Origin of the sequence: Pedobacter gandavensis, from assembly GCF_032678465.1 — a bacterium.
GTDB lineage: Bacteria > Bacteroidota > Bacteroidia > Sphingobacteriales > Sphingobacteriaceae > Pedobacter > Pedobacter gandavensis_B.
Genome location: NZ_JAVTSK010000016.1, coordinates 1 through 57671, shown reverse-complemented (window position 1 = coordinate 57671; position 57671 = coordinate 1). Strand labels below are relative to the sequence as shown.

At 39.6% G+C, this 57671-nt stretch carries 53 protein-coding genes; 26 read left to right on the top strand and 27 right to left on the bottom strand.

Annotated elements, in window-relative coordinates:
- Positions 1–128: 128 nt before the first annotated feature.
- A complete protein-coding gene (locus R2Q94_RS21480) occupies positions 129–311 on the bottom strand; it encodes a hypothetical protein (RefSeq protein ID WP_316823535.1) in 183 nt (60 codons plus the stop codon).
- A gap of 64 nt (positions 312–375) precedes the next feature.
- On the opposite strand from R2Q94_RS21480, the gene R2Q94_RS21475 reads away from it, so the two are divergent.
- Both R2Q94_RS21475 and R2Q94_RS21470 read left to right on the top strand, forming a co-directional pair.
- On the top strand, positions 376–1341 hold the full coding sequence (locus tag R2Q94_RS21475; protein ID WP_316823534.1) for a polysaccharide deacetylase: 966 nt from the start codon (positions 376–378) through the stop codon (positions 1339–1341).
- A 165-nt stretch (positions 1342–1506) separates the two neighbouring features.
- A complete protein-coding gene (locus R2Q94_RS21470; protein WP_316823533.1) occupies positions 1507–2538 on the top strand; it encodes an Atu2307/SP_0267 family LLM class monooxygenase in 1032 nt (343 codons plus the stop codon).
- A 62-nt stretch (positions 2539–2600) separates the two neighbouring features.
- Here the strand turns inward: R2Q94_RS21470 and R2Q94_RS21465 are convergent, their stop codons facing one another.
- From R2Q94_RS21465 to R2Q94_RS21420, 10 genes are all read right to left on the bottom strand, one after another.
- Positions 2601–3965 carry an aldehyde dehydrogenase family protein gene (locus R2Q94_RS21465; RefSeq protein WP_316823532.1) on the bottom strand — a complete coding sequence of 455 codons (1365 nt, stop codon included), beginning with the start codon at positions 3963–3965 and terminating at the stop codon, positions 2601–2603.
- On the bottom strand, positions 3962–4678 hold the full coding sequence (locus R2Q94_RS21460; protein WP_316823531.1) for a gamma-glutamyl-gamma-aminobutyrate hydrolase family protein: 717 nt from the start codon (positions 4676–4678) through the stop codon (positions 3962–3964). Before R2Q94_RS21460 ends, R2Q94_RS21465 begins: the two co-directional genes overlap by 4 nt.
- 88 nt (positions 4679–4766) lie before the next feature.
- Entirely contained in the window at positions 4767–5915 is a 1149-nt protein-coding gene (locus tag R2Q94_RS21455) for an iron-containing alcohol dehydrogenase (RefSeq protein WP_316823530.1), read from the bottom strand.
- 12 nt (positions 5916–5927) lie between these two features.
- Entirely contained in the window at positions 5928–7286 is a 1359-nt protein-coding gene (locus R2Q94_RS21450) for a glutamine synthetase family protein (protein ID WP_316823529.1), read from the bottom strand.
- A complete protein-coding gene (eat, locus tag R2Q94_RS21445; protein ID WP_316823528.1) occupies positions 7283–8599 on the bottom strand; it encodes an ethanolamine permease in 1317 nt (438 codons plus the stop codon). The genes R2Q94_RS21450 and eat overlap by 4 nt, the downstream gene beginning before the upstream one ends.
- A 61-nt stretch (positions 8600–8660) precedes the next feature.
- Complete coding sequence (locus tag R2Q94_RS21440) at positions 8661–10223, bottom strand: SusD/RagB family nutrient-binding outer membrane lipoprotein (RefSeq protein WP_316823527.1); 1563 nt, start codon at positions 10221–10223, stop codon at positions 8661–8663.
- 23 nt (positions 10224–10246) lie between these two features.
- Positions 10247–13639, bottom strand: coding sequence for a SusC/RagA family TonB-linked outer membrane protein (locus R2Q94_RS21435; protein WP_316823526.1), 3393 nt, complete (start codon positions 13637–13639; stop codon positions 10247–10249).
- A 218-nt stretch (positions 13640–13857) separates the two neighbouring features.
- Positions 13858–14982 (bottom strand): FecR family protein, encoded by a 1125-nt coding sequence (locus tag R2Q94_RS21430; RefSeq protein WP_316823525.1) that lies wholly within the window; start codon positions 14980–14982, stop codon positions 13858–13860.
- Between the two features lie 68 nt (positions 14983–15050).
- On the bottom strand, positions 15051–15647 hold the full coding sequence (locus R2Q94_RS21425) for an RNA polymerase sigma-70 factor (protein WP_316823524.1): 597 nt from the start codon (positions 15645–15647) through the stop codon (positions 15051–15053).
- Between the two features lie 154 nt (positions 15648–15801).
- A complete protein-coding gene (locus tag R2Q94_RS21420) occupies positions 15802–15924 on the bottom strand; it encodes a hypothetical protein (RefSeq protein WP_316823523.1) in 123 nt (40 codons plus the stop codon).
- Positions 15925–15937: 13 nt separating this feature from the next.
- Here R2Q94_RS21420 and R2Q94_RS21415 point away from each other — a divergent pair, with 13 nt between their 5' ends.
- A complete protein-coding gene (locus R2Q94_RS21415) occupies positions 15938–16234 on the top strand; it encodes a Dabb family protein (protein ID WP_316823522.1) in 297 nt (98 codons plus the stop codon).
- Between the two features lie 132 nt (positions 16235–16366).
- Positions 16367–16657 carry a thioredoxin gene (gene trxA, locus R2Q94_RS21410; protein ID WP_316823521.1) on the top strand — a complete coding sequence of 97 codons (291 nt, stop codon included), beginning with the start codon at positions 16367–16369 and terminating at the stop codon, positions 16655–16657.
- Between the two features lie 133 nt (positions 16658–16790).
- On the opposite strand, the gene R2Q94_RS21405 is transcribed toward trxA, so the two are convergent.
- Together R2Q94_RS21405 and R2Q94_RS21400 are read right to left on the bottom strand one after the other, a co-directional pair.
- Positions 16791–17990, bottom strand: a complete 1200-nt coding sequence (locus R2Q94_RS21405; protein WP_316823520.1) for a glycosidase — start codon at positions 17988–17990, stop codon at positions 16791–16793.
- Positions 17991–17999: 9 nt separating this feature from the next.
- A complete protein-coding gene (locus R2Q94_RS21400; protein WP_316823519.1) occupies positions 18000–19829 on the bottom strand; it encodes a sodium:solute symporter family protein in 1830 nt (609 codons plus the stop codon).
- Positions 19830–19995: 166 nt separating this feature from the next.
- On the opposite strand from R2Q94_RS21400, the gene R2Q94_RS21395 reads away from it, so the two are divergent.
- Entirely contained in the window at positions 19996–20871 is an 876-nt protein-coding gene (locus tag R2Q94_RS21395; RefSeq protein ID WP_316823518.1) for an AraC family transcriptional regulator, read from the top strand.
- A 13-nt stretch (positions 20872–20884) separates the two neighbouring features.
- Here R2Q94_RS21395 and R2Q94_RS21390 read toward each other — a convergent pair whose 3' ends face one another.
- Both R2Q94_RS21390 and R2Q94_RS21385 read right to left on the bottom strand, forming a co-directional pair.
- Positions 20885–21574: an MCP four helix bundle domain-containing protein gene (locus R2Q94_RS21390; RefSeq protein ID WP_316823517.1), complete on the bottom strand. Its 690-nt coding sequence runs from the start codon at positions 21572–21574 to the stop codon at positions 20885–20887.
- Between the two features lie 24 nt (positions 21575–21598).
- Positions 21599–23035 (bottom strand): ATP-dependent RecD-like DNA helicase, encoded by a 1437-nt coding sequence (locus tag R2Q94_RS21385; protein ID WP_316823516.1) that lies wholly within the window; start codon positions 23033–23035, stop codon positions 21599–21601.
- A gap of 68 nt (positions 23036–23103) precedes the next feature.
- Between R2Q94_RS21385 and R2Q94_RS21380 the strand changes: the two genes are divergently transcribed.
- The 3 genes from R2Q94_RS21380 to coaD are packed head-to-tail and all read left to right on the top strand — an operon-like array spanning position 23104 to position 24979.
- Positions 23104–23934 (top strand): DUF3822 family protein, encoded by an 831-nt coding sequence (locus R2Q94_RS21380; protein ID WP_316823515.1) that lies wholly within the window; start codon positions 23104–23106, stop codon positions 23932–23934.
- Complete coding sequence (locus R2Q94_RS21375) at positions 23925–24464, top strand: RsmD family RNA methyltransferase (protein WP_316823514.1); 540 nt, start codon at positions 23925–23927, stop codon at positions 24462–24464. Before R2Q94_RS21380 ends, R2Q94_RS21375 begins: the two co-directional genes overlap by 10 nt.
- 53 nt (positions 24465–24517) lie before the next feature.
- Complete coding sequence (coaD, locus tag R2Q94_RS21370) at positions 24518–24979, top strand: pantetheine-phosphate adenylyltransferase (RefSeq protein ID WP_316823513.1); 462 nt, start codon at positions 24518–24520, stop codon at positions 24977–24979.
- Here coaD and R2Q94_RS21365 read toward each other — a convergent pair.
- Positions 24950–25582, bottom strand: a complete 633-nt coding sequence (locus tag R2Q94_RS21365; RefSeq protein ID WP_316823512.1) for an NUDIX hydrolase — start codon at positions 25580–25582, stop codon at positions 24950–24952. The two genes, coaD and R2Q94_RS21365, sit on opposite strands and share 30 nt — an antisense overlap.
- Positions 25583–25865: 283 nt before the next feature.
- Between R2Q94_RS21365 and R2Q94_RS21360 the strand changes: the two genes are divergently transcribed.
- The 3 genes from R2Q94_RS21360 (at position 25866) to R2Q94_RS21350 (ending at position 27990) form a co-directional block, all read left to right on the top strand.
- A complete protein-coding gene (locus tag R2Q94_RS21360) occupies positions 25866–26486 on the top strand; it encodes a hypothetical protein (protein ID WP_316823511.1) in 621 nt (206 codons plus the stop codon).
- Between the two features lie 438 nt (positions 26487–26924).
- Positions 26925–27584: an orotate phosphoribosyltransferase gene (pyrE, locus tag R2Q94_RS21355; protein ID WP_202986142.1), complete on the top strand. Its 660-nt coding sequence runs from the start codon at positions 26925–26927 to the stop codon at positions 27582–27584.
- Between the two features lie 7 nt (positions 27585–27591).
- Positions 27592–27990 carry an SRPBCC family protein gene (locus R2Q94_RS21350; RefSeq protein WP_316823510.1) on the top strand — a complete coding sequence of 133 codons (399 nt, stop codon included), beginning with the start codon at positions 27592–27594 and terminating at the stop codon, positions 27988–27990.
- A 69-nt stretch (positions 27991–28059) separates the two neighbouring features.
- Here R2Q94_RS21350 and R2Q94_RS21345 read toward each other — a convergent pair whose 3' ends face one another.
- Positions 28060–28890, bottom strand: coding sequence for an endonuclease/exonuclease/phosphatase family protein (locus R2Q94_RS21345; protein ID WP_316823509.1), 831 nt, complete (start codon positions 28888–28890; stop codon positions 28060–28062).
- A gap of 7 nt (positions 28891–28897) precedes the next feature.
- Entirely contained in the window at positions 28898–30130 is a 1233-nt protein-coding gene (locus tag R2Q94_RS21340; RefSeq protein ID WP_316823508.1) for an MFS transporter, read from the bottom strand.
- A 289-nt stretch (positions 30131–30419) separates the two neighbouring features.
- Between R2Q94_RS21340 and clpB the strand changes: the two genes are divergently transcribed.
- The 3 genes from clpB (at position 30420) to R2Q94_RS21325 (ending at position 34477) form a co-directional block, all read left to right on the top strand.
- Positions 30420–33014: an ATP-dependent chaperone ClpB gene (clpB, locus tag R2Q94_RS21335; RefSeq protein WP_316823507.1), complete on the top strand. Its 2595-nt coding sequence runs from the start codon at positions 30420–30422 to the stop codon at positions 33012–33014.
- Between the two features lie 155 nt (positions 33015–33169).
- Complete coding sequence (locus tag R2Q94_RS21330; protein WP_316823506.1) at positions 33170–33796, top strand: outer membrane beta-barrel protein; 627 nt, start codon at positions 33170–33172, stop codon at positions 33794–33796.
- Positions 33797–33832: 36 nt separating this feature from the next.
- Positions 33833–34477: a hypothetical protein gene (locus R2Q94_RS21325; RefSeq protein ID WP_316823505.1), complete on the top strand. Its 645-nt coding sequence runs from the start codon at positions 33833–33835 to the stop codon at positions 34475–34477.
- A gap of 50 nt (positions 34478–34527) precedes the next feature.
- On the opposite strand, the gene R2Q94_RS21320 is transcribed toward R2Q94_RS21325, so the two are convergent.
- On the bottom strand, positions 34528–35739 hold the full coding sequence (locus tag R2Q94_RS21320; RefSeq protein ID WP_316823504.1) for an MFS transporter: 1212 nt from the start codon (positions 35737–35739) through the stop codon (positions 34528–34530).
- A gap of 124 nt (positions 35740–35863) precedes the next feature.
- Between R2Q94_RS21320 and R2Q94_RS21315 the strand changes: the two genes are divergently transcribed.
- Both R2Q94_RS21315 and R2Q94_RS21310 read left to right on the top strand, forming a co-directional pair.
- On the top strand, positions 35864–38158 hold the full coding sequence (locus tag R2Q94_RS21315; protein ID WP_316823503.1) for a glycosyltransferase family 4 protein: 2295 nt from the start codon (positions 35864–35866) through the stop codon (positions 38156–38158).
- A 2-nt stretch (positions 38159–38160) separates the two neighbouring features.
- Entirely contained in the window at positions 38161–39168 is a 1008-nt protein-coding gene (locus R2Q94_RS21310) for a glycosyltransferase family 4 protein (protein ID WP_316823502.1), read from the top strand.
- Here R2Q94_RS21310 and R2Q94_RS21305 read toward each other — a convergent pair.
- Positions 39165–40772, bottom strand: a complete 1608-nt coding sequence (locus R2Q94_RS21305; protein ID WP_316823501.1) for a glycoside hydrolase family 130 protein — start codon at positions 40770–40772, stop codon at positions 39165–39167. The genes R2Q94_RS21310 and R2Q94_RS21305 overlap by 4 nt on opposite strands.
- Before the next feature lie 422 nt (positions 40773–41194).
- Here R2Q94_RS21305 and R2Q94_RS21300 point away from each other — a divergent pair, with 422 nt between their 5' ends.
- Both R2Q94_RS21300 and R2Q94_RS21295 read left to right on the top strand, forming a co-directional pair.
- Positions 41195–41836, top strand: a complete 642-nt coding sequence (locus tag R2Q94_RS21300; protein ID WP_316823500.1) for an outer membrane beta-barrel protein — start codon at positions 41195–41197, stop codon at positions 41834–41836.
- A gap of 143 nt (positions 41837–41979) precedes the next feature.
- Complete coding sequence (locus R2Q94_RS21295) at positions 41980–43083, top strand: C1 family peptidase (RefSeq protein ID WP_316823499.1); 1104 nt, start codon at positions 41980–41982, stop codon at positions 43081–43083.
- A gap of 361 nt (positions 43084–43444) precedes the next feature.
- Here R2Q94_RS21295 and R2Q94_RS21290 read toward each other — a convergent pair whose 3' ends face one another.
- Positions 43445–45943, bottom strand: a complete 2499-nt coding sequence (locus tag R2Q94_RS21290; RefSeq protein WP_316823498.1) for a S9 family peptidase — start codon at positions 45941–45943, stop codon at positions 43445–43447.
- A 232-nt stretch (positions 45944–46175) separates the two neighbouring features.
- Between R2Q94_RS21290 and R2Q94_RS21285 the strand changes: the two genes are divergently transcribed.
- Together R2Q94_RS21285 and R2Q94_RS21280 are read left to right on the top strand one after the other, a co-directional pair.
- Entirely contained in the window at positions 46176–47063 is an 888-nt protein-coding gene (locus tag R2Q94_RS21285; protein WP_316823497.1) for a polysaccharide deacetylase family protein, read from the top strand.
- 8 nt (positions 47064–47071) lie between these two features.
- On the top strand, positions 47072–47941 hold the full coding sequence (locus tag R2Q94_RS21280) for a polysaccharide deacetylase family protein (RefSeq protein ID WP_316823496.1): 870 nt from the start codon (positions 47072–47074) through the stop codon (positions 47939–47941).
- Positions 47942–48004: 63 nt separating this feature from the next.
- On the opposite strand, the gene R2Q94_RS21275 is transcribed toward R2Q94_RS21280, so the two are convergent.
- The 3 genes from R2Q94_RS21275 to R2Q94_RS21265 form a co-directional block, all read right to left on the bottom strand.
- On the bottom strand, positions 48005–48457 hold the full coding sequence (locus R2Q94_RS21275; protein WP_316823495.1) for a 3-oxoacyl-ACP synthase: 453 nt from the start codon (positions 48455–48457) through the stop codon (positions 48005–48007).
- 3 nt (positions 48458–48460) lie between these two features.
- A complete protein-coding gene (locus R2Q94_RS21270; protein ID WP_316823494.1) occupies positions 48461–49039 on the bottom strand; it encodes a nitroreductase in 579 nt (192 codons plus the stop codon).
- A gap of 61 nt (positions 49040–49100) precedes the next feature.
- Positions 49101–49700, bottom strand: a complete 600-nt coding sequence (locus tag R2Q94_RS21265; protein WP_316823493.1) for a hypothetical protein — start codon at positions 49698–49700, stop codon at positions 49101–49103.
- Positions 49701–49791: 91 nt separating this feature from the next.
- Here R2Q94_RS21265 and R2Q94_RS21260 point away from each other — a divergent pair, with 91 nt between their 5' ends.
- Positions 49792–51414: an ABC-F family ATP-binding cassette domain-containing protein gene (locus R2Q94_RS21260; RefSeq protein ID WP_316823492.1), complete on the top strand. Its 1623-nt coding sequence runs from the start codon at positions 49792–49794 to the stop codon at positions 51412–51414.
- Between the two features lie 51 nt (positions 51415–51465).
- Here the strand turns inward: R2Q94_RS21260 and R2Q94_RS21255 are convergent, their stop codons facing one another.
- Positions 51466–52101 (bottom strand): hypothetical protein, encoded by a 636-nt coding sequence (locus R2Q94_RS21255; protein WP_316823491.1) that lies wholly within the window; start codon positions 52099–52101, stop codon positions 51466–51468.
- 138 nt (positions 52102–52239) lie between these two features.
- On the opposite strand from R2Q94_RS21255, the gene R2Q94_RS21250 reads away from it, so the two are divergent.
- The 5 genes from R2Q94_RS21250 to R2Q94_RS21230 all read left to right on the top strand — a co-directional run bounded on the left by R2Q94_RS21250 (position 52240) and on the right by R2Q94_RS21230 (position 55653).
- The gene (locus R2Q94_RS21250; RefSeq protein WP_316823490.1) at positions 52240–52638 is read left to right on the top strand and encodes a MerC domain-containing protein; all 399 of its coding nucleotides are present in this window, start codon (positions 52240–52242) and stop codon (positions 52636–52638) included.
- Between the two features lie 221 nt (positions 52639–52859).
- Positions 52860–53489 carry an ABC transporter ATP-binding protein gene (locus R2Q94_RS21245; RefSeq protein WP_316823489.1) on the top strand — a complete coding sequence of 210 codons (630 nt, stop codon included), beginning with the start codon at positions 52860–52862 and terminating at the stop codon, positions 53487–53489.
- Complete coding sequence (locus R2Q94_RS21240) at positions 53486–54763, top strand: ABC transporter permease (protein ID WP_316823488.1); 1278 nt, start codon at positions 53486–53488, stop codon at positions 54761–54763. Before R2Q94_RS21245 ends, R2Q94_RS21240 begins: the two co-directional genes overlap by 4 nt.
- Positions 54764–54779: 16 nt before the next feature.
- Complete coding sequence (locus tag R2Q94_RS21235) at positions 54780–55217, top strand: hypothetical protein (protein ID WP_316823487.1); 438 nt, start codon at positions 54780–54782, stop codon at positions 55215–55217.
- A 1-nt stretch (position 55218) separates the two neighbouring features.
- Positions 55219–55653 (top strand): Fur family transcriptional regulator, encoded by a 435-nt coding sequence (locus R2Q94_RS21230; protein WP_316823486.1) that lies wholly within the window; start codon positions 55219–55221, stop codon positions 55651–55653.
- 143 nt (positions 55654–55796) lie between these two features.
- Here the strand turns inward: R2Q94_RS21230 and R2Q94_RS21225 are convergent, their stop codons facing one another.
- Together R2Q94_RS21225 and R2Q94_RS21220 are read right to left on the bottom strand one after the other, a co-directional pair.
- Positions 55797–56867, bottom strand: coding sequence for a dipeptidase (locus tag R2Q94_RS21225; protein WP_316823485.1), 1071 nt, complete (start codon positions 56865–56867; stop codon positions 55797–55799).
- 12 nt (positions 56868–56879) lie between these two features.
- Positions 56880–57476: a RidA family protein gene (locus R2Q94_RS21220; RefSeq protein WP_316823484.1), complete on the bottom strand. Its 597-nt coding sequence runs from the start codon at positions 57474–57476 to the stop codon at positions 56880–56882.
- Positions 57477–57671 lie beyond the last annotated feature (195 nt).

Sequence of the window (57671 nt, the reverse complement as noted above, 5' to 3'; positions counted from 1 at the left end):
ACCAGCATAAACTCCTTTCTTATAAATGGGTCTAGTTTTTTAAGAAATTTCACTTGCGCTGAACTCTTTATTGTCATCAAAAGCATTAAAAACAAAAAGACTCTCATAAAGAAAAAACTACTTGAATTTTAATTTAGATCGGTATCTCTCACTGATTGGTTCGGCTCGATATCATTATCCCGCAATGCCTGATTATAACCTAAAGTATACTTAATCTTCCCCCAGGCAGTTAACATTAAAACAATATCCTCATCTTTAAGTGCTCCTGAAACCTGAGCCTTACAGTAATCTAAAAATTCTATTTCTGTCATTATATCTTGCTTTATTTACCCAGCAAATATCGCTATCTTAATCATGATTCCATACCATCAACAGATGATAAAATTACAGATCACCCTAGCCCTAATATGCTTTAGCCTCTTCGTACAGGCTCAAAAAGAAATTCAGCAATACAAATCTTATTTCGCAATTGGCAAATACAATGGTAAAAGTATTTTAGTCTTACGCCAATTTGAGGAGAATTCAATGCCTTCCTATTTGATTGTAAATCCACAAACGCTGGAAACACAAATTATTAATAGCAAAATGGCGGCGGTAAAAGCCATCACATTCCAACAATTTGAGCTATACTTAAAAAATACACCATACTTCAATGCCATACAAAGTGCAACGCAACAATCCCTGAGTCTACAAGATGCAGGAATTACACATGGCTTCCCAAAAGAAAAAGGCATTACCTTAACCATCGACCTCTGTCCTTCGCACAAACCTTTGGATAGAAACATCTTCAGTTCATTGATCACAGCATTTCAAAAATCTGAACTTCCGGTACCTGTGGCTTTATCCATTACCGGGAAATTCATGCTCAATCATTCGGCGGATATCAGTTGGCTACAAGGATTAGAAAAATCAGGGGACTTGGATATCACCTGGATTAACCATACTTACCATCACCATTACTCCCCAGGAGCCCCTTTAAATGTCAACTTTTTGATGGAACCCGGCACAGATATAAACTTTGAAATATTAGGTCTGGAACAAACCATGATTGAACGGGGATTATTACCTTCGGTTTTCTTTAGATTTCCAGGATTGGTATCTGACCAAAAATTAGTGGAAGAAGTGACCTCTTACGGGCTGATTCCTATTGGAAGTGATGCCTGGCTTGCAAAAGGACAACAAAGTCATGCAGGAAGCCTTGTCCTCATTCATGGGAATGGTAATGAACCTATTGGCGTAAACGATTTTATTAAACTCTTATCTACTGAGAAATCAACCATTAACCAACAACAATGGCTGCTTTATGATTTGAGAACCAGCCTGGAGCAAGAGTTCAATTAAAAAACAGGGTTTAAACTAAAACTGAAATACCTGCTTATGGTTATCCTATTATTATACAAATACCATCACGCCGATAATTGCTGGAATAAAAAAAATCCCCTGAATAAAAGCAGAATAGCAAGCATGATTACAAAAACGAAAGCAACCAAACATTAAAATTTACACATGGAAATTGGGATCAGTACATTTGGGGAGCTACACCCTGATCGCGTAGCAGGAAAGGCACATAATGCCCATCAAAGAGTTCAGGAATTATTAGAAGAAGTAAAGCTGGCCGACGAAGTAGGGCTCGATGTTTTTGCTTTTGGAGAGCATCATCGTGCAGATTTTGTCATCTCAGCCCCCGAAATCATGATGGCTGCAGCCGCAGCAATCACTAAAAAAATTAAATTATCGAGCTCAGTTACCGTACTAAGTTCAGCAGATCCTGTGAGGACATTTCAAAACTTTGCTACTGTGGATTTAATTTCCAATGGAAGGGCAGAAATTATTGCAGGCAGAGGTTCATTTACAGAATCGTTCCCTTTATTTGGTTATCATCTGAATGATTATGACGAACTTTTCACTGAAAAACTAGGCTTATTACTTCAATTGAATAAAGAGGAGATGATCACCTGGCAAGGAAAACACCGTGAACAAATCCACAACCGTGGAGTTTATCCCCGTCCAATTCAACCTTCAATCCCTATATGGATTGGTGTAGGTGGCACTCCTGCCTCTGCTCAACGTGCAGGTAAACTAAACCTTCCTATGGCGGTAGCCATCCTGGGCAGTCCTCCAGAACAGTTCGTACCTTTTATTAACCTCTACCGAAAATCAGCCGCAGAAGCAGGGCATGATCCAGATAAACTACAACTTGCAATTAGCTCACAGTTCTATGCCGCGGAAAACGAGCAACTGGCAGCCAACGAATTTTACCCTTCCTACGAACAACTCATGAATCGCGTAGGTAAAGACAGGGGCTGGTCGCCGATGACCAGACAACAATTTGATTACCTACGTACGGTAGGCCCATTAGTTGTAGGCAGTCCACAGCAAGCCATTGATAAGATCATGCATCAATATGAACTTTTCAAAAACACCCGATTTCTCGCACAACTAGTAACGGGTTCTATTTCACATAAACAGGTATTGAAAACCATTGAATTATTAGGAACAAAGATTGCCCCAGTCATCAGAAAAGAAACAAAAAAATAATAAAAATAGTGTTTGTCTTTCATGCGAAAAGACAAACACTATTTTCCTCAGATCAAAGGAAATTATTTCCTCAGGTGCCAGGCTTTCGGCTTTACAAAAGCCCTTAATCCCTGATGAGAAAGTGTAGCACCGAAGCCAGAATGTTTCCTGCCACTCCAGGGTAAACCTGCTGTCACCCGATCACAACAATTCCAATACCCCGAGCCAGAATCAATTTCAGAAAGAATGCGTTGAGCACGATCCCCATCAAAAGAATACACCGCAGCAGTTAAACCATAATCCGTATCTTTCATCAGGCTAATGGCTTCATCATCATTCTTTACTTTCATAATTCCAATAATAGGCCCGAAACTTTCTTCCTGCATCACTTTCATATCATTGCTCACATTAGTCAGGACCGTTGGTTCAAAATAATATCCCTTCTCTGCTCTTCTATTCCCACCACATAGCAATTTTGCTCCTTTTAATAAAGCATCCTGAACCTGATCCGCTAAAACCTCCAACTGTTCCTTTCTTGTTAAAGCCCCGATGTAAACACCTTCTTCTGTTGGCAAACCTATTTTCCAGCTTTGTACTTCTTTCAGAAATGCAGCTTCATAGGCTTCATATATCTCCTCATGAACATAAATACGTTCCACAGCACAACAACTCTGGCCATTGTTGTAAAACGCACCGTCGGCCGTCCCCATGGCCACAGCAGCTACATCTTTTACATCATCAGCAACATAAAGCGGATCCTTCCCTCCTAATTCCAGCTGACAAGGAACCATTTTCCTGGCCACTCTTTCATAAATGTGCTTACCCGTACGATAAGATCCGGTAAAATAGTAACCATCAAAATCCATGTCCAACAAAGCTTCGCCTACTTCCTTTGCACCAATAGCCGTTTTAAAAACCCCATCAGGCAATCCTGCCTTACCCCATAATTTTTCAATTTCCAAACCGGTTAATGTGGCATATTCAGAAGGTTTATACATCACGGAATTTCCAGCAATGATTGCCGGAACAAATACATTTACGCCAACCAGGTAAGGATAATTCCATGCGGAGATATTACAAATCACCCCTAGAGGCTCATAAGATATCTTTTCCTGAAGCTCCTCTGTATTGGTCACCCATTCCTCCGACAAATAACGCATAGAATTGTTCAACATCCAGGAGATGCGAGTTCCAGCTCCTTTAATTTCATTGCGCGACTGCTGTAATGGTTTCCCAACTTCTGCAGTTAACACAGCAGCTAAGTCCTCTATTTCAACTTCCAGCAACTCAAAAAAGCGCGAAACTACTTCCATTCGTTCTGCTAAACTTTTTGCTGCCCATTTCTTCTGTCCCTGACGTAGCAAAGTATATCTTTCATGTAGAGAAATCACAGTATCTTCCTCTAGGGTCTTTATAATTTCTTCTGTGGCTGGATTGATGATCTTCATTTTTGATGATTTCTGATTTCCTTAATAAAACGTTCTTTTATTTTTTGAGATAAGGGTTGATTTTCCTTTTCTGCCATTCTTTCCGGATGCCACTGCAAGGCCAACATAAAGCCATGATTCTCCTTATCCTTATACTCTATGCCTTCCACTATTCCAGATCCAGGAACTGAATAGGCATTGATCATTAGATTTTCGCCCAGGCGATCCGGATTCACCGCCTGATGGTGCGCACTATTCACCAGACCATTAACTTTCCCGGCAACCTCAGCTAATAAAGAACCATCCAATAATTTCACCTCATGAACTTTATCCAGCTCGCCCTTTTTATGAATTGCATTTTCTGGTTCTCCAATATCATCAAGAACTGCGCCTCCTTCTAAAATATTGATGTATTGCATTCCTCTGCAAATTCCTAATAACGGCAATCGTTCTGTTTTTGCATACTCATAAATTTGCCTTTCAAATTCATCTCTTTCTGGCGAGAATACCAATGGACGATGAGGATATTCTTCCGCCCCACCAGAAATCGCAGGAGTCACATCAATACCACCTGTGAGCACAAAACCATCACATTTTGCGATGTCTTCAATGTTGTCTTTTTCAAAAGAAAGTTCAAGTAACTCCAAATCTTCAGCCAGCTCAGCTGGGCTAAACCAATTCCAATAGTTTTGAAAACCAGCTTCCGTAAAACTAATTCCTATCTTTTTACGCATTTATCAAATCATTAATCTTTATGTAAACGCCATCATTCTTATAAAATTGAATCATTTAAAAGCTATTGCTCAAAATCAGATTTTGAAATCACAGTGCCTTTAAATATAAAGCTTTAAAATCTTCCCGACTCACCGGTTTAGGATTATTAGGATGCGCAAAATCTGCAAAAGCGAGGTCAGCTAAAGTATCTATATGCTCCATTGAAACTCCGATATCTCTCAATTGATGAGGAATTCCAAGCTTAGCGTTCAAGTCAAAAAGATAATCTACTACTGCCCTTCCATCCTCCTTTTTCAATTCCAATGTCTTTGCCATTCGCTTGAACCGATCTTCAAAACCAGCGATATTAAATTCCATTCCATATGGGATATTAACCGCATTTGCCAGGCCATGATGTGTATCTAATAAGGAAGAAAGCGGATGTGCCAGCGAATGAACTACACCCAAACCTTTTTGAAAAGCAATAGCCCCCATCATAGATGCCAGAAGCATTTTACTCCGACTTTCCAGGTCGGGCTGTAATGTTGCTTTAACCAATGCATCTCTAACCAAACCAATACCTTCCAATGCAATTCCATCACATAAAGGATGATAATTTTTGGCAAGAAAAGCTTCCATATTATGAGTCAATGCGTCCATGCCTGTCGCTGCAGTAATATGAGCTGGTAAGTCCATAGTCAGCACCGGATCTGCAATCACAATTTTTGCCATCAGTTTAGGTGAAAACAAAATCTTCTTTTGATGCGTCACATCATCAGAAATGATCGCACTCCTACCCACTTCACTCCCGGTACCAGAAGTAGTGGGAACTGTTATAAAATGTGGCACATCGTTGGTCACAAATACATCACCACCAATCAAATCATCATACTTGAACAAATCTTCCCGATGGTTCACCTGTAAAACAATAGCTCTGGATACATCTAAAGCAGCTCCACCACCAATTCCAATCACGCTATCTCGGGAATTTTCGTCCCAAACTGCAGTTCCTTTATAAACATCACTTTTAACCGGATTCTTATGAATGTCACTGAATACAATTACGGAGCAATGATGAGCTTCCAGATCAGCAACGATGGCCTTAAAAAAGGGTAAATCCGCAATCACAGGATCTGTTACCAATAAAGGGCGGCTTAAGCCATTAGCCTTCAAATAGGCTGGCAATTCCTGAATGGCGCCAGCTCCAAAACGAATCGTAGTCGGAAAATTAAACTGATGTATTTTATCTAAAATCATGGCTTATCGGGTTTAAATAATTTCAAAATATCTTTTCATTTCCCAGTCGGTTACTGCTTTTGCATATTGCTTACATTCCCATTCTCTGGTCAGGGTAAAATGCTCCACAAACTCAGCCCCGAATAACGAAACAGCCAGAGGCGATTCCTTCATTTTCTTCGTAGCCTCCTGTAAACTACCAGGAAGCACTCCATTAGAAATGTCTTTGTAGCCATTCCCCTGGGTTGCCGCCTTATCCAGAACCAGGTTGTTTTTGATCCCATATAGCCCTGCAGCTAAACAAGCAGAAAGCGCCAGGTAAGGATTTGTATCTGAACCTACCACCCTCGTTTCCAGGCGCGTGGTTTTAGAGTGTCCAGGCAAGGCACGAAGGGCAACCGTTCTATTATCGATTCCCCAGGTTAAAGTAGTTGGAGCCCAGGCCCCTTCTACCAGCCTTTTATAACTATTGATCGTAGGTGCAATCATTGGTAAAATATAAGGCAAACAATAAAGTTGACCTGCTATGTACGACTTCATCAGATCACTCATTTTATCCGGGTCATTGTCCTTATAAAACAGGTTATGTTTGTTTTCTTTATCCCATAAACTCTGGTGCACATGACCACTGCAACCAGGCAAATGCTCCGAAATTTTAGCCATAAAAGTGGCCATAATTCCATGCTGATAAGCGATTTCTTTCACGGCCGTTTTAAATAAAATGGCCTGATCTGCCGCTTCTAATATTCCTGCATATTTAATCGCTGCTTCATAGACCCCCGGACCAGTTTCGGTGTGTAATCCTTCTACTGGAATGCCAAATTTGCAGAGCAGTTCAAACAAAGCAGTCATATAAGTATTTTTCAGACTTCCACGCAGAATGGAGTAACCAAACATACCTGGACTTAAGGGTTGCAACTGCTGAAAATTCTTATGATGTGCTGATTCTGGTGTTTCTGCAAAATTGAACCATTCAAACTCCTGAGAGAAGTAGGCTTTAAAGCCCAGATCTTCTGCTTCCGAACGTATTTTTTGAAGCAATTGCCGCGGACAAGTATACAAAGGCTGATGCTGATCGTTGACAAAATCACCTAGAAAAAACGGGAGATCATTTTCCCAGGGAATCTTCCGAAAAGTCTGGAGATCCAATTTTACCTGTGCATCGGGATAACCAGTATGCCATCCGGTATATTTGGCATTATCATAAGCCATATCAGCCATATCCCAGCCAAAGGTTACATCGCAAAAGCCGAGTCTTCCTTCCAGGACCGATAAGAACTTCTCTGTTGAAATGTACTTTCCTCTCAATACACCATCAATATCTGCAACGGCCACTTTCACCTTAGCAGAGGGGTGTTGTTTTACATAAGCTAAAATTTCTTCTATTGTCATTTATCTGCAGATTTAAGAGTCCTATATAATAAAAAGGTAACCACCAAAATGGAGAAATAAATCAATCCAAGTTTAGGATTAAAAATGAACATAGCAATGATCGATACAGTGGCTATGCTTAAGGCAATTATTGGAAATAAGGGATAAAAACGTAATCGGAATGGGCGGGGTAAATCGGGTTCTCTTTTCCTTAAAATCATAATGGAGATCATAGAAATGATATAAAGGGTAAGTGCGCCAAAGACAGACAGGATAATAATTTCTGAGGTTTTTCCGGAGAGCAGCGCCAGAATACCGATCAGCATATTCCCAATCAGGGCATTGGCAGGCGTATGGAACCTCGGAGAAATTTTTCCTAGAAATGAAGGAATATGATGCACCCGTCCCATTTCATAAGTGGAGCGCCCTGCTGCCAGAATCAATCCATGAAAAGAAGCGATGAGTCCAAACAAGCCCACTGTAATCAGCAAATGATACATCAAATGACTATCTCCGGTGATTTTTGCTAAGGCCAGAGGTAATGGGGAATCCGAGGTCTCTCCATTTAACCCGTTTTTATAAACAATGGCCTCCCAACCAGCTATTCCAGTTGCTGCAACAAAAACCAGCACACACAAGATCGCCAGTGTCAGAATTGCCCAGCCAAATCCTCTGCTGATATCTCTTTGTGGGTTCTTAGTTTCTTCCGCAACATTAGCGATTCCTTCTATCCCCAGAAAAAACCAGATGGCAAAAGGGATAGCCGCAAACACACCTGTCCAGCCATTTGGCAAGGCATTATGACTTAGATGCTGCATTTCAAACTTTGGCAATGCCAATCCTGAAAACAACAATAATTCAGCAACTGCAAAAATGGTGATGAAGACCTCAAAAGATGCCGCAGCTTTTACGCCATAAACATTGAGTGCTGTGAAAATAAAATAGATGGCGATTGCACTAGTCAGGATCGGAACCTGAGGAAAGAAAGCATTAAAATAGGCACCGATAGCAAATGCGATTGCTGGCGGTGCCAATATAAATTCAACAATTTGGGCAATACCGGCTATAAAGCCGATATTTTGCCCCATTGCTTTGTTTGCGTAGTCAAACACGCCACCTGCTTTTGGTATTGCACAGGCCAACTCTGCATAACTAAAAGTAAAAGTAACGTACATCAGCATGATGGCGAGTGTGGCAATCGCCATTCCTCCGGTCCCTCCTTTTTCAAGACCGAGATTCCACCCGAAATACATACCTGAAATGACATACCCTACGCCAAGGCCCCATAACATAAAAGGGGTAAGTGTTTTCTTTAAACCTTTATTTGGCGTCATAGGCATATATTTTTTTAACTATTTACATGAATTTAAGGTATTATAAATATAACATAAAATCTTACTTCAAGATCCACATGACCTGATTAACATCATCATTTCCACCATATTGACTTTGAATTGCAGCCGACACGTTAGCGGAATTATAATCCAGTTCATTACCTGGGTAAAGCCAACGTAAAGGAAAGTTAGTAGTTGGTGTATTTAAATTAGTGCCACTGTTCAAAGTAAACACAGGATAACCAGTTCTTCTGTTCTCGGTCCATGCACTGTATTTCCCACCATGTAAGAAGTTCGCCACATACTTTTGAGTAATGATTTGTTCGATCTGACGTTCGGTACTACCTGCCAGTGCAACACCAGCGGTAGCAGGGAAAGCATTAATATAGCTAGGATCCATCTTCATGTTGTGGTTATAATCTACCAAATCAGGCGTACTGGCCATTACAAAATTCATAGAGCTGCTAATCCCCGCCGCATAATAGCTTTGAGCAGTAGCGCCCGTAATCCAACCTCTTACGCTGGCTTCAGCCAGGATAAACTGCAGGTCCCAGTAACTGAACAAACTCACTGCCTCTGCATTTACCAATTGTACATATCGGTTATTTAAATCCGCATAGTCTTTCCCTACCCTCCGCGTTTGCAGACTAGAAAAAGCATCAGAAGGCTCCACACCTGGATACGCATCATAATCTGAGGCTAAAAGGCCTGCAGTGATTTTCACTGGAGAAGGTTTAGCATAGTAAAACAAACGCTGATCTTTTAAGGCCTTCATAGGAGCAAGTAAAGTATTCGAAAGCATGGTATAATTAGACTTCACGAATGAGTTTCCAGAACCCGCAGGAACATCAGACCAAGGGTAATTTTGTCCAGCCACATTGTTATAAGCCAAAGCAAAATTATCATTGTAATTACGCATTAAGGGACGATTGGCAAGAATGTCATTGAAGCGTTGTAAAACCTTTAAATCTACATCTGCCGTTTTTTTATAGAGGTTGATCAGTACATGAAGTTCAAAACTATTCACCAACCTTCTCCAGTTATCGACTTTACCTCCATAAATAGGATCACCATCAAAATTTGCACCTTCAGAAAACAATTGATTGGCCTGATCCAGCTCATTCAAAATTCCTAAAAACACTGTTTTCTGCGCATCATACTTAGGCTGTAACACCTTTTCACTTTCTCCTTTGATCGCATCTGTGTAAGGGATATCACCTACCTGCATACTGGCGATAAAAAACTGCCATGCCCTGATAAAGTGTCCCAAAGCCTGATAAGATTTTCTCAAGCCATCACTTGTTGCATATTTTTCCATAGGAGGAATGTTGCGTAACAAGGTCAGGCGACTAAAATCGGCTCTATTTAGTTTATTGTATTGGAAGTTTTCCTGTCCCTCTCCCCAGGTAAGGTATTTAGCCAGCAGGAAGGGCTGCATAAACCCCTTCTGGCCCCCGATTTCCGATTTGGTCACTTCCAGGATCATCCCGGTTGCCAGGATTGAAGAACTTACTTCTGTGGTTCTATCTGGGTTTGAATTGATATCTTCAAACTTCTTACAACCAGCGCTTACTATTGCCAACATGGGCAAAATTGCTATATATTTTAAAACTCTAGTTTTCATATGAGTATATTTTTATTTATTGGTTAGAAGCCTACTTTAAAATTGAAACCCAACATACGTTGCGATGGTGAATTCAGGTTCTCTGTATCCACATCTGGATCTGAGTATTTAAAATTGGTCCACATCCATAAATTTTGGCCAGTCACAGAGAAAGAAGCTCTTTTCAATCCCAATCTGTTGATGAATTTAGGTGCAAAACTGTAGCCCAGCGACAACTCACGGAGTTTAACAAAAGACTCATTTTGAATCCCTTTATCTCCACCTCTAAATTTCTGTGCATAATCCTGATAGCCCACCTGTACATCATTAGGAGCATATTGACGTGTGTCAGTAACTACCTGACCGTATTTATCAAAAACTACTGCACCAGAAATCACTTTAACCCCTTGCCCAATAAAATTATTTTTACCATTCACAACCTGATCATAACGATATTGGTTATCGGAATCAGGATTAGTGCCGGTATCCCACATCTTATCATACATGTAATTGTACATCAGACCGCCAATCCGACCATCAACATTCACATTCAGATTCCAGTTTTTATACCTGAAACTATTGATGAAGCCAAAACTAAAATCAGGATCACTATAGCCATATTTTTTATTATAATCACTATTCACTGGAGAGCCATTATTGAAGATCACATTGCCTTGAGGATCTCTCAACCAGTAATTTGCTTTATAAGTATCCAGTCTTTCCCCTTTTTTAGTCCATAAATCATCTGGAGAATATAAAGGGTCCAGATCAACGTAATAGCGGTGTTGCTGAGCCCAGTTCATCGTGGCATACCATTCAAAATCTCTGCTTTTAATCACAGATCCATCTACGGTGATCTCAATACCACGACGTTCATATGTTTCTTTAGTATTGACAATTGCCATACTGAAGCCACTTGAATTCGGTAAATAAGCAGTATTTCCTCGTTCTAGCAGATCAGTTTGACGGTTATAATAATACTTATTAAAGTAGGCAACGTCAAAATGCAGTCGTTTCTTAAACAGGTAACCTACTGCACCAATTTCCCAGGTACGTTGCGAACTTGGCAACAAACCATCGCCCAACAGGTAGTTCGGGTAACTCGCCGAGTTTAAATTATTCCATGCCGCAGTCTTAGTACTGTACACACTATTGATCGCATAAGGATCAAAAGCATTTTTAAAGATAGTCCAGGAACCACGAAGTTTAAACATGTCTACTACCTCTGGTAATTTTACCAATTCGGAAACCACAACACTGGATCCTAAAGAAGGATAGAAGTAATCTCTGGACGACTTTGGTTGCGCAGAATTCCAGTCATTTCTACCTGTGGCCTCCAGGAACACTGCATCGTTCCAGCCAATAGAAACCCGGCCAAAAAGACTATTGATTTGTCTGGCTTTATGATATGGACTGAGTGTTGGTGGCTCCACCGATCCTGCCAGGGAGAAGAACGTTGGTGAAATCAAACCATTTTTGGTGGTGGCTTTCAGTCCCTCATCAGAGAAATAATAAACAGTTCCACCCGCCAATGCATCAACAGACCATTTATTCAATTTCTTTTTATAGGTTAAGATCAGGTCATCGTTAGTGCTGAATCCTGAGGTATTATTGATACTATACATCCCTCTTGCATTCCATCCCCCTCTGGTAGAGAAAATATTTGCCGTTGGGTTACGCATGGTCTCTGAGTTATTGTAATTGTCGTAACCCAAACGCAACATCAAATTAAAGTCTTCGTTGAACTTATAGTTTGCAGTTACATTTGCATTAACCGTATTCTCTGTTTTTCCGTTTAGCTTTTCATTTGCGATTAAATAAGGATTATCATACCAGTTGGTGTACATCCAGTTCTGTGTCTTATTAGGTACTACCCAATAATCCTTATAATCACGAATATCGTATTCAGTACCGGTCCACATCACCAACTGATAAAGGTAGCCCTGGTTGTCATATCCTCCACCCCATATCTGTGGCGCATTACGTTTACTCAAACCGAAATGGCTTTCAATTTTAAACTTATCATTGATTCTAATCTCACCTCCCGAGGTTAAATTCACCATATTGAGCTTCTGGTTTGGAAATTGTCCTTTGTTATAAATATGATTTAAGCCAATTCTAAAACTTCCATTTTCTCCAGTCTGGGCAATAGATATGTTATTATTGGTAATGATACCAGTATTCATAAAGTTCTTTAGGTTATCTTTCCCTACAGAAACCAATGGACGATTATCTTCAAATTGTTTAGTCGCCGGATTCCAATCTCTGGCAGTGTTACCTGCATCTAATCTTGGTCCCCAAACGTAATCGTTATCAATCACCCCATTTTGTCCACGACCATAGGAACTCTGTACTTTTGGAACAGCCAGATAACCTAGCTGAAACATGGTGTTACTATTGAGATCAACAGAAAAACCTTTACCTGCGGCACCTTTTTTTGTCGTAATCAATAATACACCACCGGGTGCACGTGAACCGTACAAAGCGGATGCTGTGGATCCTTTTAATAAATCCATACTTTCAATATCGTCAGCAGGAACATCACGCAGGGTCATATTTCCATAAGGAACTCCATCAATGACCAATAGTACATCTTCACCCCTAAGTTCCAGTTTTGGTTTAGCATTAAATTCCGTAGAATTCTTCACCACCAAACCAGCCACCTGTCCGGTTAATGAAGTTCCAAGATCAACCCCCTTTACCGTCTGCACCTTATCACCTGCAATCTTTTGAACCGCATAACCCAATGATTTCTCTGAGCGTTTCACACCTAAAGCGGTAACGACCACCTCAGAAAGATCTTGTTTTTGTGCCTCCAATACCACAGTGAGTACCGCAGAAGAGGAAGATATGGTAAGCTCTTTAGTGGCAAAACCTAAGTATTTCACAACTAAAACATCTCCTACTTTCGCATTAATTACAAAATCACCAGATGTAGTTGAAGAAGCTCCTTCTTTGGTACCTTTCACCATAATGGAGGCACCTGGCAATGGATTTCCGGCGGTATCCACCACTTTCCCTTTTATTTGAACCAAAGCCTGAATTTCCGTAGCTCTAACAGGAATTAGCTCCAATGGTTTCTTTTTGATCACTACAGTCTTGTTCAGGATCATATAGGTATAAGGTCGATCCTTAAAAATCTGGTCTAATGCTTCTTCTAGTCTTACTCCAGCTAATTCTACACTAATCAAGCCTTCTTTCTTGATCATTTTATTGTTGTAGAAGAAACTATATCCACTTTGTTTTTTAATGCTTTCAAAAATCGTATTGAAGGTGGTATTTCTTTTCGAGAGTGTAATTCTTTGGGAAAATCCATCTGCAGATACCTGAAGGCAGCAAAAGAAGATTAAAATTACGGTGAGTTTCATGGCCAATATGGTCTGAGTTGTGCAAAGCCGCCTCATAAAAGAGGCTTTACTACATGAGTTTAAATTCATATTTTTGAATGTTTTGGTTTATTCATTAATTATCCAATAAGTTTTTTTTGAGGTCAACCGGAACAATGTTCCTCTCTGAGATGATCGGATGGGTGCAATCAGGGCCCTGTTGCGAGCAGGGTCCTGTTTATTCCTTCATCACATGTTGTTTTGCAGGTATTTATTTTTCCATAAGCGATTGAGGTTGGTTTAGATTTCGGTTACAGGATTTTATCTTTCTATTTTTTAACAATGAGTTTATTTCCATCAATCTTAAATTGAGTTCCCTCAAAAGACAACATTTTTAGTACTTCAGATAGCTTAATTCCTCTGGGAATATCTCCCATAAATTCATCATCAGCACGATCTACTTCATAAATCACCTCCACATCATACCATCTTGACAATTGTCGCATCACCGAATGAAGGTTATCTTTTTCAAAATGGAAAAATCCATTTTTCCAGGCCATTACCTGTGCTATATTCGCATTACTTATCGTAATATTCCCTGATCCGCTTCGGCGTACGTTAGCCTGTTGCCCTGGCTTCAACACCATCACATTGCCTGCAAAAATTTTCACGCTTCCTTCCAGAAGTGTGGTTTTCAGTTCCTCCTCATCGGAATAAGAATTGATGTTAAAATGCGTCCCCAGCACTTGTACCTGCTGTCGGGCTGTAGACACGATAAAAGGAAGTTTTTTATTTTTTGCTACTTCAAAATATGCTTCTCCCTCCAACTCTACTTTACGTTGACTTAAATGAGCAAATGAGGTTGGAAATTTTATTGAAGACGCTGCATTCAACCACACTTTGGTTCCATCAGGAAGATAGACCTGATACATACCTCCCCTAGGCGTACTAATCATATTAAAACCTGGATTTTTAACCTCAGAATCTATAATTGAATAAACCAGCTCACCATTTTTACTTTTCGAAATATTTACTCCGCTTTGTTTGGCCAATACGCCGTTATTGGCATCAGTAAGTGAAATTTTTGAACCATCAGACAAAGTCAATGTGGCTTTATTCCCACCAGGATCTGCATCATTGCGATGAACAGCAAGATCGGAAGTCGCAGAACTGAGATCGTTTTGGAAATAGAAATACCCGGCTACAGCACAGATTACAATAATCGCGGCAGCGGCAGCAATGGCTTTTGGCCATAACAATTTTGACTTTTGGGTTTGGATAAAATCCAATTCATCTGCTTCAGTAATTTCAGCACCTGCGTTCCAGGCGCGAGACAAATGATCATCCAGCTTACCTGCTCCTAATAATTCCGTAAAAAGTTCAAGCTCCTGATCTGTCAGTTGTTTGTTTAGATAACGCTGAACAAGGGCTTCATAAAATTCATTCTCTTCCATAGGATGTCCATTCAAATACTAAGACAATATTTAAGGGTAGCCAGGGTAGCAGAAAATCATTTATTTTTTTATGATTTCAGGAAGAGGGTCAAAAGGATACTTAAAGAGATGCCAAGGTCCTTTTTTACGGAAGCACTCAATATTTTCATGGAGCTGACCATGTGATTTTTAACGGCATTTCTGGAAATCCCCATTGCAAAAGCAACTTCATCATAACTTTTTCCTTCCTGCCTGCACAATCTAAAGATTTCCCTTGTTCTATAGGGGAGTTCCGACAATGCTTTATTCAGGAAATTCAAATACTCTTTGCTCAGCAATTCTTCTTCAGTCTCATTTCTTTGCTCTACGAAACTACCGATAACTTCAGCCATCGCTACATCAAATCGCATGGCCTTCTTAAGACTATTTAAGGTGTGATTTCTAGCCATAATCAAAAGATAAGCCTTAATCGATTTCACCTCATCAAGTTTTGATTTACATTGCCATACCTTAATAAAAACCTCTTGAGTTAGGTCATCTGCCAGATCTGAGGAATTCACAAACCTTTTGATGTAAGCAGTAATCATCTGACTATAACGATCATATAATGCCGCAAAAGCAGACTCCTCTCCTGCTATTAATTTAGCCTGAAGTTCCTGATCAGAAATGATGTTTTTTGCTTGCATTTACGAGCCCCTAAACTAAAATATCAAAATTAAATCAATGTAACCCCATTGTTTTTAAATTAACAATTCCAATCATCGAATCCCCCTCAAAAAGAAATGCTGAATTACTGTAGCGTTTAGTTATCCTTTTACGTTTGTTTAAATGCACGCTAGATTACGTTACCGGAGGAAGGCCCATACCTTTCTCTGGTTTCTTTTTCCGAACAGCGATGTTTTTAGCTCCTGGATTATCCCCCTCTCCCTTCTCTGACAGCAGACAAATCCCTATATTTACCAAAAAACCTTATTTTATGTTAGCTCATCACGTTTTATTCTGGCTAAAAGCCGACACTACCGAAGATCAAAAAGCAGCCTTTAAAAGCGGACTTGAATCATTAGAAGCAATTGAATCGGTAGAGGCTTTCCATATTGGTACTCCTGCCCCTATCGAACGCGCAGTGGTAGACACCAGCTATACTTTTTCATTAATCTTGTTCTTTTCAGATCTTGCAGGACATGATGTATACCAGGTTCATGACTTACACAAAGCATTTTTAGATGAATTCCGTGGTCTTTTTGAGAAAGTAATCATTTATGATGCACAATAAACACTAAATACGGATACCGTATCTTTAAATTACCCGGGTAAATCAACATCCGGAGAAAACCATACCGCAAATCATTGTTTTTCTCCGGAATACCTACATACTCGAATCAATCACTTCATTAAGTCTTAAACCATGAGTTCATTTCAAGAAATAATCCAATCCGGCACACCAATACTAGTAGATTTTTATGCAGATTGGTGTGGTCCATGTAAAACCATGAACCCCATAGTACAGGAGGTGGCCAGGATTACCGAAGGAAATGCCCGTGTCATTAAAATAAACATTGATAAAAATCAGGCCGCTGCACAAAAATACAATGTAAGGTCAGTTCCTACATTTATGGTCTTTAAGAATGGAGAAATTATCTGGAGACATTTCGGAACGATTGATCAAATGACGCTACTAAAACAGCTCTCTATTTAAGAAAACATCAGCATTAAATCCTTCCTTGGTATTATTCCATTTGTCTGGATCGGTACTCATCCGGATGTGTTGAAGAGAGGTCTAAAAGGCAAAATCCTTTCCAACCTCTCCTCATCCTTAAGCGCTGATTCCATCATGAAGATGTTTTCATTTTGTTTACTTCAAGATTTTCTTTATTCTGATCAATCAAATTATGAATGCGTTGAACCGTTGCTGCAGATCTCAAACCATCTTCAGGGGTATTCATTACATAATCCAGCAACTGATTAATACTGCTTGTTGCCACATGAATTCTGGAATCTGAGGCGGCATAATAAATAAATACCTTCCCGTCTTCATCAGCAATCCAGCCATTACTAAAAACAACATTAGATACATCGCCAATCCGTTCCGAACCTTCTGGCGCAATAAAATAGCCCGCAGGCTTATGAATCACCAGACTCAGGTCATTAAGATCCGTCATGAACACATAAAGCACGTACCTTAGTCCGGCAGCCGTGTTCCTAACCCCATGGGCCAGGTGTAACCAACCATACTTCGTTTTTATAGGTGTTGGTCCTTGCCCGTTTTTGGCCTCATACACCGTATGGTACTCTTTTTTATCGATCACCAATTCTTCTGGAATCTCTGCGTTTTCAATAGATTCAGAAAGCCCAAAAGCAATTCCTCCCCCATTACCTGCTTCAATGAAAGAATCTTGTGGACGCGTATAAAACGCATATTTACCATTTACAAATTCAGGATGGAGCACCACATTTCGCTGTTGGTCAGAACTTGTTTTCAAATCTGCCAGGCGTTCCCAGCTCAGTAAATCTTTACTGCGAATAATTCCACATTGTGCCAAAGCCGCCGACTGGTCGCCTTCACTTGCTGTTGGATCTCTTCTCTCTGTACAGAACAGACCATATACCCAACCATCTTCATGTGCAGTTAACCTCACATCATATACATTGGTATCGGGTAATTCTGTTTCAGGAATCACCACTGGATACTCCCAGAACTTAAACTGATCAATCCCATTGTCGCTCTCTGCAATCGCGAAGAAAGATTTCCTGTCACTCGCCTCTACTCTGGCCATCAGCAGGTACTTGTTGTTCCATTTGATCGCTCCGGCATTAAACACTGAATTGATCCCAATCCTTTCCATCAGGTAAGGATTACTTTCTCTGTTCAAATTATAACGCCAATAAAGTGGAGTATGGGCAGCCGTTAACACCGGATTTTCATATCGGTTGAAAATACCATTTCCTAAGTCTTCAGATTTGTTTCTGCGCGTAAGTAAAGACTGATGGGCTAGGGAGAGCTCCTCCAGTCTTTTTTCGTAATCCATCATATATTTCTATTAATCTTCGAGTTTATTCCACCAGGTTCTTTTCAAAATGAATACAATAAGCGCCAGTATAGCTATGGTAATCATTAAAGGAATTTTCATCATTAAAATCAGGTACATCGGCAATAAGGTGAGGCACAACTGCGCAATAATGCCCAGTACCACATTGAACATATCCCTGCCAAAATTCTTATTCGCTTCAAAGGAAGGATCATCCTGTAAGACCATTTCATGAACAGGGCCCCAGAATCCCCATGGACGTACCGTACGGTAAAAACTTTTCAATGTAGCTTCATCTGTAGGCGGAGCCATATAAGTGCCCAGTACTGAACCAGCCAGCGATAGCAGGAACAACAGAGGGAAGTAATACAGGAATTCCACACCTGAAAAAAATCTGGTAAATATCAGTGCTGCTGCTATACCTGTAAACATGCCCCAAAAAAAGCCATTGGAATTGAATCGCCACCAATGCCATTTCAACACATTTGCAGCGATATATCCACCGTATAGAGCAGATACAATCCATTGCAATACACTATTTACATCCCTGGCAAAAAAACCGAGGGTAATACCCAATACCACCACAATTACACCGGATAAGTAATTCATGGATATGATTTTTTTATTGGAAGCAGTTGGATTCATGTATTTGAGGTACACATCGTTTACGATATAAGCCTGTGCAGCATTCAGAGTACCGCTAAAAGTCCCCATAAAAGCCCCCAGCAAACCTGTCAACACCAATCCAAATAGGCCAACCGGAACAAAACTATTGATACTTGCCGGCAAAATCCTCTCATAATCTATCGCTCCATCCATCCCTTTCAGGTTCATTTGATCATAGTAAAGAATCCCCAGAACCGTTAAGCCTACAATAAGAGAATAGCGGATTGGCAACAATACAATAGATACAAAACCACTCATTTTACTCGCTTCTTTAGGCGATTTTGTAGACAGAATCTTTTGCATATCATAATTTGGCGGAGGGCCTGCAAGGGAAGCAAACACCCCTTTAAACAACATCATCATAAAGAAAATGCTGAAAAGCGAATAACCATCACTTTCTATTTTTTTATTGACATCACTGATGATGCCTGTCCAGTCGAGCTCTAAATGCGTTCCGAAGAAAGGACTATCCCAGCCTTTTGGCACATTCAGATGCTGACCATGCAGGTTCATCATGGCAATCACGGCAATAGAAATACAAACTACCGTCATGATGGCATATTTAATCATATCGCCAAACACGATACCATGCATCCCACCAAGAATGGAATAAAACATGGCAAAAAGCGTGAATATAATCCCATAAAAATGAGGGACATAATGAGGCGAAACTTCAAATGGGACATAGGCTTTGACAAAATCCCATGGAATAAAAATCTCTACAAACTTACCGAGGCCGATAAAACCATATGCCAGGAAACCCAAACAACTCAATAAGGCAAAAGCCACCACCACTTTATGAGAAGCATCAACCCCTCGTCCCTTCAGTCCGAATCTGGTAGACAACCATTCTGCACCCGTAGTGGCATTTGACCGTCTCAACCATTTAGACAAATACATCATTAAAAAAACCTGATTGAATACCGGCCATAGCCATGGAATCCAAATGCTTTTCATACCATATACAAAGCAGAGACTCACCATCCACATGGTGCCGCTTATATCAAACATATCAGAGGCATCACTCAAACCCAGCTTATACCAGGGCAAGGATTTCCCCCCCATAATATAACTCTGGTTATTTTCCTTTGCCTTTTTACGGTACCAAAAGCCAATAATAATTGTACTAATCAGATAAGCGATGATAATGAGAACATCAATCAGTTGAAACTTCATAAAATCAAAACTATACTATTTCCGCATACAGCTTCAATACTATTTTAACAAATATTTGTATTCACCAAACAAAAAGACTCATTACTACCTCATTAATACTAATTTAACCTAGTACTATTTTAACATAAACCTAATTCATTCCGAACACATTTGTTATATTTATATGATGTCAAACAACATAGTCAGGGAAATAACCCCATTAACGCAAAGCGATTGCTTTACTATCTTTTCCAGAACTAAGAAAGAATTCGACTTCCCTTTACATTACCATGAGGAATACGAACTGAATCTGATTTTACATGCAAAAGGAGCCAAAAGAATTGTGGGTGATCACATTGATGTGATTACAAACGCGGATTTGGTATTTATTGGACCAAACCTGTACCATGCCTGGTTTACGCATCAATGTAATAGCGAAGAAATTCTGGAAATCACCATTCAGTTTCACAAGGATCTTTTTGACGACAGGTTTCTCAAAAGAAATCAATTGAGTTTCATTGCCAATATGTTTGACCGTGCGCAAAAAGGAATCTTATTTGCGCCAGATACCATTGAAAGATTGACCCCAAGAATCCTTTCTTTAAATCAGAAAAAAGGTTTTGATTCTGTATTAGAACTGTTTTCTATTCTCCATGACCTCTCCATTTCCAGAAATATGCGCACTTTATCAAACTCCAGTTTCAACAATGAGCAATTCAATTACAATAGCAGGAGAATAGAAAAAGCATTTGATTACATGAATGCGAATTACCATCATGTGGTTTCATTGGAGGAGGTTGCCAAAGCCGCAAATATGCCGGAGGTGTCTTTTAGCCGATTTATCAAAAAAAGAACAGGAAGCACCTTTATTGATAGTCTCAATGAAATCCGCCTGGGGCATGCTACAAAAATGCTGATCTCCAGCACACAAACCATTTCTGAAATCGCTTACAAATGTGGGTTCAACAACATTTCCAATTTCAACCGGATATTCAAAAAAAAGAAATGCTGTACACCAAAAGAATTTAGAGATAGTTTTTCCGGAACGCGTTCCTTTATATAAAAAATTGATATTTCTAATTCAAATTGAACTTATCATTTTTCACCTGCACTACATTGGAGGCAGAAATAATACCTACCACCAGAATCCCAATCAACACGGCCAATGCGATTTGTAAAGTCGAATACAGTTTACTTCTGGAAACCATAGATTCAGAACTTTGAATCAGCTCCTGACCTACCTGCGTTTGGATCCTCATCAGCTCCGTAACTTTTTGCAGGGTTTGCCTTGACGTTTCCCGCCCTACGGTCTCAAAAAGTTTCCGACCATCTTCAATACTATGCGTTTCACTCAATGAAATTACATTTTGCTCTGTCGCTATGGATTTGACCAATCTGACTTTCAATTCTGCCAATTGCAACTTTTCCTGCTTCACCAAAAAGGTCTTTTCATACTTTTTCATGAGTGAATCTATCGTGCTATTGAACTTTTCAAACTGACTTTTCAATAATTTGACATCTTTTTTATCCGGGTTTCCAGAATAAAGAAAACTATCCAACATATATTTCTTAGCAAAGATGCGCTCTGAGATGTAGAACAAATCCGTCGCCGGAATCAATCGGTCATTATACATAGACACAAAAGACTCATTCATGCTTTTCACACTTTTATCTTCCAGAAACCTGATCAAAATCGTACAGGCCATAATCGCAAAGAGAAATGTAGCGATTTTCATTTTCTGTTTTAAGGAATAAGCAATTTTCATAGCGTTCTGAATATTTAGCGTTATTTAATCTTCTAAAGGACTAACAAAAAGATTTGGAGCAAAATTTACTAAAAATAATTCTCTTTTTGCCCTGGTCACACCAGTATATAACCAACGTAAAAAATCGAGGTCGATCATATCTTCTGTTAAATAGCCCTGATCTACAAAAACAGCATCCCATTGCCCGCCTTGTGCTTTGTGACAAGTCACTGCATAGGCGAATTTTATTTGCAATGCATTATAATAAGGATCCGCTTTAATCGCATTAAACCTTTCTTTCTTATTGGTTATATGTTCGTACTCTACATTAAGGGCTTCAAATAATTTGTTACCCAATTCATAGGAAAGATTCGGCGTTTCCGCAGTCAAGGTATCCAGCATCACTTTACAAGTGATTTGTCCGGCATCAGGAAAATCCATAAACTCCAGTGCGACTTCTGCAAAACGGAAACCAAATTGTTCTTCTGTGCCCCTCACCCGTACGATTCTTGCCATATCGCCATTGGCGATAAAAGCAGCTGATTCATTATCAGGAAGCCAGAAATAATTATTCTTCACCACCATGATCTGATCGCCACCGGTCAGCTCTTCCTCACGATAAAGTAATCTCGCACGGATCTGTTGGTTGTATACATTTGCTGATTTATTTGATCTGCAAACTACCAAACTATTCTCTATCCCAAATTTACTATAAGCATACTCCAATCCTTCCACCAGCTTTAAACCTGTCATCCTGAAAATATCTTTGTATCCTGTGGTGATAAATTTTGGCAATTCAATTTCATCTGCCTCTTCAGATGAGCCTTCATTGATCAATTTCCGTAACATAGTGGCATTGGCGAGAATCCCGGATGCTTTCTCTTGTCTGACAACCTCCTTAAGTTCTACTGCAGAAACCGACATTCCAAAATTTGCAGCCATATATTCCTTATTCAATGCCGGACTGTCGATACTTCCCACAGGTGGTAACTGTGCTGTATCTCCAACAAAAATCGCCGCGCAGTTTTTTTGATTGTATACATATAACATCAAATCCCTCAAAAATGAAGAAGCAGTCTGCGTGTTCCATTCATCTGCAATCATGGAGGCCTCATCAATGATAAACACGGTATGTTCTGCCAAATTAGGTGCAATCTGAAAAGACATTTCGGTAGATACCGCAGATTTTTTTCTATAAATTCTCTTATGAATAGTGAGTGCTTTACGCCCGGTATAATTGCTCATCACCTTTGCTGCGCGCCCGGTTGGCGCCATTAACACGGCCTTAAAGCCGAATTTCGGTAATGCTTTTACCAATGCGCCAACAGAAGTTGTCTTTCCCGTCCCAGCATAACCCCGCAATATAAAACACTGATCATCTAAGCCTTGACTTAAAAAAGCAGCCATTTTCTGACAAAAAACCAGCTGTTCAGCCGTCGGTGTAAATCCGTAAGACTGGGCTATAATTGATGCTTTATCCATTTAACAAAGATGCAATGGTGATGTTATAGAAAAAAGGATTAATTTTGATCTTAAATAATTTGATACAGATGAGCCATAAAAACAGCATTTTATTAGTTGATCCCGAATTTGATCCTAGTACTGCTCCAGACTGCAATTTGTTGTTAAAAATCACCGCAGATAGCTTTTCCTATGCCATTATTGACAAAACCAGCAACCAGTTAAAAGCGGTTTATGATCAGCAGGAATCCAGGAACATTCCCCATGATCTTGCTGTAAAATTAAAAAATGACAGTTATTTAAATCTGCCATTCAAAGACATTAAGGTTGCAGTATACAGTGAAAACTCGATCTCCATTCCAACTGAATTATTCGATGCCAAAAATTTAAATCAATATGCAAAATTCTTTACCGAGGTACCATCAGACAACCTCTATGTAAGGCCATTTGCACAGTATGGATTCACTTCTATTTTTACGCTTCAGCGTTTTATGGATGAGACTTTAACAGATACGCTGTTGACCTGCAAATTATTTGACCAGGTTGCGCCAATACTGGCTATGGTTCAGGATAAAGGAAAGAAATCACTAATCCTTGACTTTACTGCAGCTTCTTTTACTGCCGTACTTACAGCAGGAGAAAAATTCATTTTCCGCAACTGTTATGAAATTGAAAATGCGGAAGAATTTAACTATTATCTGTTGTTACTGATTCAGCAAATACAAATCGACCTCATTGAGACTGAGGTATTATTAAGCGGTATCATCCATGAAGATGATGCCTATTACCAATGTCTGGAAAAGTACTTCAGGAACATCACATTTAACACTCCCTTAAGTGATCAGGTAGATCACAAAATTTTAGAAGACATGCCTGCTCATTATTACAGCAGCTTGCTAGCACTGGATATATGCGAATAATTGGCGGTACATTAAAAGGCATTCGATTCAATGCCCCGGAAAGCTTACCGGTAAGGCCCACTACAGATATGGCCAAAGAAGCACTTTTTAACATTCTTTACAATACTTACGATTTTGACAGCATCAATGTGCTTGATCTTTTCTGCGGAACAGGAAATATCAGCTTTGAATTCGCCTCAAGAGGTGCAAAAAACATTACTTCCGTAGATAAACATTCCGGATGTGTGTTTTGGGTAAAATCGGTGATCGCCAAATATCAACTGGATGCGATAGAGGTACAGAAAGCCGATGTATTCAAATTTTTGGAGACGCATAAAAAATCTTATCAGATCATTTTTGCAGACCCGCCATATGACCTGCCTACCATCCCTAAAATCCCTGAATTGGTGATCAATAACAACCTGCTAACCGATAACGGCTTATTGATTGTAGAGCATCCTTCCCTGTTAAAGATGAATGCATTACCAGGATTTAAAGAAACCAGAAGATATGGGAACTCCTCCTTTAGCTTCTTTGAAAAAGTAAAATAAGAATTCGACAGCGCCACGTAAATATATGTGGCGTTTTCATAAAATATAAACAGATGAAAATCGCCCTTTTTCCAGGATCATTTGACCCCATTACCATTGCCCACGTAGACATTCTGAAACGTGCCTTACCATTATTTGATAAAGTAGTGGTGGGTATTGGATTAAATAGTTCCAAACAGAGCTATCTTTCTGCTGAAAAGCGGGAAGAAATTGTAAAAACAGTGTTTGAATCAGAGGCAAAGGTGGATGTTCAGCTTTATGAAGGCTTAACTGTAGATTTTTGCAGGAAGATCAATGCGCAGTACATGGTGCGGGGGATCCGTTCTGTCGGAGATTTTGAATACGAACGCGCCATCGCACAGATCAACCAGACGATGATGCCAGAAATGGAAACCATCTTTATTTTGAGTAAACCTGAATATTCGGCAATTAGCTCTACCATCGTCCGTGATATCCTAAGAAATCACGGAGATGTGAGTCAGTTTTTACCTCAAAACGCTATCCCCTTCCTGTAGTAAGGAACCTACTTCCAATACCTGGATAATTGATGGATAAGTGTTGATGAGTACAGGTGCCAGCTCAAATTTACTTAGCCACCTGGCCTTTGTAATACCTTCTTCTTTTTGGGGAATCAATTTTGGTTCTCCTTTTACAGTCATGCTATACCACTTGGTTTTCTTTAATACCAATTTTGAACCCATCGGATAAACATGGTAAGTCTTACAAAGCTTTTCATCATTACTGTAAATCATCACTCCGCATTCTTCTTCCACCTCCCTCAAGCCAGCTTCCCTCATTTTTTCTCCTTTTTCCACCTTTCCTTTTGGCAGATCCCATTTTTTATTCCTGAAGATAAACAGGTAATTTCCTTTGGCACTTTTCACCAATCCTCCAGCAGCCTTAATCAATGTCAGGTTATTTTTAATTTGTTTAAAAAGCGCCTTAGGATCTGCGGTCAGCAATAAAAAATCTGAGTTAACATTTGAAGGTAAATTCTTATAGAACAATTTGAAATCAAAACTTTCAACACTTAATTCCTGGATTTCCTTTTCCTGAACAGGCTTAGAATCCGCAATAAACAAAGTGTTGTCGTTGATATAAATACTGTATTTTTTCATGCTTAGCGCTTAAAATGCTTTAATTACAGGTCGTAAAATTTCCTTAGAAAAAGCAGACCCCTCTGAATGGTATTCTAAAGGGGTTTCAATCAAATTTCTTAAAAATCACCTGGACATTTGAGTTTTCAAAATTATAAATATTTATCTAATAATTCCCATCAAAAAAAGGGGCTAACATTGATCGAATCCTGAGCAGATGACTTTTTAAATAAATTTCTTATAAATAATGTAGCATTATTGAAAACGCTTACGTTTAGATTGCAACAACCTAAGCACCAACATCATGAAGCAACTCTATTTACTATTCTTAGTCATTTTCTGCTCTGCCTGTTCCAAAGAAGAAACCTATGGCCCTACAAAATTAAAAAATGGACAGGAGGTCGAGCTATTGGTAGATCACCGCTTTCAGTCCGTCGATGAGACTTTAATCGAACTGCCGAAAAATACTCCAGCAGAATTCTCTCTATATGGCTTCCTACAAAGAAAGCCGGGTTATACCTACCTGGTCAAAGCCCGTTTTCACTTCGAGAAGAATCCTCCTCAAGATGGACCGGACAGATGGTTTGATTTCATAAGGGTGGTCAATGAGCAGAGATATTCTGGAAACGAATCTTTTAAGATTAATCTGATTCAATCGTTCATCCCTGGTGGTCCAACCATTTACCTTGGAAAATCAGCTGAGCAATTTCAGTATTTAGGTGGTATTCAGCTGACTTATGCCAACGAGAACCTGAAAGCTCAGCTGGAGGAAATCTGGAAGCATGCGCTGGAAATTACTGAAAGCCGGAAGACCAACCAACAAGCAATCAATCCAAAGTGGAGCGCTATTCTGGCCACTGTGAGGCATGACCCCAGTAACTTTGGAAATGCCTATCTGGTACAGGAAATCAAGTTTACACCGTAAAATCTATTCGCTTAATTTCATCAAAAGGCAATGAAGTGATTTGAAGGAAAGTCAAGGGTGATTTTAACGAAGAAACAATAAGTACATCATAAGGGTATAGTAAGGGCTTGGTATGTTGTTGCCATGTTGTTGAGATGTTATTGGGATGTAGTTGGTATATTCCTGAATATACCAACTACATCCCAACTATATAGCAACAACATACCAACCCCTTACTATACCCTTAGTATGCCATTGGTTTGCCCCTCGTTCTTTTCCTTCAAATTCCTATTTATTCCCCTGATGTTCAGCGACTGAGAAAAAACTACTTTTCTCGCTAACAATAATTACCGACCTTTGTAGAACACAAATAATAAGTTAAACCAGGATTTATCAATTTTGCACCTACATTAAGAATTAATGCTAGGACAAACGTATGAAAATCTGTAATTTTGGAGCATGTATAATAAAAGTGATATTGAATTAAAGGTAGCTGAATTTTTATTACAAATAAAAGCAATAAAGTTACAACCAAATAACCCCTTTACATGGGCATCAGGTTGGAAATCTCCAATTTATTGCGATAATAGAGTTACACTTTCCCATCCCTCGGTAAGAACATACATCAGACAAAAACTGACGCAATTGATCCAGGAAGAATTTGGTTCTGTAGATCTGATCGCAGGAGTTGCAACAGCCGGTATTCCTCAAGGTGTATTGGTTGCTCAGGAACTGGGATTACCTTTTGCTTATGTGAGAGCTAAAGCAAAAGAACATGGCACAGGAAGTCTGATCGAAGGAGAAATCGTAGAAGGACAACGCGTAGTAGTAGTAGAAGACTTGATCTCTACTGGTAAAAGCAGCTTACAGGCAGTAGAAGCATTGAGAAATGCAGGATTATCTGTAGCAGGTTTAGTGTCTATCTTCACTTATGGTTTTGACCAGGCTGAAGAAAACTTTAAAGCGGCAAAATGTCGTTTCGCCACCCTTTCTAACTACAATACATTAATTGAATATGCTGCTGAACATAGCTTCATTGCTCAAAATGATGTAGATCTATTGACTAAATGGCGCAGAAACCCATCTGAATGGGGAAAAGAATTAGAACAACTAACCTAAAATCATAATGACAGTTATTGAGAGCACTACTGACATCAACCAGCCTGTAGCCAACGTTTATGCATTTTTAGCTGATATGAACAATCATCAGCAATTAATGCCGGAAAACATCTACAATTGGTCGTCCACAACTGATGAAGCTAGCTTTACCATCCAAAACATGGCTAAACTGGCAATAAAAATTTCTAGTCGTGTAGAAAATCAGGAATTAATCGCTATTCCGACAGAGAAACCTCCTTTTGATTTAGAGTTGAAATGGACTGTTGCAGACAATGGTAATGGTGGTACAACTGCTACATTGATCATCTCAGCTGATTTGAACATGATGATGAAAATGCTTGCTGCCGGACCCTTAAAAAAACTGGCTGATCACCAGACTCAAAAACTGACAGAAATTTTAAATTAGATTCCTTCCGATCTGTAAAAGGATCAGCATAAAAAAAACCGTTCTGTTAAAGAACGGTTTTTTTTATGCTCAATTTAAAGAGAATTCAAGATACACAGGCACATGATCTGAAATTTTCCTTGCGTCCTTCAATTCCTCAAACTGCGTGTAAAAAGGAACAATACCGGTACTGATGACCTTTAGCTGATTTTGATGATAAAAGAAGTTATCATACTCTGAAGCCAGACTTTCGCCCTTCACTACCTTTTGTTTTAGAGAAGTCTTTTGGTTTGTCATTGCCGAAGTATAACCCATATTTCTTAATGGATTAAAAACCGAATGAGATTGAGGCAAGTTAAAATCTCCACAAAAGATCAATGTTTCCTTTGGATGAAGTTCAGGCAGGAACTTCAGATACTTTATCTCCGTTTCCGGTTGTTTTGATTTAGGTTTCGCATGAAAAGAAACTAAGGTAAAGGTCTTCTTTCCCAACTGAAACTTACCAAAATAAGGCTCACGCTCTACCTCCAACTGGTATTTTTTCTCCAGCCAGGCTTCCCCAACTTTTTTCAGTTTTTTGCTTTTCCACATGAAGGCATAACGTTCTTTACTATAGCGATCACTTGAGGTGCCATGACTAAAGCTATACTCCCAACTTTCGCCGGTTTTATTTAAAGCCTCAGCAAGCCTGATCACTGCTTTCGGCCCACCATAACCAGCCACCACTTCCTGAATGGCAATGACATCAAAGCGCTTGACGACATTCGCAATAAAAAGAATATTTTCATCAGTTTTAGACTGTCCAAAATCTTTAAGGTTCCAGGAACCTACACGTACACTTTGCCCGGAGGCCTTAAAAAAACAAATCGTAAGTAACATCAGGAGCGCATTCCTGCGCATCCACAAAAGGGAATTTTTCAAAGGATATTTAGTTAATTGTATTAAATTTCATTCTTTTCATCACGAAGAAAAAGCCGAGGGAAGTCAATAATAAGACAATTGCTGTTCCCCACCATAGTACATTAAAGCCGTAAATTGCAGCTACACGCGTCCCAAGAAAAGGAGAAAACACATGTGCTGCCGAAGTACAAAGCGCATTAACACCCATATAGGCTCCCCGGGTTTGAATAGTAGATCGTTGTAAAGTGACAGTCGCCATAAAGGGCATGGCCAGAATTTCTGCCAGACAAAGTACAAACATTGCCGCATACAACACCCATGTGCCATGGGCAAGATTTAGGATCAGGAAAGAAAAGCCACAAAGTAAAGTTCCCATCACCATGATATCCCTTGGCGTAAAACGTTTCTCTGCAATATGTACCACCAACATTTCTAAAAGAAAAACGACAATCCCGCTAAAGGCAAGAATGACTCCTATATTCGCTTCTGTCATTTGATACACTTCTCTGTAGTACAAAGGCAATGTACTCAGCAACTGAAGAAAGCAAATGGTAAAAATGCTACAGAACAGACTGAACAACATAAACAATAGATCTCTATAAGGAGATTTAGCAGCAGCAACTACTGATTCCATTTTTTCATCTGCTACCGGTGTTACTTTGGTTTTCTCCGTACCTTTTCTATTTCTAAAGTAAATGAAAAACAGTATTGCCGAACAAAAAGCTGCAATGGCATTTCCATAAAACAAAAAGGTATAAGAAATAGCGGCTAAAAATCCACCCAACGCCGGTCCAATAGAAAATCCAAGGTTCATCGCCATTCGGTTCAAAGAAAAAGAACGAATCACATTGTCCGGTTTTGAATAATAGGCAATAGACACTGAGTTGGCTGGTCTGAAGGTTTCAGAAATCACACTCAATGTAAATACACCTATCGCCAGCTTCAATACGGTATTCAATTCCGGAAGCAGGAAAAACATAGGCACAGTACAAATTAAACTGAAAAGCTGCACTTTGAAATGCCCCACCTTATCGGTTAACCAACCACCGGCAAAAGAGCCTGCCACTGCCCCTACCCCAAAACAACTCAGTACTGTTCCGGTATCTTCTAAAGAAAAGCTCAAATGATTGGTCATGTAAATTCCAAGAAAAGGAATCACCATGGCCCCACTTCTGTTGATCAGCATCACCAGTGCCAGCATCCAGGCCGGCGTAGACAGTCCACGGTAAGCATCTAAATATAATCGTAAAAACTCCTTCATCTCTCTCCTTGTCTAAATTTATGAGCTGTAAGCAACAATTGCTGAAACCTTTCGATTCCAGTCCATCAAATGACTTACTGGCCTGCGAATTTAAGAAGAATAATGCCTTCTAAACCATTAAATAAGCATCCATTTTGCCCTTTGCTGTTGCAAATTCTAACCATACAGTACAAAATATGCTGCAAGCAGGCGAAACGGCCAAATTGTCATATAAACCTCAGGTAATCAGACATATTTTCCGAAATTTCCTTTAAGAACAATATGGCATTTACTTTGTTTACCAAATGATATGAACTTCAACAATTTCACAATAAAAGCACAGGAAGCGATTCAACAGGCTTCTGAAATAGCTCAAGGCAATCAGCAACAAGCTATTGAGACAGCTCATATACTTAAAGGGCTGCTCACTGTTGATGAAAATGTGGTTTCTTATGTTTTAAAGAAATTAAACGTAAATCTAAATGTCGTAAACCAACATTTAGACAGCCAGATTGCTAAGTTCCCGAAAGTTAGCGGAAGTAGTCCGTATTTAACTTCAGGAAGTAATACAGCCTTACAAAAGGCACAAAGCTATTTGAAAGAGTTTAAAGATGAATTTGTTTCAGTAGAGCACCTTTTGCTAGGATTACTTTCTGTAAATGACAATACTTCTAAGCTATTAAAAGACCAGGGGGTCACAGAACAAGATCTTAAAAAAGCAATTATAGCTTTAAGAGGAGATAACCATGTGACCGATCAAAATGCGGAGGCAACTTTTAATGCTTTAAATAAATATGCAAGAAACCTGAATGAATATGCAGAATCAGGAAAGCTTGACCCTGTAATTGGTCGCGATGAAGAGATCAGAAGAGTGATTCAGATTCTTTCCAGACGTACCAAGAACAACCCGATCCTGATCGGTGAACCAGGTGTTGGTAAAACAGCCATTGCCGAAGGTATTGCCCACAGGATCATTCAGGGAGATATTCCAACCAATCTAAAGACAAAAACAGTATACTCTTTAGATATGGGAGCCCTGATTGCGGGTGCCAAGTACAAAGGAGAATTTGAGGAACGACTGAAAGCAGTGGTTAAGGAAGTGACTCAAAGCGATGGAGACATCATCTTATTTATTGATGAGATCCATACTTTGGTAGGTGCTGGTGGCGGTGAAGGCGCTATGGATGCAGCCAACATCTTAAAACCTGCATTAGCCAGAGGTGAACTTCGCGCAATCGGAGCCACTACCCTGGATGAGTATCAAAAATATCTTGAAAAAGATAAGGCATTGGAGCGCCGTTTCCAAAAGGTGATGATAGATGAGCCAGATACTCAGGATGCGATTTCCATTCTGCGTGGATTAAAAGAAAAATACGAAACTCACCATAAGGTGAGGATTTTGGATGAAGCGATCATTGCCGCTGTAGAAATGTCGCAACGCTATATTGCGGATCGTTTCTTACCGGATAAAGCCATCGACTTAATGGATGAAGCCGCTTCTAAACTGCGTTTAGAAATGGACAGCGTTCCTGAAGAGGTGGATGAACTCAACCGTAAGATCATGCAATTAGAGATTGAGCGCGAAGCCATTAAAAGAGAGAATGACGATAAAAAAGTACAATCTCTTGGAGAGGAAATCGCCAATATTTCTGCAGAACGTGATCAGCTGAAAGCCAAATGGCAGGGTGAAAAAGACCTGGTAGATGCGATTAACGCAGAAGGTGAGCAAATTGAGCATTATAAGCTGGAAGCAGATCAGGCGGAACGTGCCGGAGACTATGGTAAAGTAGCGGAAATCCGTTATGGAAAAATCAAGGAGTCCCAGGATAAAATGGAGCAGCTCAAATCGAAACTGGAAAGTCAGCAAAGCGAGAGCAGAATGCTGAAAGAAGAAGTGACTGCAGATGATATCGCAGGAGTTGTTGGCCGTTGGACAGGTATTCCTGTTACCAAACTGATTTCCAGTGAAAGGGAAAAATTACTCCATCTTGAGGATGAGCTGCACAAACGTGTGGCCGGGCAGGATGAAGCAATCGAAGCCATTTCCGATGCAATCCGTAGGTCAAGAGCCGGATTACAGGATAAACGCAAACCCATTGGTTCATTCATCTTCCTGGGTACTACCGGTGTAGGTAAAACTGAGCTGGCGAAAGCATTGGCAGAATTCTTATTTAATGATGAGAATGCCATGACCAGGATTGATATGAGTGAGTACCAGGAACGTCATGCGGTGTCCAGATTAATCGGAGCGCCTCCAGGATATGTAGGTTATGATGAAGGTGGACAGTTAACGGAAGCCGTTCGTAGAAAACCTTATTCGGTAGTGTTGCTCGATGAGATTGAGAAAGCGCATCCGGACGTGTTCAACATCTTATTGCAGGTGCTGGATGATGGTCGTCTGACAGACAATAAAGGGCGTATGGTGAATTTTAAAAACACCATTATCATCATGACCTCCAATATTGGTGCGCACATGATTCAGGAGAATTTCAAAGATCTGAACGACGAAAACCGCGAAGAGGTAGTTGCCAAGACGAAGAACGAATTGTTCGAAATTTTAAAACAAACCATCAGACCGGAATTCCTAAACAGGATTGACGAACTGATCATGTTTACCCCATTGAACCGCAGCGAAATCAGAAACATTGTTAACCTACAATTTAACCATGTGAAAGAAACGCTTGCTGAGATGGGTATAGATATCGAAGCTTCAACAGAAGCATTAGACTGGTTGGCAGAACTAGGTTACGATCCTCAGTTCGGAGCGAGACCATTGAAGCGTGTAATTCAGAAAAGAATTTTAAACGAATTGTCTAAAGAAATTCTTGCTGGAAAAATAGACAAAGACAGTAAGATAAAACTAGATACGTTCGACAATAAATTTGTGTTTTTGAATAACAAATAAGCTTTACTGTTTATTTAAATTTGCAACCATTGTTAAATAAAAGCCTTCAGAGATAATCTGAAGGCTTTTTTTATGATTTACAACATTATTATCAAGAATAATAATATTTATCAATTGATTTAATTAATATTACAACACACAAATGAAATCAATGTATGAATAAAAAAACAATCGTAATGGCTGCGCTATGCGCTGTCGTTTCTACTGCAAGTGCACAGCTTGAAAAGGGAAAACTGCTCATTGGAGGGAATATAGGGCACTCTACCATGAAGTACAACCTTGGCAACGCAAACTGGAAACTTAAAAGGCAGACCATCGCCCCAACAATCGGCTATTTTATTAATGACCATCTGGCAATAGGTACAACGCTAAGAATCAGTCATAGTAAAAATACAGAACAATATTACGTTACACAACAAACGAATTATGACCTCCTCCCCTTTGTTCGTTATTATGTTAATATCAGTACTGATTTCAAATTTTTCGGGGAATTTGGAGTGGCCGCTGGTAATGGAAAAATAAAAGGAATTAACTTTTCAGAAGGCGCGCCTTATCCTTATATTTCCAAAACTAAAAATTATGGTGCCTATCTGGCACCTGGACTTGCCTTCCTTCCGGCAAAAAGATGGTCTGTAAATCTTCAGTTCAATCTACTGAATTACCAGCGAAACCAGGTAAAAAATAGCTATAACACTGAAAACCAAACCGCTGTCTGGACCAATAGCTTCAATTTTGGATTTAGCACCATCAGCCCAAGTATTGGCGTCAACTTTCATCTTTAAAATCTCCCCTACTTCTCATTAAACTTCTAAAACAACATGAAAAATTTAGCAATCACTACAGCTTTGCTATCCATAAGCATACTTACCGCTCAGGCGCAAACAGAAAAAGGAACTTCATTCATAGGAGGCGCTTTCAAATTTAACACAGATAAAACAGAAAACAACGATCAAAGAACTTATTCCTATACCCTTTCTCCGAAGGCAGGCCATTTCATTAGCAACAATTTTGCGATTGGAACCAACCTTAGTATTGGCTATGCTAAAAACAAACATTACAATTTACCTGGCAATGACGTTATACCATATGATAATGGAAACCTTTCTTTGGGAGTGGCACCATTCGCACGTCATTACTTAATGATCACTGAACGATTTAGATTTTTCTCTGAATTCCAGCTTTCGTTTACCACCGTAAAGAACAAAGCAAATATGGTGACCACCCATAATTCCTCAGATAAACCCTATTATAGAAACAACTATTATGCTGCAGATCTAAAACCAGGACTGGCATTCTTCCCTACTAAAAAATTAGCAATTGAAATGTCATTTCCTTTATTAACTTATGCAAAGAGCTCCATGACACCTCATGGAATGCCTGGTTATGTAAAAAGCACACATGACTATTTTGCAATTGGCTTAAATACTACTAGTCCATTAATTGGCCTGAATTACCACTTTTAAACAAATGCTCCATCAATGTTCAATTGATGGAGCATTTCTTATAAGATAAGTTATACTTTCCTTTTACTACCCTCAATATTTGGCAGGAAACCTGTCAACAATCCAATTAAAGGTAAAAAGGAACAGATGTGGAATACATAAGCGATACTGGTACTATCTGCCAGATTCCCTAATAATGCGGAACCAATCCCGCCCATTCCAAACGCAAAGCCAAAAAACAGACCAGACACCAAACCTACTTTACCAGGAATTAACTCCTGTGCATATACCAGAATCGCAGAAAAGGCCGAAGCCAGAATCACTCCTATGGGTACAATTAAAACTCCTGTCCAGAACAAATTGGCATATGGAAGCATCAAAGCAAATGGAGCTGTACCTAATATAGAGAACCAGATCACGTATTTACGACCAAAACGGTCGCCAACCGGGCCACCAATCAGCGTTCCTGCAGCCACAGAAAATAAGAATACGAATAAATATAGTTGAGAAGTTTGTACAGATACATGGAATTTTTCTATCACATAAAAAGTAAAATAACTAGTCAGACTGGCCATGTAAAAGTATTTAGAGAAAATCAGGATCAGTAAAATTGAAACTGCAAATATCACTTTCTTCTTCGAAAACTTGCTGACAACCGCTTCCACTGGAACTCCCTTTTTTATTTTAGCTTGCATATGACCTCTATACCATCTTCCAACCCTGCTTAAAATCAAAATCGCTAATAATGCAATTAAGGAGAACCAGATCACACTGAATTGGCCTTGGGGAACAATAATCCAGGCCGCCAATAGCGGTCCTAATGAACTTCCGGCATTCCCTCCCAATTGAAAAATAGATTGTGCTAAACCCCTTCTGCCTCCTGAGGCAGCATGAGCCATTCTTGATGCTTCAGGATGAAAAATTGAAGAGCCGGTTCCAATCAATGCCACTGAAAGTAACATCATGTAAAAACCGTTCGAAATGGATAATATCACCAATCCAATCAAAGTAAAGCCCATTCCAACAGCTAAAGAATAAGGCTGTGGCTTTTTATCGGTATACATTCCTACAAAGGGCTGAAATATAGAAGCCGACATTTGAAACATCAGCGTAATCAAACCAATCTGCGAAAAACTAAGGTTATAATTCTCTTTTATCACAGGATAAATGGCAGGAATCAAAGATTGGATCGTATCATTCAGCAAATGCGAGAAACTGATAGCAAAAAGAATGGGAAATACGGTGTTTTCTACCATTTTCCCTGTAGAAGGAGCAGAATTCATATTAATATACAATTAAGCTCAAAGGTATAAAAAACAATCCCCCTTTCACGTATGTTGTTAACAATGACACCCCCTGGAGCTTTAATAGCCCCCTATTGTTTAAGCTAAAAAAACACCAATCATTATGAAAATCGCTTATATTTCTTCTTATCCACCACGTGAATGTGGCATCGCTACGTTTAATCATAACTTGCTCCGCGCAATTGGACATGATAAGGTGGCTATATCCGACGATAGTTTCGTAGTAGCCATGAATGATTCGGAACATTTGCATGAATATGAATATCCCAAAGAAGTAAAGTATATAATCCGACAGGAGAATCAAAAAGACTATATCCGGGCTGCAGACTACATCAACACGAGTCTGGCTGATGCTTGTATCATGCAACACGAATTCGGAATTTATGGTGGTGAAAGTGGAATTTACATCCTTCCTTTGATCGCAAGGCTGCAAAAACCCCTGATTACCATCTTTCACACCATTCTAAAAGACCCGAATTACCTGCAACTGACCATCATCAGAGAAATCGCAAAATACTCCTCCAGAGTGGTGGTGATGAGCCACCGGGCAGTAGGATTTCTGACCGGTATTTATGGCATACCTTTTTCAAAAATACAGCTGATTGAACATGGGGTTCCGGATCTGGAAGCAAAAATCGACAATCCGGTAAAGCAATCACTGGCTTTTAAGAACAAAAAAGTACTGTTTACCTTTGGACTGATCAGCAGGAATAAAGGACTGGAAACAGTAATTGAGGCTTTACCTAAAATTGTCGCACAAAATCCGGATGTCATGTATGTGATCCTGGGAACCACTCACCCTGGAGTGATTAAAAATTCAGGAGAAGAATACCGCGACAGCCTTAAAAAATTGGCGCAAAAGCTCAATGTATCCGAAAATCTAACTTTCATTAAAAAATTTGTTTCAGAGGAAGAGTTATTCGATTACCTCACTGCAGCAGACATGTACATCACCCCCTACCTAAATGAAGCACAAATCACCAGTGGCACTTTATCTTATGCCATTGGCGCTGGAGCCGCAGTAATTTCTACGCCTTACTGGCATGCACAGGAACTACTTGCAGATAACAGAGGCTGCCTGTTTGATTTCAGAGATGCCAACGGACTTGCGAATAAAGTAAATGAGTTGTTCAAGGAAAAGCATAAACTGGAAACCCTTCGTTCAAACGCCTATGAATACGGCTTGCATCTCCGATGGCCGAGCACCGGGCAGGTATTTATTGATGTGCTTGAGGAAGCAGTTTCCAAATATCTGTCTGAAAAAGAAAAAGGTGGAAAACAAATCATAGACCCTGATATGATGCCAGCATTTAGCCTGTCTCATGTCCAACGCCTGACTGACGATACGGGTATTGTGCAACATGCAAAATATGGTATTCCAAATCTTAAAGAAGGTTATTGCCTGGACGACAATTCAAGGGCATTGATTCTAGCCATTTTAGCTTACCAACAAAATAAAAGTAAGGCTGCATTAGAATTGCTCCCCATCTACCTGAGCTTTATCCAATACATGCAATGCGATGACGGAAATTTCAGAAATTTTCTGAGTTTTAAACGGGATTATTTAGATGAAGTAGGCTCAGAGGACTCTTTTGGCCGAACGGTATGGGCATTAGGTTACCTGATCAGCAATGCACCAAACAATTCGTATCGGGAATTTGCAAAAGATCTTTTTCTAAAATCAGCCCCTCATTTTACTAAACTTACTCATTTGAGAGGAATCGCCAATACCATTGTGGGATTGGGGAAATACATGGATGCCCAACCTTATGATGGTCACATTAAAGAGCAAATGAACCTATTGATTGTACCTTTAAAAGCCGCTTATCAGACCCATCGTAGCAAAACCTGGCATTGGTTCGAGGACAAAATGACCTACGACAATGGCATTCTTCCATTGGCATTACTTTGCCATTATGAGGTGAGCAAGGATGAGGAATCTCTAAGTATCGCCCTGGAAAGCATGCAGTTTCTATCCAAACACACCATTACTGAGGGTTACCTTAACCCCGTGGGTAATGATGGCTGGCTATTTAAAGATAGCGGACAAATGGCACTTTACGATCAACAGGCAATCGAAACCATGGCCATGGTGCTCATGTATTTCAAAGCTTATGAAATTACACTTGATTTAAGTTACATTAAACAAATGTACTTGTGTTACCAGTGGTTCCTTGGTGAAAACAGCCTGCACCTGCCTTTGTATGACCATGAAACCAAGGGTTGTGGCGATGGACTTCAGCCCCATGGCGTGAACCGAAATCAGGGAGCAGAAAGCACACTGGCCTATTGGATCTCACATTTAATTGTATTACGCGCTTTAGAATCTGAATATGAATACATCCATAGCGCTGAATTGTTTAGCATCTCCAATGAAGAGAACAAGCCCTTAATTTAAATATGAGAATCGCAGTATTGTCGCCCGTAGCCTGGAGAACTCCTCCAAGGCATTATGGGCCCTGGGAGCAGATGGCTTCAAATTTAACAGAGGGTCTGGTTAATGCTGGTTTGGAAGTCAGCCTTTTTGCCACAGCTGATTCCTTAACTTCCGCAAAACTAGATGCGGTGATCGCAGAAGGTTATGAAGAAAACAGAGAGCTTGACGCAAAAGTTGTAGAATGTCTTCACATTAGCAACCTGATGGAAAAGGCAAAAAATTTTGACCTGATCCACAACCATTATGACTTTCTTCCACTGAGCTACAGCAGATTGATTCAGACACCAATGCTAACCACCATACATGGGTTTTCCTCAAAAAAGATCATTCCTGTGTTTCAAAAATATAATTCCAGTAGTCATTATGTTTCTATTAGTCATGCCGATCGCGATAAGAACCTTAACTACCTCAAAACAGTTTATAATGGCATAGATACCTCCCATTTTGAGTTTAATAATCGTCCTGATGATTATCTTTTGTTTTTTGGAAGGATTCACCCCGATAAAGGAACTGCTGAAGCCATTCAAATTGCCATCGCAAGTAACAAATGTCTGGTGATTGCCGGCATTATTCAGGATCAACATTATTTCAATTCCAAAATTGCTCCCTTTCTAAATTCAAATATTCAATATGTTGGCCCGGCAGGTCCAGAACAACGGAACCTATTGTTAAAACAGGCTGCAGCTTTATTACATCCTATAAACTTTGAGGAACCTTTTGGCTTAAGTGTAGCTGAAGCCATGATTTGTGGAACGCCAGTCATTGCCTTCAACAGAGGTTCTATGCCTGAGTTAATCAAAGATCAGGAAACCGGATTTTTAGTCCACAATGTAGAAGATGCGGTAGCGGCAGTAAAAAACCTCGGACTAATTAACAGGCAAGCCTGTAGAACATGGGCAATAAGCAACTTCTCAAAAGAAACAATGGTAAAAGAATATATCAGACTTTATGAGCAAATTCTGTCAACTTAATGTTTCTTTTGATTCATTGGCTGTTCTTTACCTTGCGCTATAGCTGCCGGCGCAGCTGTTTTTTCTACAGTTATTGCTGAAGTCAAATGATTTACCTTATCATCTCCATGACTTTCGGCCTTTTCTACTTTCTTAAACGAACATTCAGAGCTTTTCAATCGATCCAACACCAGGTCTATTTTCACCGTTGCGAAAGAAGAACAGTAATCCGATAGGCCATAAGGAATGATCAGTTCTCCATTATGAATAATAGAACCACAGGAATAAAGCACATTCGGAACATAACCTTCACGTTCGTCCGTATTTGGGACTACCAATGGCTCATCTAACCTGCCAATCTCTATAGAAGGATCTTCCAGATCAAATAAACTCGCACCCAACACATATCTCCGCATTGGTCCTACTCCATGGGTAATCACGAGCCAGCCATCCTTCGTCTCGATAGGTGAACCACAATTTCCAATTTGTATGAACTCCCAGGGATATTTTGGCGATTGTAACTTCACCGGATTATCCCAAACCGTTAATTTATCAGAATACATCAGGTAATTGTTCCAGCCATCAATTCTTGACATCATTACATACTTCCCATTGATCTTTCTTGGAAATAATGCTAGATTTTTGTTCTGTGCACCAATTCCATGCAAAGGACTTACTTTAAAATCATAAAAATCTGTTGTTTGAAGTAATTTAGGCATAATCATCGCCCCATCAAATGCCGTATAGGTGGCGTAATAAATGACGGAACCATCGGATTTTACAAAACGTACAAATCTGGCATCTTCAATGCCTTTTCTTTCAAATTCAGAAATAGGGAAAATGACACGATCAGAAATATCCGTATCCCTTGAAAAACTAATTTCATGATAGGTATCAGAAAGCCATAGAATTTTATCGTATTCCAGTTTTTTCAGGTCGTTTTCCTGCAGACTCTTCGTATCTAAAATAATCCTTCTCAGAGTAGCATAATCGAATTTCTCTTCCAGCTTATGTCCTAATTCGTCGAGAATCTCAATATTAATCTTAGAATCAGCGGCTTTCTTAAGAAACAATTTCTTATTGTACACCGCGTTTTTAACCACTTCTGCCTCGTCGATATAGTTTCCGGCAGGGATAACTGTAATGTTGTTGTCTTTATCAATCAGCGCCCTTCTAAAGACAACTGAAGAAATATGACCTTCGCCCACCGCTCTAAAACTAATGATCACTCTTTTTTCTCCTTCTACCAGCTCAGACTGATCAGGATCCTCTACAATAGAAGGATTGAAAAATGCAGCAGATTCTATAGAATATTCGTGCGTAAAATAAGAACCGATTAATAAACGCTGGTATTTATCCAAAGACTCCGGGTCATGACCAGATTCCTTTATGGCAGTTTGCACCTTTTTACAATGTCTGGTCAGGATTTTTGTAATGTTCCTATGCCTTTTTGAATATTCCTGCAGCAATGGAGAAATTATGCCAAAAACTTCCTTATCAGAAAGTGCCAACACATGTTTAATTACCTCCACTGCCCGCTCTTCACCATTGAAGAAAAAACGTGCAATCACACGTTTTGGGTCAGGATATACTTTAACCGGTTTTCGTTCTACAGATAATCTCATGTGTTATTAACGTTTTATATGGGCAAAAAGGTTTATAAAATGATAGATTTTTTAAAATAAATCGCATTTCCCCAGGAATCATAGCGACCTACTCAGGAAGATGGGAGCAATCGGCAAGAATACCAAACCGACGATTTGTCAGCACTTGTACAAAAAAACATACATTTTATCCTGACAATCATACAAAAATAGTCAGGATGACAACTAAAATTCCAGACCGTAAAATGACAATACTCAAGGGATTGTCACCACAAAATAATAATGACTTTCAGCACAAAAACTTATTCAATTATCAATTAGCCAGTTACAAGAAATTCGATTCTGTCATGAATTAGCAGTATATCCTTTGGCATAGGTGTTGACTATGGAACGTAAATGGTCAGAAATAATAAGACCGGATTAATCATTAAAAAACAAAGAAAATGAAAAAATTATTATTATCATTAGTTGCAGTTTCTGCATTTGCATTTGCTGCTCAGGCACAAACTGAAAAAGGAAAAATCATTGTAGGTGGTAATGTTGCCTTTGATACTCATAAAAGTGATGCATCAGGTGCAAAATCAAATAGCAGTTTCCAAATTGTACCAAGTGTAGGTTATTTTGTTTCTGATAACATTGCAGTAGGTACTGGTATTGGATATGGTTACAGCAAAATGAATGGTATAGCTGGTCCCAACAACAACACCATCGTCAATGGTATTAAAAACACTTCATTCGTAGTAAATCCATTCGGTCGTTATTATGCGAACCTGTCTGAGTCTTTTAAATTCTTCGGACAATTATCAGTTCCTATGGCTTTCGGTACAGACAAAGCAGTAGACGCTGAAGGTAATACTGGTGCAAAAACAGGTAAAACAACTGAAATCGGTGTAGCTTTATCTCCAGGTTTTGCTTTCTACCCTACTAAGAAAATCGGTATTGAATTTGCGTTAAACGGATTAAACTACAACACTCTTCGTAAAGAAGATACGAATGGTGACAGAATCAAAGGTGCTGGTTATGATGAATTTAGCTTTGGCGCTAACTTCTTCTCTCCAAAAATTGGAATCCAGTTCCATTTCTAGACATTTTACTTTAATCAATTTTTATAAAGGCCCGGGGATTTCCTTCGGGCCTTTATATTTTAGATATCATTTCCATATTTTTTTACTGATTTTAGTTAATTTGGCTCTCAATTAAGCAGCTAGCTTTAAAACTAATATTCTTTATGAAAAAAATATTCTTAATGACCTGCGGTCTTGCTTTCGGTTTTTCCGTTTGTGCCCAGGAAGCACCCTTGAAAAAAATTAAAGACAATGCGGCCACAGTCGTAAAAAATCAAGGCCAGACTGGTACCTGCTGGAATTATTCTACCACTTCGCTTATTGAATCCGAAGAGATGCGTAAAGGCATGGGCGAATTCAATCTTTCAGAAATGTTTCCGGCCAGAAATGTTTATATCGAAAAAGCAAAAAACTACATCCTTCGTCAGGGAAAAGCACAATTTGGAGAAGGTGGTCTTGGTCATGACCTGATTAGGGCCATTGCGATTTATGGCGCCATGCCTCAGGAGGCTTTCCAAGGGGTAACAGGAGAAATTCCAGACCACAGCGGCTTAGAACTGGCACTTAAAAGTTACCTGGACACAGTGTTGACAAAGCGTCCGATTGCCAGCAACTGGCTTGCCGGCTATGAGCAAATTCTGAATCAGAAGCTAGGTACTCCTCCAGCAAATTTTGATTATAAAGGGAAAAATTATACGCCAAAAACTTTCGCGAAAGAGGTCTTAAAGTTTGACGCAAACGACTATGTGAATATTACCTCTTTCACGCACCATCCTTATTACTCCACTTTCGTATTAGAAGCTCCGGATAATTTCGCCAATGGATCATTTTACAACCTTCCTTTAAATGAAATGCTGAGTCTTACAAAGTCTGCAGTTCAAAACGGTTATACGGTCATGTGGGATGCTGATGTAAGCAGCAAAAATTTCCAACAAAAAAAGGGATATGCCATGCTATTTGCGGATGATGCAGATGTGAAAGCTGATGTTTTAAATCCAAATGCAAAAGAAAAGGCTTACTCTCCGGAATTACGTCAGCAATTGTATGAAGATTTAACGACACAGGATGACCATTTAATGCACCTGGTAGGATTAGACCAGTCGACTGATGGAAAGTACTTTTTTAAAGTAAAAAACTCATGGGGTGATGTAGGTCCATTCAAAGGATACATTGAAGTATCTGAACCTTATTTTGCAATTAACACGGTGAGTTTGGTCGTACCAAAAGCAGCCTTATCTCCTGCCTTAAAAAAGAAATTAGGAATTTAATTCAACAGGTTTCATTTAAAGTCCCAAAAAATTCACTAAAAAGCCCCAAATTCTGGGGCTTTTTTATGCCTGATAAAATCCAACATCTCATTAATTATCTAGCATTTAGCTACAACTAGGCAAATCAAACCCAACTGAACATCTTTAAATCAGTATAGCTTTGCATCAATAAACTTATATATTAATGCACCTAGATATCCTAATATCAAAACACATAGATATCAATATATAGTAATACCTCTACCTCCTTCATCAAAATGAAAACTTGTACACAAAAAAGCCAGGAAATCATCAGTGTCTGTAAACCTTTAATTCAGGTTTTACAGGCACCAGATTCCTGGCTTTTTGGATGAAAAAAGAATTACTTCTTGGGATCCATCTCCATTCCAGTTACATCAACCTCTCCTGTTTGAGAAAAGTCGCCAATCAGGTATTTATTGAAATGGTCTGCCAATTTCCAAAATGTATATTCCGTCAAATCTCCGAAACCGTGACGCTGTCCAGGAACAATCACAAACTCAAATCTCTTACCTGCTCTCATTAATGCATTGGCTACTCTGATGGTATTTGCCGGGTGTACATTATTGTCAATATCACCAGTCATCAACATCAAATGCCCTTTCAGGTTTTTCGCCAGATCAGGATTTTTATCAATGCTGTATTTGAAAGTAGTATCACCTTTAGCGGAAATAACTTCTTTCACCCCATGATGCTTTTCACTCCACCAACGGTTATAAATACTATTGTCGTGATTACCGGCATTCGACACCGCTGCCTTGAAGAAATCAGGATATACCAACATTGCAGCAGTAGACATGAATCCACCTCCAGAATGACCTGTAATACCTACTCTTGTCGCATCGATAAACGAATTCTTATCGGCCAATTGCTCTACAGCAGCTTTCTTATCTGCCAAACCATAATCACGAAGGTTGCCATAACCAAAAGTATGGTACCACTTAGAGCGGGCTGGATTTCCACCTCTGTTCCCCACTGTGATCACGATATAACCGAACTGAGCCAGTCGCTCTGTTCTGTCCATGCTTTTGCTAAAAGACTTGTTTACCGCCTCCGTTTGAGGGCCTGGATACACATATTCTATAATCGGGTACTTTTTATTCGGATCGAAATCAAAAGGCTTATACATCACCCCATAAATATCCGTGATTCCATCATCTGCTTTCACTTTAAAAGGCTCAGGGAATTTATATCCGGTAGCCATTAGCAAGGATAAATCTGCTGTTTCCAAATTCATCACTACCCTGCCATTATTGTCCATAACCACCGCTTTAGGAGCAGTGTTTACTCTCGAAAAGTTGTCGACAAAGAATTTAGCTTCATCATTCATACTGATCGCATGGTCAAAGTCGCCTGGGTTTAACAGTTTCATTCCGGAACCATCAAAATTGATGCGGTACAAATGTACGTAGTAAGGGTCCTCCTTACTTTCTCTGCCATTGGCAGTAAAGTAAAGTACTCTGTTTTTCTGGTCAATATTTACGATTTCTTCGCAATGAAAAGCTCCTTTGGTAATTTGGTTTTTTAGTTTCCCTGCGGCATCAAACAGATAAAAATGACCCCATCCATCACGCTCAGACCAATGAATCATTTCCTTACCCTGATTAACCAATCCCGGACGGTTCAATTCCACGTAAGTGTTGAAACGCTCTTCGATTAATGGACTAACTACGCCTGTCTGAATGTCTACTGTACATACATCTACGCGCTTCAGGTCCCTGCTGGTACGACCAAAATAAATCTTGTTATTGGTTCCTAACCAAATCGAAGGACGGAATTCATTGTCTCTATCTTTATTGAGGTTAGGTGCCTGCCATACCGATAAGTTTTGATCCTTAAAAGCTGCAGTATTTAGTTTTTTAAAAGATTTAGCGGCAAAATTGAACAACAGCATTTCATCTTTTGGTGCCTCAGCTTCACCTGGCATCTGGTATTTATAAGTCTCCAGTGTTGGCCTTCCTGCTGAAATATTATTGATCACCCAAAGATCTTTAACTTTACGGCTATCAGACCTGTTTAACACAAAATATTTCGCGTCTGGCGACCATAGCACATATGCTCTTCTTCTCTTTTTATTGTTTTTTTCGTTTTCTTCGTTATTTTCCCCATCCCCGTTACTTCCATAAGAATAGAACTTCTCACCGTCTTTTGTCAGCTGGTTCTCTACAATAGTACTGTCCTCTTCGTTTTTGACTGCCTTTTTGTAGTTCTCCTTATCCATCCAATACAAGTTGTAATTTCTGGTAAAGACAATGGCAGATGAATCAGGAGCTACTGATCCCCAGCTTGGTTTTGCTTTAGCTTTCGAATAATTAGGCACTTCCGTCAATTTGGCTGTTGCCAATACATAATTGAAAAAGAAGATTTTCTTTTGTAAAGAGTCTGCTGCCTTTTTATCTTTTCTATCCTTTTTTAATTCATCGATCGTACTTTTCACTTCAAAAGTAACCGCCTTCTCATCTGCTGAGAACTTCAGGTTTTCCAAAGGCAAATGCTGGGCATCAAAAGGATCACGAACAATCGTGGTGATTTCAGCGGCTAACTGCGCATTATCAAACATTTTCTTTTTAGTTTTCGCCGATGGATCTACCAGGTACCATTCCTTACCTGATGGTGTTTCATATTCATACCAGAACCGGTTGCTCAGTTTTAACCAATGTGGATCTACAGCGGTAGAATAAACCAATTTTTTAATTTTGGCAGGTGAGAATCTCGAAGCCAACTGGTAATTGGCTTTCGGAGCAGCTACTGTCGACTCAGTAATCGTAAAAGTTTTGGTTTGCCCCATGGCACCATAACCCATACAAAGCGACAATAAAAGTGGTGTATAAAGTTTCTTCATTGTGGTTTTTTAATAAACCGCCTAAATTATTGATTAATGATGGTAAGAAAGGGCTTCTTTTGTAATAAAAGCGATAGTTTTCAAGATTTATTGACATTCTTTTTAAATGTCGACTTATGCTGATTTATGTCGCTAAGGCAAGTTTTCAAAAAGAATGATTTTGTTGCCAGACATTGTAAATATAATGAGTAAATCAGGATTGATTTTTTAGTTTTGTATGAAATACTCATTTATGAAACATACCTTCCTACCTATTCTTGCTGCTGCAGTTATCATGACTGCGGGCTGCCAGTCAAAATCACAAACCAATGGCACTGGAGACCATGCCAAAGATTCCCTGACTACTGCGACTACCGGAGCTCCTGAAGCTATAGAACAAAGTTCAGCACCAGCTACAGACATCTCCAAGATCAAAGTAGCAGATGCGAAAACCATCCTTGCACGTAAACAAGTGCCTATTTTGTGTTACCATCAGGTACGCGACTGGAGAGAAAAAGATTCTAAAGCAGCCAAAGATTATATCATTCCGATAGCAACGTTCAAGGACCATATGAAAATGTTGGCGGATAGTGGATACCACACTATTCTTCCGGATCAGTTGTATGATTATTTAAATAATGGTACTGCATTACCTTCTAAACCAATTATGTTGACCTTTGATGATACCGACCTGGACCAGTTCACTATTGCTGCACCAGAAATGAAAAAATATGGTTTCAAAGGCGTGTTCTTTGTCATGACCGTTTCTCTTGGCAGACCAAACTACATGAGTAGAGATCAGGTGAAACAACTTTCAGACATGGGTCATGTCATCGGTTCCCATACCTGGGATCACCACAATGTGAAAAAATACCAGGGACAGGATTGGGTAACTCAAATTGAGAAGCCAACCAAAACTCTGGAAGAGATCACTGGTAAAAAGATTCAACATTTCGCATATCCATTTGGTTTATGGAATCCCGAAGCGATTCCTGAACTTAAAAAGAGAGGCATGAAATCTGCTTATATTCTGGCTACAAAACGTGATGAAAATGATCCTTTGTATACCATCAGAAGAATTATTGCAAGCGGCTACTGGTCATCAAAAACACTAAGCAACAGCATTAAAAACAGCTTCTAAAGAATAGAATGAGAAATACACTGTTCACACTAGCCGCACTCTCGGCATTGTTTTTTTCTTCTTGTGTGGAAAATACTAAGGCTGAAAAAGAGCATACTGCCTTATCAGAAAACAGCAATAATACTCCCGGGGCTACTGATCCTTCCTCAGTAGCTGTTAAAGGAGGAAAGAAAGCCAGTGCAGCAGAAGTATTGGCAAAAAAAGAAGTGCCGGTACTGTGTTACCATCAGATCAGAAACTGGAAGGCGACTGATTCAAAACGTGCACATGATGACATCATTCCGCCAGCGAATTTTAGTCAGCATATGAAAATGCTGGCGGATAGTGGCTACCATACTATTTTGCCAGATGAGTTGTATGACTACCTGAATTATGGAAAGCAACTACCTGAAAAACCGATCATGATCACCTTTGACGATACGGATCTTGATCAATACACGGTAGGTGCCGAAGAATTGAAAAAACATGGTTTTAAAGGAGTCTTCTTTATCATGACGGTTTCAATTGGCAGACCAAGGTATATGAGTAAAGCCCAGATCAAGGAGCTCTCTGATGAAGGACATGTGATTGCCAGTCATACCTGGAACCATAAGAACTTCGCCGAGTTTACAGATGAAGACTGGGAGATTCAAATTGATAAACCTACCAAGACCCTGGAAGCAATTACAGGTAAAAAGGTGGAGTACTTTGCCTATCCCTACGGTGTTTCGAAAGCCTCAAATCTCCACAAACTTCAGGAACATGGATTCAAAGCCGCTTTTATCTTATCTACTAAAAGGGATCCTGAATACCCTTTATTTACCATCCGCCGGATTATAGATCCAGGGACTTATACTGCTAAAAACCTATACAACAGTATCAATAAGAGCTTTAAATAATGGAGTTATAAAAAAAGAGAGGCAAACAGGCCTCTCTTTTTTTATTCAGAATCAATGTATTGATTAAATGATTTCTTTGATCAAATACTTTTTGCCATTAAAATCAAAAGATGAACCTATTTCTTTTCCGATCAGTAGGTTGCCAATCGGAGAAGCGGCAGAAATCGCAAAAATGCTATCCCCATCTGATTTCAATTGTCCGGCGCTAATGCTCAGGTAAAAAACACCTTCTGAAGTATACACCAGATTTCCGTTTCTTACTTTATCATTCAGAGGCATATCCTTAATTGAATTTAGCAGCTGTAAATTTTGCTGTGCATCCATCAATAGCCTTTTATTTCTGGAAATGTCTTGCTGCATCATTTCCCGCGTCGTTTCAAACTTATCTCCTGCACTACTCTTTGTATCGTCATTACTCGCCTCACGCGCTTGCTCCAAAGCGGTCTCTGCGGTCTGGATCCGCTGTGTTATAAAGTCCAGACAAAGACGGTACAACTTCTCTTTAATATCTTGCATAATTTATGATTCTACCCATTTAACTTTAGCTGCCATAGGCGTTCTTTTTGCGGCTCTTGGCGACTCATTGTGGTAGCCCATATAGAAAAGGCCAAAGCATTTTTCATTTTTCTCAAGCTCCAGAAAACTCCCCAATGCATCAATCATACCTGGAGAACTCCAATAGGCACCAATATTTAAGGCTTCTGCGGTCAGTGCCATATTCTGTACAGCACAGGCCAGCGCAGCCAACTCTTCCCATTCAGGAACTTTATCTGTGTGCAAAGCTGCGTTCAAAGTAATGATACAATTGGCCTGTCTGCCCTTTTCTAATATGCTATCAAATTTCTTTTGCAGGAACAGATGCTCAGGAGTCGCCTCCTTGTACAATCTGGCAAGCTCCGCAGCAAGTTTCATTTTACCTTCATTTCTAAAAACAGTGAAACGCCAGGGTTCTGTCAGTTTATGGGTAGGTGCATAATTTGCACTTTCCAGCACCTGATTGATCAATGCTACCGGAATCTCTTGTTCGGTGTAACTATTTGGGAAAATACTACGGCGGCGTTGAATGATGCTGCTCAATATATCTATTTCTTTTTCCATGAATCTTTGTGCTTGATATAACTATTGGCAAAAATAGTAATATCGGCTTTTCTTTTGTTGACTAAAGGTCATTGTTTTCAAACCTGATCTTTTTAAGCTGTTTCCGAATCTGTTTTGCTCTTCCAAAAAAAGCAATGCTTTCAAGATCTTCAAGATGGGCTATCGTTGCCAACAACTCCTCTTTAATCCATGGATATCGGCTAGCGAGGTTAGCCAATGCCTGCATGGCATGAACCTTCGTTGCCACCAATACCTTTTCATCAATCAACCAATCGAACATTAAACCAATCAGTGGCTCAAAATCAATCTTTTCCAATTGCCCGGGATGTAAACCTTTCGCCTGTTTCCCCGTAAGAAAAGCCAGAATCTTCCCATAATGTCTCATTGGACCTGGATGTTTTTGTGCAGCATAACCACTCAAAAAATCTTCCAAATGATCCCCCAGACAATAATAATTTAAAAAAATATATTCCAGCAGCCATGCCGCCCTGAAAGCCAGGTCTTTCCGGGGATGAAAGGTCAGTTCAATCACATCTTTAATGCTAAAATCATTTTCAGAATTGTGGTATAAATTTCTGGTATCTGCAATTCCTGAGATGACCTTTACCATTTGTGCCCCCATAGAGGCCCCTAACCGACTTGTTAATTCTTCCTTTGTCAAGATATTGAAATTTTGATTCACAAAACTAATCAATCCGTATTCAAATCATTTTATAAATTATGACTACCTTTGCGGCTTATTTTTCAGCAATATGATTTCAGTATCTAACTTATCCCTCCGTTACGGAAAACGTACCTTATTTGAAGATGTGAACCTAAAATTCACTCATGGCAACTGCTATGGTGTAATTGGGGCGAACGGCGCAGGTAAATCTACCTTCCTAAAAATTCTTTCAGGAGAAGTAACGCAAACTTCAGGTAGTGTGGCTTTTACTCCTGGCGAACGTATGGCAGTTTTAAAACAAAACCACTATGAGTTTGATGAATTTCCAGTGATTGAAACAGTCATGATGGGACACAAGGAATTGTACGATATCATGAAGGAAAAAGACGCTATCTATCTGAAAGAAGATTTTACCGATAAGGATGGTGAGCGTGCTGGTGAGCTGGAAAATAGGTTTGCAGAAATGGACGGCTGGAACATGGAAAGCAATGCTGCTACCATGTTGAGCAACTTAGGAATTAAAGAAGAACACCACTATAAGCAATTAAAAGAACTGGATGGTAACCAAAAAGTACGTGTGTTATTGGCACAGGCCTTATTTGGTAATCCGGACATCTTACTACTGGATGAGCCTACCAACGATTTGGACATTGATACCATCGCCTGGTTGGAAAACTTCCTTGCAGATTACCAAAGTATCGTATTGGTGGTATCTCACGATAGACACTTTTTAGATGCGGTATGTACGCATATCGTGGACATTGATTTCAGCAAAATGAGCATTTACTCGGGTAACTATACCTTCTGGTATGAGTCGAGCCAACTTGCATTGAAACAACGTAGTGATCAAAATAAGAAACTAGAAGAAAAAGTTAAAGAACTTCAAGAGTTCATTCAGCGCTTTAGTGCAAATGCTTCGAAATCGAAACAAGCCACTTCCCGTAAGAAAGCATTAGATAAAATCGATATCTCAGAAATTAAAGCTTCCAGTAGAAAATACCCTGCAATCCTGTTCAATAACCTGGGCAGAGAAGCAGGTGACCAAATCCTACAGGTAGAGAACCTTTCTTGTACCTTAAATGGAGAAGTGATGTTTAAAAACATCAGCTTCATGGTCAATAAAGGAGATAAAATTGCTGTTCTTTCTCAAAATAGCTTAGCGACTACTGCTTTTTACAACATTCTAACTGAACGTGAGAAAAACTATAGCGGTGAGTTTAAATTTGGAATTACGATTAGCGTTGCTGATATTCCTAACGACAACACTCCTTACTTCGAGGGTAAAGATGAAAATCTGGTAGACTGGTTGCGCGAATATTCAGGTACAGATCAGGATGAGCAATTTGTGAGAAGTTTCTTAGGTAGAATGCTATTCTCTGGTGAAGAAGTTTTGAAAAATGTGAAAGTACTATCCGGTGGTGAGAAAATGCGTTGTATGTTCTCACAAATGATGCTGAAACATGCGAATCTGTTGTTATTGGATGAACCTACGAATCACTTGGATTTAGAGTCGATCACGGCCCTAAACAATGGACTAAAAGATTTCAGAGGTACCGCATTGTTCACTTCACGAGATCATGCTTTAACAGAATCTGTAGCCACCAGAATTATCGAATTAACGCCTAAAGGTGTGATTGATAAAATGATGACTTACGATGACTACATTACGAGCGAAGATGTGGCTCAGTTAAGAGCAGAAATGTATAAATAATTTTAAAAGGGGCTTTATGAAAAGCCCCTTTTTTTATGACATCAACAAAAGTTAATGCGCATGAGCATCCGCTTCAACCGGATGTAATTCAAACTTCAAATCCAGTTCATTTGTTCCGGGAAATTTAGTTCCAAAATCAGGATTGCTCCAATCTGTTGCAGCAATTCCCGCCTTAACCCCAACATTAAGATGGCGCATGACATATCGGAAAGTAAATCCAGCAGAAGCCTTATCTACTGTTAAATATCCCGTCAAACCCACATTGATCTTCTTATTGTCCTTATCACGGTCTGCATAAGCATAAGTTAACACGCCTGCCGGAGCACCCGGGATAAATGCCTGATGCACTTCATGCGCGTCCAAAAACTCCTGCTGCAGCTCCCGATTCGCAAAATCAAATGACTTCAGACTGATTTTATAGGTTTTTCCCTCCTCCAAATGTGCATGTGTTCCAACCGGAGGTAATCCCTTACTATCGAAGGTAATGATCAAAGGTTTTGCTGAAGCGATCGGGTTATAATGAAAATGATCGCCATGCGCTTCCCGCTCCACTTCTAAGAAAGTAAGCGTTGCTTTTCCAGTGCCCTCCTCCGGAACTTCTGGTTGAGTATCTTTCTTACAAGCGTTAAATGTTATGGCAATAAGCGCCACTAAAATGGGTACTGAATACTGACGTAATTTTTTCATGATGGTAATTTATGTTTGTGAATAATTGTATAGAGAAACCGGCATTCTCATTTAATTGCAATTAAGTTGCAAATATATCTCAATAAACTACAAATGCAACTATATTGCTTTTATATTTGTCAAATCAATATATACGTCATGATAAAAACTACTAACAAGAAAACATTATTGAAATCTGATCGTCTGGACCAGTTTGGAATCACTGCATCAGTTGCTTGTGCCATCCATTGTGCAGCATTGCCATTTCTCATTACCTTACTTCCACTCTGGGGTCTCAGCTTCCTCGCTAATCCCTGGGTAGAGTTGAGCATGATTGGACTATCCCTAATTATAGGAACCTGGTCTTTGGCAGGCTCCTACCCAAAACATAAAAGAATCATTCCTATACTTGTACTGATCACGGGTTTTATATTGATTGGAACCGGACACCATAGCCTTGAGTCTTTAGAACCTATACTGATTCCTATGGGTGGATTAACCATTGCACTTGCGCACCTCCTCAACTGGAAATATGCGCGTAATTGTACAAATCATTAATTAAGCAAAATGCAGTAGCAAATACTTTACAAGTAAAGCACTTGCAATCTTATGGCATTTACTACTTTTGTAAACACACATAACATGAACAATAAACTGATATTCGGTGTATTTTTAATATTTGTAAGCATGATTAATCCAGGTTGCACACACCAGCGTCCGGATGGCAAACAGCTTTACTTAAAATATCTAAAAAGCCGCGTAATAAATACCAAACATCTATGATCTCTTTAAAATCTGTAGCTCATCGGTACCAGTCTCAGCAAGACATCCGTTTTGAGGATTGGCAAATCGATGCAGGATCACAATGGCTCCTCCTTGGCGCATCAGGAAGTGGAAAATCAACCTTGCTTCATATCCTAACGGGTATACTAAAACCCGTACAAGGAGTGGTTAGCATAAAAGGAACGGCTATTTATGATTTATCTTCTAAGGAACTCGATCAATTTAGAGGGAGAAACATCGGTATCATCTTTCAAAGACCACATCTAATTAAAAGTCTGAGTATAGCTGAGAACTTAGTTGTTGCTCAAAGTTTTGCAAAACTACCTACAGATTTAAATAGAGTTGATGAAGTATTATCAGCTTTAGGCATTGCAGATAAGAAAAATGCCTATCCGGATCAACTGAGTCAGGGACAATTGCAAAGGGTATCCATTGCCCGTGCGGTGATCAATAAACCAGCCTTACTGATTGCTGATGAACCGACCTCCAGTCTGGATGATAAAAATGCAGCCATTGTACTGGAACTATTGATGCAACAATCTGGTGCCAATCAGGCGACATTGATTGTTGCCACCCACGACAAAAGAGTAAAAGACGCATTTAAACATACCTACGAATTATCATGAGCCCAATAAAGATCAGCTGGAAGAGCTTATGGTCTAAACCGCTTTCTTCCGCATTAAATATGATGCTCATTGCCTTTGGCACTGGAATATTAACCATATTATTGTTAGCATCACAACAGATTTCCCAAAAGTTAGACAATAATTCAAAAGATATTGACCTGGTAGTTGGTGCAAAAGGCAGTCCATTACAACTGATTCTCAGCAGCATCTATTATATAGATTTTCCTACCGGAAATATCCCCCTTAAAGAAGCGAAAGAATTATCCCGCAGCCCATTTGTAAAAAGAGCTGTACCACTTGCTTTAGGCGACAATTACAATGGAACCCGAATTGTAGGTACGGACACTAATTTTGTAGCCTTATACCAATTGAAACTACGCGATGGTAAGTTTTGGAACCAGGATTTCGAGGCCACTATCGGAGCTGGGGTAGCGCAAAGCCAGCAATTAAAAATTGGAGATACTTTTTTCGGTGCGCATGGATTGAGTAGCAATAGCGATGTCCACAAAAGTCACCCTTACACTGTAGCAGGAATTTTAGAATCCCAGGGAAATGTAACTGATAACCTGATTTTAACCAATATCGCCAGTGTATGGAAAATGCATGATGAACATGAAGAGGACCATCAGGATGCGGCAACAAAAGAGGAGGATCATCAGCACCATGAAGGAGAAAGCCACAAGGATCATCAGCATACAACAAAAGAAAAAGGTACAATAAATGAAGATGAACATAGAGAGCTGACCTCCCTACTGATTCAATACCGCTCTCCGATGTCTGTGGCCATCTTCCCGAGAATGGTCAATGAAACCACAAATATGCAGGCGGCCTCTCCTGCCCAGGAAAGCACCAGACTGTTCTCCTTAATTGGTATAGGCGTAGAAACCTTACAATGGTTTGCAGTTCTTATCATGCTAATTGCAGCCATCAGTGTGTTTGTAAACCTTTATAATTCTTTAAAAGAACGTAAATATGATCTGGCCATCATGCGTACACTTGGGGCATCCAGAGGGAAACTCTTTCTGATTGTAATCATTGAAGGAATCATCCTTACCCTTGCAGGAACCATTATTGGTGTAGCACTGGGGCACTTCGCATTACAACTCATCGGCTATTATCAGGAAAGCAATCAGGCACGTCTCACTGGAATGATCTTTCTTAAAGAGGAAATATATTTGTTTGTTGCTGGCTTAGCGATTGGTATATTTGCTGCTATCATCCCTGCAATACAGGCTTACAAATCCAATATTTCTAAAATATTGTCTAAAAACTAACACAAATACTCAAGAAATGAAACGATTCCTAATTGCTATTTTACTATTTACGGGATTTGCAGTAAAAGCCCAGCACAATCCTGATGATCAGATCCTATCCGACAACTGGGATGTGGTAGGCGGTGTAGACTTTAAAATTGTTAAAGACTCAGAAATGTATGCTGTTTATACCCCTGCTATTAAGAAACATGCCAATAAACCATTTGAATTAGAAGGATATATTGTCCCAATTAAGGATGGCATGAAACAAACAAAATTTATGCTTTCTACCTTACCCATTAATCAATGCTTTTATTGCGGAAAAAATGGGGTTCCAATTATGGTCTTGGTAGAAATGACAGAACCCATCAAATTCACTTATAAAACAATTGTCGTAAAAGGAACATTGAAGTTAAACACGGGTAACGCAATGGATAACCCACCAATTTCCCTGGTCAACGCAAAATCAATATAACATGAAACTAGATCCTGTAAATATTTTAAAAGAACACGACCTTAAACATACCAAACAAAGGGTACGGGTACTGGAAGAAATTGCTTTAGATACCGTAGCGATCTCACAGCCAGAACTGGAAAAAAAGTTAGGTAAAGAGATTGATCGTGTCACGCTTTACAGAATCCTGAATACTTATGAAGAAAAAGGGATTGTCCACCGTATCATGGACATGAATGGAACGGCAAACTATGCCTTATGCTCTTCTTCCTGTTCAGAAGAACACCATCATGACGAACATGTGCATTTTAACTGCAGCAGCTGCGGTAAGATTTACTGCCTGGAACTTACAATACCGAAAATTAAAATGCCAAATGGATTTACAGCTAAAACCGTTAACACGACGGTATATGGTACTTGTGAAAAATGTAACGCTTTAATCCCGGTAATGGCATAATTAATTAAAAAAATAAGGCCTGATCGTCCTTAAAACATAAGCCCGGGAAGCTGATCAATTAAGCTCCCGGGTTTTTTAGCTTTAATTCCTGATGTTATCTTGCTCTTCTTTAAATTTGAGCATTGAGGCTTCAAAAACTCAAACTAAGCCCAGGCTTTGTATAGGAAGTTGAGCCAGTTTTTATGAAAGATCAGCTCCAGCTCTTCTGCTGAATAACCTTTCGCCCTAAATAATTCCAGCATTTTCTGCAAATCAGCAATGGTATCCAGGTCAAATGGAGATTGTTCTGTACCAAAAGCACCATCCAAATCTGAGCCAATACCGATATGCTTTGCATTCCCTGCTAGCTGACAAATGTGGTCCGCATGTTCTACTACCTGTGCTAAACCACAATTCATTCCTTTAGGCGTAGATAGCCCCCTTTGCCAGTTTGGAACAATCATCCAGGCATCTAAAGCAGCACCAATTACTGCTCCTCTGTTAATTAAAGCCATGAGCTGTTCATCGCTAAATTGTCTGTTGTGATTCACCAATGCCCTGCAATTGTTGTGACTGGCCCAAACAGGACCAGAAAAATGATCCAGGGCTTGCCAAAAGGCATCATCACAAAGATGAGTTGCATCTAAAATGAAGTTCAAGCGTTCCATTTCCTTCAATAAATCCAGCCCCGCTTGCCCCATTCTACCAGTAGCATCTGTACCATTTGCATACCTCCCAGGACCATAATGAGCCGGTCCGATTGCCCGGAGCCCATACTGGTGTGCACGTTCCAAATATGAAATATCCACAATAGAATCTACACCTTCCAGACTTAAGATATAACCAATTGCTTTATTGTCATTTGAACTTCCATCATTCCAAAGCTCATAGTGTGCCTTCAATTGTGCTGCATTGGTGATTTGAACCATTTCACCAGCTTCTTCCATCGCTTTATACCAGGCCAGTTGCCCTTGAGTTTGTGCCCATGCCTGCTGCGCTGAGTTCCAGCCAGGAATTAAGCTATCAGGTTTCACATAACGGGCAATCTGTGTGGCTACTACAATCCCAATATTTCCTTTTCTAAGTTCAGGAAAGGATACGGTTGACTTTTCGCGGTCAGGTTTGTCGGTCATCCCTTTTTCAAGCGTCCTTATCGAGGATACCGGCAACCTCAAATCCCTGTTCCATTCCATCGCATTCATGCTAAGGTCCAGGTGGGCATCGATTATAAACATAGCTTTTAACGATTAAAATAATTCAAAAACTGCTTCTACTTCTACCGGAATATTATCCGGCAAAGAGCCCATTCCTACTGCACTTCTTACGCCAATCCCGTTCTCCTGTCCCCAAACTGAGGCAAACAACTCGCTACAACCATTGATAATATAAGGATGCCTTTCAAAATCCGGAGCACAATTGACCATCCCTAATACCTTGATCACCCTTTTAACGACATCCAGGCTGCCAAAATTCGTCACAATGGTAGATAACATGGTCAGGCCAACTTGTCGCGCAGCCAGTTTCCCTGCTTCCGCATCCAAATCAACACCAACTCTACCTATGATCAGCGACTGATCCGGCTGTACCGGGCCGTGTCCGGATAAATATAAATATTTACCATCTACTAAAAATGGTTTATAAATTCCAAGTGGTTTTGGAGCAGGTGGCAATACCAATTCTAATTTTAAAAATGCTTCCTGAGCTGATAAATTCATGATGATGATATAAATGATTAAAATATGCTGAGCAGAATCAATAAGGGTAGTTTGGTTAGCTTTTTCTAAACTGCCAGAATCAGGACACAGCCTGGAATCAAATATAGAATTGTTTTGTTTTAATTGCATTTTATTTGCAATTAATTTTTGCACCAAAAGTACTATCTATAAAAACAGATGCTAAAAGACAATGAAAACTTCTTTAATTTGCGAAAAATATGCAACAAAAAAAAAGAGGGCAACCTTTATTGAAGTGAACCCCAAAAGTTAGACAAAAACTTTTGGGGTTTACTATTTATGGCAAAACACACATTTGAGGATAAC

Bases quoted from the DNA above. Each gene is read 5' to 3' on its own strand.
- pyrE (WP_202986142.1), top strand. From the start codon at position 26,925: ATGTATAATAAAAGTGATATTGAATTAAAGGTAGCTGAATTTTTATTA.
- R2Q94_RS21455 (WP_316823530.1), bottom strand. From the start codon at position 5,915: ATGATTTTAGATAAAATACATCAGTTTAATTTTCCGACTACGATTCGT.
- R2Q94_RS21295 (WP_316823499.1), top strand. From the start codon at position 41,980: ATGAAAAAAATATTCTTAATGACCTGCGGTCTTGCTTTCGGTTTTTCC.
- R2Q94_RS21400 (WP_316823519.1), bottom strand. From the start codon at position 19,829: ATGAAGTTTCAACTGATTGATGTTCTCATTATCATCGCTTATCTGATT.
- R2Q94_RS21240 (WP_316823488.1), top strand. From the start codon at position 53,486: ATGAGCCCAATAAAGATCAGCTGGAAGAGCTTATGGTCTAAACCGCTT.
- R2Q94_RS21320 (WP_316823504.1), bottom strand. From the start codon at position 35,739: ATGAATTCTGCTCCTTCTACAGGGAAAATGGTAGAAAACACCGTATTT.
- R2Q94_RS21470 (WP_316823533.1), top strand. From the start codon at position 1,507: ATGGAAATTGGGATCAGTACATTTGGGGAGCTACACCCTGATCGCGTA.
- R2Q94_RS21415 (WP_316823522.1), top strand. From the start codon at position 15,938: ATGTTAGCTCATCACGTTTTATTCTGGCTAAAAGCCGACACTACCGAA.
- R2Q94_RS21330 (WP_316823506.1), top strand. From the start codon at position 33,170: ATGAATAAAAAAACAATCGTAATGGCTGCGCTATGCGCTGTCGTTTCT.
- R2Q94_RS21250 (WP_316823490.1), top strand. From the start codon at position 52,240: ATGATAAAAACTACTAACAAGAAAACATTATTGAAATCTGATCGTCTG.
- R2Q94_RS21460 (WP_316823531.1), bottom strand. From the start codon at position 4,678: ATGCGTAAAAAGATAGGAATTAGTTTTACGGAAGCTGGTTTTCAAAAC.
- R2Q94_RS21375 (WP_316823514.1), top strand. From the start codon at position 23,925: ATGCGAATAATTGGCGGTACATTAAAAGGCATTCGATTCAATGCCCCG.
- R2Q94_RS21255 (WP_316823491.1), bottom strand. From the start codon at position 52,101: ATGAAAAAATTACGTCAGTATTCAGTACCCATTTTAGTGGCGCTTATT.
- R2Q94_RS21475 (WP_316823534.1), top strand. From the start codon at position 376: ATGATAAAATTACAGATCACCCTAGCCCTAATATGCTTTAGCCTCTTC.
- R2Q94_RS21395 (WP_316823518.1), top strand. From the start codon at position 19,996: ATGTCAAACAACATAGTCAGGGAAATAACCCCATTAACGCAAAGCGAT.
- R2Q94_RS21230 (WP_316823486.1), top strand. From the start codon at position 55,219: ATGAAACTAGATCCTGTAAATATTTTAAAAGAACACGACCTTAAACAT.
- R2Q94_RS21435 (WP_316823526.1), bottom strand. From the start codon at position 13,639: ATGAATTTAAACTCATGTAGTAAAGCCTCTTTTATGAGGCGGCTTTGC.
- R2Q94_RS21390 (WP_316823517.1), bottom strand. From the start codon at position 21,574: ATGAAAATTGCTTATTCCTTAAAACAGAAAATGAAAATCGCTACATTT.
- R2Q94_RS21300 (WP_316823500.1), top strand. From the start codon at position 41,195: ATGAAAAAATTATTATTATCATTAGTTGCAGTTTCTGCATTTGCATTT.
- R2Q94_RS21325 (WP_316823505.1), top strand. From the start codon at position 33,833: ATGAAAAATTTAGCAATCACTACAGCTTTGCTATCCATAAGCATACTT.
- trxA (WP_316823521.1), top strand. From the start codon at position 16,367: ATGAGTTCATTTCAAGAAATAATCCAATCCGGCACACCAATACTAGTA.
- R2Q94_RS21385 (WP_316823516.1), bottom strand. From the start codon at position 23,035: ATGGATAAAGCATCAATTATAGCCCAGTCTTACGGATTTACACCGACG.
- coaD (WP_316823513.1), top strand. From the start codon at position 24,518: ATGAAAATCGCCCTTTTTCCAGGATCATTTGACCCCATTACCATTGCC.
- R2Q94_RS21220 (WP_316823484.1), bottom strand. From the start codon at position 57,476: ATGCAATTAAAACAAAACAATTCTATATTTGATTCCAGGCTGTGTCCT.
- R2Q94_RS21360 (WP_316823511.1), top strand. From the start codon at position 25,866: ATGAAGCAACTCTATTTACTATTCTTAGTCATTTTCTGCTCTGCCTGT.
- R2Q94_RS21225 (WP_316823485.1), bottom strand. From the start codon at position 56,867: ATGTTTATAATCGATGCCCACCTGGACCTTAGCATGAATGCGATGGAA.
- R2Q94_RS21450 (WP_316823529.1), bottom strand. From the start codon at position 7,286: ATGACAATAGAAGAAATTTTAGCTTATGTAAAACAACACCCCTCTGCT.
- R2Q94_RS21350 (WP_316823510.1), top strand. From the start codon at position 27,592: ATGACAGTTATTGAGAGCACTACTGACATCAACCAGCCTGTAGCCAAC.
- R2Q94_RS21270 (WP_316823494.1), bottom strand. From the start codon at position 49,039: ATGGAAAAAGAAATAGATATATTGAGCAGCATCATTCAACGCCGCCGT.
- R2Q94_RS21380 (WP_316823515.1), top strand. From the start codon at position 23,104: ATGAGCCATAAAAACAGCATTTTATTAGTTGATCCCGAATTTGATCCT.
- R2Q94_RS21235 (WP_316823487.1), top strand. From the start codon at position 54,780: ATGAAACGATTCCTAATTGCTATTTTACTATTTACGGGATTTGCAGTA.
- R2Q94_RS21280 (WP_316823496.1), top strand. From the start codon at position 47,072: ATGAGAAATACACTGTTCACACTAGCCGCACTCTCGGCATTGTTTTTT.
- R2Q94_RS21290 (WP_316823498.1), bottom strand. From the start codon at position 45,943: ATGAAGAAACTTTATACACCACTTTTATTGTCGCTTTGTATGGGTTAT.
- R2Q94_RS21275 (WP_316823495.1), bottom strand. From the start codon at position 48,457: ATGCAAGATATTAAAGAGAAGTTGTACCGTCTTTGTCTGGACTTTATA.
- R2Q94_RS21425 (WP_316823524.1), bottom strand. From the start codon at position 15,647: ATGCAAGCAAAAAACATCATTTCTGATCAGGAACTTCAGGCTAAATTA.
- R2Q94_RS21245 (WP_316823489.1), top strand. From the start codon at position 52,860: ATGATCTCTTTAAAATCTGTAGCTCATCGGTACCAGTCTCAGCAAGAC.
- R2Q94_RS21365 (WP_316823512.1), bottom strand. From the start codon at position 25,582: ATGAAAAAATACAGTATTTATATCAACGACAACACTTTGTTTATTGCG.
- R2Q94_RS21440 (WP_316823527.1), bottom strand. From the start codon at position 10,223: ATGAAAACTAGAGTTTTAAAATATATAGCAATTTTGCCCATGTTGGCA.
- R2Q94_RS21305 (WP_316823501.1), bottom strand. From the start codon at position 40,772: ATGAGATTATCTGTAGAACGAAAACCGGTTAAAGTATATCCTGACCCA.
- R2Q94_RS21465 (WP_316823532.1), bottom strand. From the start codon at position 3,965: ATGAAGATCATCAATCCAGCCACAGAAGAAATTATAAAGACCCTAGAG.
- R2Q94_RS21405 (WP_316823520.1), bottom strand. From the start codon at position 17,990: ATGATGGATTACGAAAAAAGACTGGAGGAGCTCTCCCTAGCCCATCAG.
- R2Q94_RS21285 (WP_316823497.1), top strand. From the start codon at position 46,176: ATGAAACATACCTTCCTACCTATTCTTGCTGCTGCAGTTATCATGACT.
- R2Q94_RS21480 (WP_316823535.1), bottom strand. From the start codon at position 311: ATGACAGAAATAGAATTTTTAGATTACTGTAAGGCTCAGGTTTCAGGA.
- R2Q94_RS21315 (WP_316823503.1), top strand. From the start codon at position 35,864: ATGAAAATCGCTTATATTTCTTCTTATCCACCACGTGAATGTGGCATC.
- R2Q94_RS21340 (WP_316823508.1), bottom strand. From the start codon at position 30,130: ATGAAGGAGTTTTTACGATTATATTTAGATGCTTACCGTGGACTGTCT.
- eat (WP_316823528.1), bottom strand. From the start codon at position 8,599: ATGACGCCAAATAAAGGTTTAAAGAAAACACTTACCCCTTTTATGTTA.
- R2Q94_RS21310 (WP_316823502.1), top strand. From the start codon at position 38,161: ATGAGAATCGCAGTATTGTCGCCCGTAGCCTGGAGAACTCCTCCAAGG.
- R2Q94_RS21260 (WP_316823492.1), top strand. From the start codon at position 49,792: ATGATTTCAGTATCTAACTTATCCCTCCGTTACGGAAAACGTACCTTA.
- clpB (WP_316823507.1), top strand. From the start codon at position 30,420: ATGAACTTCAACAATTTCACAATAAAAGCACAGGAAGCGATTCAACAG.
- R2Q94_RS21430 (WP_316823525.1), bottom strand. From the start codon at position 14,982: ATGGAAGAGAATGAATTTTATGAAGCCCTTGTTCAGCGTTATCTAAAC.